Here is a 55,007-nt window from a genome sequence, read left to right as displayed (position 1 = left end):
GAAAGTGTTATGGCAAGGATGGCTTAAGTTACAAGCCATCCTGGAAGGCTACGATTTAGCAAAATCTCTTGAGTCAGACTTGTGATCAAAAGACAGCTAATTAGCGCCTTTTTGATTATTGTTTAATTTTTATAATTGCCACTCTCTGGCTATCAGCTCACTTGGTTGACTCGTTAACCACTCTTGCGGGCGTAAGTAATACTGATATAGGTTAGCTTCTGGGCTACTTGGCTCTGGTTTATAGTTATATTCCCAGCGTGCAAGTGGTGGCATAGACATTAATATAGACTCAGTGCGCCCGCCACTTTGCAATCCAAATAAAGTGCCCCTATCCCATACTAAATTAAACTCAACGTAGCGCCCGCGACGATAAAGCTGAAAATCACGTTGTTGCTCTGTGTATTCGTCATTTTTGCGACGTTCAATAATAGGTAAATAGGCATCTAAAAATCCATTACCCACCGATTGCATAAACGCAAAACTCTTTTCAAAACCAAGTTCGTTTAAATCGTCAAAGAATAAACCGCCTACTCCGCGAGTCTCATCTCTGTGCTTTAAATAAAAGTACTCGTCGCACCAGGTTTTGTATTTTGGATAAACGTCGCTGCCAAAAGGCGCACAAATGTCGTGAGCAACTTGATGCCAATGTTGTACGTCTTCTAATACTGGATAAAAAGGAGTGAGATCAAACCCGCCACCAAACCACCATATTGGCTCTTCGCCTTCTTTTTCGGCTATAAAAAAGCGCACATTGGCATGACTTGTTGGTACATGAGGGTTTTTAGGGTGAATAACTAACGACACACCACACGCATGAAAGCTGCGCCCTGCAAGCTCTGGTCTGTGCGCTGTTGCCGAACCAGGCATTGAAGCGCCAAATACATGAGAGTAATTAACTCCGCCTTGCTCTATTACAGTGCCATTAGTGGTTACGCGTGTACGACCACCACCGCCTTCTGCTCGCTGCCAGTTATCTTCTATAAATTTAGCACTGCCATCTGCAGCCTCCAAACCTTGGCAAATAGTGTCTTGCAAAGCCATAAAGTATGCTTTTACTTGATTTAATAATTCGCTTTGCATATTAACCTCTAAATATTTTGCCAGTCATGGCGTCTTTTATTGTGCTTGGTTGAGTATTACCACCTAACGGCTCGTCAACGTAAAAGCCAACTTGTTCTGCAAATTGCGCTTTGGCTTGCTCAATACTAATTACCGTTTCTTGACCGGTTAAGTTTGCACTGGTTGATACTAATGGCTTGCCAAACTCTTGGCACAAACGCTTTACTGTTGGATGGTTTGTTACTCTTACCGCGATGGTATCAAACTGCCCTGTGAGCCATTTAGGCGTATTTTTAGATGCAGGCATAACCCATGTAATTGCAGCAGGCCAACTCGAAAAAATATCAGCGCGTTTATCCATTGGTATTTTTGCATCATCTACGTATTTTAATAATTGTCCGTAGTTATCAGCGATTAAAATAAGCCCTTTTTCAACCGGGCGCTGCTTAATAGCTAATAGTGCCTCAACGGCTTGTTGATTATCTGGATCACAACCTAAACCATATACAGCTTCTGTTGGGTATAAAATAACTTCGCCTTGCGTTAAGCATGTTATTGCAGTGGGCGTATTTGAAAGGTCTGACAAAGTAGTCTCCAGATATAATTAAACGTTATTCAGTTGGGGTGAGCTTATGCATGCAGCTTTTTTGTGGGCATTGCAATAATATGCCGTTTGCCATATTTCTTTCTATGACGATAGGCCAGTCACATTCAGGACACGGATGTTCAACCGGTTTATTATTAAGCGTGTATTTACAACTTGGGTAGCAATCACAAGAATAAAATACTTTACCAAACTTATTACTGCGCGCGACTAAATGACCTTTTTTGCATTTAGGGCAACTAGGCAAAGTATCTTCGCTTTGCTTTTCTTCATTTTCGTTAGCAATATAATGACACTCTGGATAACCCGTACACCCAATAAACATACCATAGCGGCCATTTTTAACCACCAGCGGTTTGCTACACTCAGGACATGCAGAATCTTCTAATATTTTGATTTCGTTACTGTCGTGATGTGCCAGCGGCCTAATAAAGTCGCATTTGGGATAACTTGCGCATCCTAAAAAAGGGCCTGATTTACTATTGCGGATCACTAACTCTGAACCACACTGTGGGCATATCTCGTATTCTTTTTCGAGGGCGTGCTTGTTCGCCGAGAAAAGCGAATGGTCGATTTTACTCATGGTGATCCTAATAGGTTGGTGAATTTTCGCCTAATATACCCAAACCACTTAAAGATACAAGCAATGCCGTGCTTATCCTTTTAAGTAATTTGAGTACAATCAAGATAATTATCTCTAATGAAGAAGTTCGCTGGGTTCATCAAAAATCAAATCTTCCATTTGCTCATATGCCTCTTCAGAGCCAGGAACGTTAAACAAGATCATAAGTACAATCCACTTTAAGTCTTCTAGGCTTATAGTTGGTTTATCGAGAGAGGCTAAACAGTCCATTACCATTTCACGTGTTACATTGTTAATTACGCCTATTTGCTCAATAAACATTAAAAAGCCACGACACTCAGCGCTGAGCCTTTGGCATTCACTATCGGTAAATATACGCACAGCATCTTTAGGGTTAGCAATAAGATAAGGAGACTCATCGCTGTGTTGTAAATCGGCTAGTTGCTCTAACCAATCAAGAGCTTTAAATATCTCAGGCTTATTAAAGCCCGCACGCAGTAGCTCATCGGTTAACTCATTTTGCTCTGCAAATATATCCGCTTCGCTATGAATGTAATTTTCAAAAAGATACAAAAGAATATCAAACATATTACCTTCCTGCGCTTAACTTGATGTAACCATCTAAGACTCGCTCAATCTGATCGTCTAATTCTAAATCGAGCAACCTACTGAGTACTTTATCTATTGGCCACTGCGCACGACGCACAATGTCATCTACACTGGTTACTTCAAAGCCAATACTATTTAGAACCTCACATTGAGAATTGGCTTGAATCGGCTGCTCTTTATTAAATACATTATTGTCGTAAGTGAAACTCACCTCATCAAGAATGTCAGCCACGTTTTCTACCAGCTTAGCACCTTGCTTTATTAAAAAGTGACTTGCCTGCGCTAACGGGTTTTTAATAGAACCCGGTACTGCAAATACCTCTTTATTTTGTTCAAGCGCATAGCGTACTGTAATTAACGAACCACTTTTAATTTCAGCTTCAACAATAAGCACTCCTAACGATAACCCAGAAATAATACGATTACGGCGCGGAAAGTTGTGCGCATGAGCAGCTGTGCCTGGTAAAAACTCACTCACCAGCAAACCGCTTTCTAAAACTTGGTCTGTTAATAGTTTATGGCGTTTGGGGTAGTAAATATCAACCCCAGTACCAAGCACAGCTATGGTTTTACCTGTACCAGCAAGAGAACCTTTATGTGCTGCACCATCTATTCCCCGCGCCATACCTGAAGTAACTGTAATACCCGCCAAAGTTAACTCGTATGCAAATTCTGAGGCTATTTCAAGCCCGGTAGGTGTAGCATTACGACTGCCAACAATTGCAATTTGTGGAGTTGATAATAACGAGACATCTCCCCTGCAAAATAGTAATAAAGGCGCACTGGCAATCTGCCGGAGATCTTCTGGGTAAAGCGCATCAAAAATACAGACAACAGTAATGTTGTTCAGCGCTATTAATTGCTCATAATGACTGACTTGTTGCCAATTGGTGTTGAGTAAATTACTCGCTTGATTAGCGGTTAACCCAAGCTGTAAAAGCTTGTCATGAGATAAGTCGAATAACGACCCAAGGGAATAGTTTGTAGATAGTGCTAAAAGGGTTTTTATACCCAACCCTTTACACATATAAAAGGCAAGCCAGTGGGCTAGCTTGCCAGATGACTGATCCATGCTCTCTCCTAGAGCACCGACTCGCTACTTCTTAATGAATAACTGCAATATCTCCAATGCGAATTGGGTGCTGGTTTTTAGTTATTAATGCATAACTTACTTTGTCATACACTTTAAAGACAATTAGCTCACCAACTTTTTCTTTAGGCATGGTCCACGTTGTGTTTTGTTCGTCAGACTCATCACCAAGTAATTGGCTCACATCAGATAAAAGCTTCTCATATTTACTAGAATCTTCTGGATAACGAGGGCCACGAGGACCATCAATAACCGTTGGTGATTGACGCTCTAGATCTAATACATGACCCGCTTCTATATTGTGTTCACTGCCTAAGTTTAGCACCACAACATCCATTGTGCTGAATTCTCTAACTTCGCGTGGTGAAGCAATAATATTACCTGTTACAGGTTCTAAAGGACGGTGTATATCAAAGTACGCAGGAAGCATTTGGCCTTCCATTGCCGGCATTAAAAAATCACCTTGCTGAATTTCTCGTTTAACAGACTCAACGCGTAATGACGAAGGCACGCCATTTTTCTCATCGCCCGCTCTAAAAGCACGTGCTATACCCACGTAAGATGCACGCGTTGCTAACACTTCACCGGTTAAATCAGTGTAGGGGTCACCTTTATGGTAAATAGCATATGCTTTATGTACTTGTAAGTCGCCTTTAACATATAAAATATGGCCTAGCGTTTGTGTTTTAGTATTTTCGTTTGCACCTAAAATATAAGGTTTGCCTTTAATATCGTCACTGTTCATTGCTTGCTCGTAACTGATATAAGGTTTGATCATTTCAAGCGGCAAAGTAGTAATAGCATCACGCCCTTTTGGTGTAATACGACCCTGAGGAGATAGCTTTCTATATCCTTTATTTATCACTAAACGTGGGTTTCCATCTGCATCGTATATCAACGCTAATGCATCACCGGGGTAAATTAGGTGTGGGTTGTCAATTTGTGGATTCATTTGCCAAAGTTCAGGCCATAGCCAAGGCTCATCTAAATAGATGCCAGAAATATCCCAAAGTGTATCGCCTTTTTTTACAACATACTGTTTTGGTGCGTCTTTTTTTATTTTAAGTACATCAGCAACTGCGGGAAACGCAGCGCTTAACGTAAGCATGATTGCAAGTAGTGGAGATTTCATCGAGCTTCCTTGTATTGTTTTTTCATTATTATTGCCCAAAACCTGTTAAAGGTGAACGCGAATGGCTAAAATAAGAGCATACAATACCCTAAATTAAGCACAAGTGAAAAAGGTAACTATGGCTAGGTTAGAAGTTTTAAGATTTCCAGATGAACGTTTACGTACTGTAGCAAAAGATGTTGTACAAGTTGACGACACAGTACGCCAAATTGTAAAAGACATGCTAGAGACAATGTACGATGAAAATGGCATTGGACTTGCGGCCACGCAAGTAGATATTCATCAACGAATCGTTGTTATTGATGTATCAGAAGAGCGCAATGAGCCACTGGTATTAATTAATCCACAAATCATTAAAAAAGACGGCTCTACCGTTAGCGAAGAAGGCTGTTTATCAGTACCTAACTCGTATGCAAAAGTAGATCGCGCAGAAACAGTAACAGTCGCAGCACTTAACGAAAACGGTGAAGAATTTGTACTAGATGCAGATGAATTATTGGCTATTTGTATTCAACATGAACTAGATCACCTTCAAGGTAAGCTATTCATTGATTACTTATCTCCATTAAAGCGCCAACGTATTCGTAAAAAGCTTGAAAAAGAAGCCAAGTTTGCAGAACAGTAATAAGCACCTTAGGAAAACTCAGTGACTCAACCATTACGCATTATATTTGCCGGTACGCCGGACTTTGCCGCACGTCATTTACAAGCGCTGATACAAAGCGAACACCAAATAGTGGGTGTATATAGCCAGCCAGATCGCCCTGCAGGTCGTGGTAAAAAATTAAAAGCCAGTGAAGTGAAAGAGCTAGCGCTTGAGCACAACTTACCGGTTTTTCAGCCACAGTCATTAAAAAATGATGAAGCACTAGCTGAGCTAACAAGCTTAAATGCCGACATTATGATTGTTGTAGCATATGGCTTAATTTTACCTAAAGCTATTTTAGAAGCGCCACGTTTAGGTTGTTTAAATGTGCATGGCTCTATATTACCGCGCTGGCGCGGTGCTGCACCTATTCAACGCGCAATTTGGGCAGGTGATGAACAAACCGGCGTAACAATAATGCAAATGGATGAAGGGCTAGATACCGGCGATATGCTACATATAAGCCGCTGCCCTATTAGCACAACAGAAACTAGCGCAAGCTTATATACAAAGCTTGCTGAGCTAGGTCCAGATGCGTTAATTGAAACCATTAATAAATTAGCTAATGGTGAGATCACCCCTGAACCTCAAAACGATGAACTTGCTAACTACGCTAAAAAGCTTTCTAAAGAGGAAGCTAATATCGACTGGTCCTTGAGTGCGCTTCAAATCGAGCGAAACATTCGCTCTTTTAACCCGTGGCCAATGTGCTTTACCCAAATGGGTGGGCAAACAGTAAAGATTCATCAAGCGCAGGTTATGCTGCAATCAGGTGATCCTGGGCAAATTTTATCAAGCGACAAAAATGGCGTAGTAGTGGCGTGTGGCGAACACGCTTTATGTATTACGCAATTACAGCCGCAAGGTAAAAAACCAATGGCAATTAACGACTTTTTAAATGGTCGTAGTGACTGGGTTACTCCTGGCACAATATTAGGCGAAAACAATGAGTAATGTTCCAAACGTACGAGCGCTTGCCGCTGAAACTTTATATAACGTAGTTGATAAAGGCGCATCGCTTAATCAAGAACTTCCATTTGCAAGCCAAGGCTTGCCGCCTAAAGATAAAGCGTTGCTACAGCAAATTTGTTATGGCGTTTTACGCTACTTACCGAGCCTTGAAAATTACTGCCAACACTTAGTAGAGCAGCCATTAAAAGGTAAACGTAGAATATTTCAGTTTTTATTATACGTAGGTATTTATCAACTGCAGCATATGCGCGTACCACCTCATGCTGCCATTTCAGAAACGGTTAACGCACTGGCTCAACTACGCGCTTTAGGATTAAAAGGACTGATAAACGCCATTTTACGTAGCTTTCAGCGTCAACAAGCTGAGCTTGAAGAAAAAGCGAAGCTTATTCCGGTATGTTTATACAACCATCCAAATTGGTTTATTAAACAGGTGCAAACAGCCTACCCAGATAGCTGGGAAGCACTACTTGAAGAAAACCAGCAACAAGCGCCAATGTGGCTTCGTGTCAATCAAGCCCAATTTAGCACGCAAGAATACAGTGACATGCTCAGCGCTAACGATATTGAACACACCTTAAACCCTGATTTTATTGATGGGATTAAGCTTGCCAAACCACGTGATGTATTTTCGTTACCTGAGTTTGATACAGGTGCATGTTCAGTACAAGATGCTGCAGCACAGTTGGCAGCCCGCTTTTTAGAACCTAAAGCAGACGACTATATTTTGGATGCCTGCGCAGCCCCTGGCGGTAAAACATGTCATATTTTAGAGCTTGCTGATGCTGATGTACTTGCACTTGATAGCGACTCAACTCGCCTTGAACGTGTTAAGCAAAACTTAACTCGTATTGGCTTAGGTGCAGACCTACAATGTGGCGATGCATCGCAACCACATACCTGGTGGGATGAAAAATTATTTGATCGTATTTTACTTGATGTGCCTTGTTCGGCCACTGGCGTAATTCGCCGTCACCCTGACATAAAATGGTTACGTCGCGCATCAGATATCGAAGACTTAGCCAAGTTACAAAGCGATATTCTTGATAGCATTTGGCCACTGTTAAAACCAGGTGGCACATTGGTATATGCTACGTGTTCGGTTCTTCCACAAGAAAACCAACAGCAAGTTGCTAAGTTTTTAGCTAATAACGATGATGTAGAACATATACCTCTACACGAAAACGATACCGTAACAACGCCAGGTTTGCAGTTACTGCCCGGTGAAAGTGATGGATTTTATTACGCTAAGCTAGTTAAAAAAGCCTAATAGCCGTACACTAAATAGTTAGCCATTTATGAAACATTAAATGGCTATTTTTTTAATTAAATTATGATCAATACCACGGGTAAATAATGAAAATAATTATACTCGGTGCCGGGCAAGTTGGTGCTACGCTTGCTGAAAACTTAGTTGGCGAACAAAACGAAATTACCGTTGTTGATATAGACGGTAACCGATTACGTGAACTTCAAGATAAGTACGACTTACAAGGGGTTATGGGCCACAGCGCGCATCCTGATGTATTACGCCGCGCAGGTGCTGAAGATGCCGATATGATTATAGCGGTAACCAGTTCAGATGAAGTGAACATGGTTGCATGCCAAGTGGCATACAGTATTTTTAAAACGCCTACTAAAATTGCTCGTATTCGCTCAGAGCAATACTTAAAATACCGCGAAAAGCTTTTTCAAAACGATGATTTACCAATCGATCATTACATTGCTCCCGAAGCACTGGTCACTAAGTATATTCGCCGTTTAATTGACTACCCTGGTGCTCTGCAAGTATTGCAGTTTGCTGATGGCATGCTCTCGTTAGTAGCCGTAAAAGCTTACTATGGCGGTTTACTTGTAGGTTATGCGTTATCTGCACTTAAAGAACATATTCCTAATGTAGAAACTCGTGTTGCCGCTATTTATCGTCAAGGTAAAGCAATAAAACCATTGGGTACCACCGTTATTGAAGCCGATGACGAAGTATTCTTTATTGCCGCTACAAAACATATACGCGCAGTAATGAACGAGCTACAAAAACTTGAGCGTTCGTACAAAAAAATTATGATAGCTGGTGGCGGTAACATTGGGGCAGGCCTTGCCCGCTCACTTGAAAAAAACCACACCGTTAAACTAATTGAACGCAGTAAAGAACGTGCTGAGCAACTCTCAGAAATGCTCGATAACACGGTCGTTTTTTGTGGTGACGCATCTGATCAAGAACTGCTCTCAGAAGAGCATATTGAACAAGTAGATGTGTTTATCGCTGTAACCAACGACGATGAAGCAAACATTATGTCAGCCATGCTTGCAAAACGTATGGGCGCACAGAAAACCATGGTGCTTATCCAGCGTGGTGCTTACGTTGATTTGGTACAAGGCGGCGAAATAGATATTGCCATATCGCCACAACAAGCAACAATATCAGCGTTATTAACGCACGTACGCCGTGGTGATATTGTTAATGTGTATTCACTGCGTAAAGGTGCGGCAGAAGCCATAGAAGCGGTTGCTCATGGTGATGAAAGCACATCTAAAGTTGTTGGTCGCGCGATTGCCGACATAAAACTTCCAGCGGGTACAACTATTGGCGCAATAGTACGTAATGACGATGTACTGATAGCTCACGATGATACAATTATTATGTCGGGCGATCATGTCATTATGTTTTTAATCGACAAAAAACATATTACCGTTGTAGAAAAACTATTCCAAGTAAGTGCTATATTCCTTTAACTAGTTACGCTAATTAGTTAATTTAAAATACAAAAAAGCCGCTGACTAAGGCGGCTTTAGTGGAGTATCTTCGAATATTGATTACTGTACCTTTGAAAACTCTTCTTTAGAGATTTCACCATTTCCATCAGTATCTAAATCATCAAAAATCTTCACAAGTTGAGGGTTAACCTTCGCTTCTTCCATTGTAATCGCACCGTCGCCATCTGCATCAAAAGAGGCAAAATCTACTGCAGCATATGCTGCTGATGAAGATGCTAAAACGATAACTGCAAGTGTTGTATTGAATGTTTTCATAATAATATTCCTAGTAATATGGGAAGTCCTTTTCAAAGATCCCTGACTGTGAAAAATGTTTAATCTGAAAAAAGATTAGTAATTAGCGAATTCTTCTTTAGAAAGCTCGCCGCTACCGTCGGTATCTAGCTCAATAAATTCAGCCATTAAATCGGTATCGACAGCCGCTTCGCTTGGGCTAATTGTGCCGCTACCATCGATATCAAGGCTGTCAAAATCTGATGCTGCAAATGCAGCTGAAGAAGATGCTAGTACTATAAGTGCTAATGCTTTATTTAAATGTTTCATAACTTAATCCTTCAATGTTCTATCAAAAAAATTGCTTCGTTTAACTTAAAACGTAATTTTTCACTTCCTTGTTATCCTCTTTCGTAAGCTCCCTTGCCTACTTAGGTTGTCTTTGGCAACTCAGGATAAATACTTTTTAATTAAGCTTCTGAAAATTCTTCTTTTGATAACTCACCATTTTGGTCAGTATCAAGCTCAGAAAACATGCTCATTAATTTTGCGTCTACTGATGCTTCTGCTTGGCTAATTGTGCCACTGCCGTCTACATCAAGTGTGTCAAAATCTGTTGCTGCAAAAGCGGCTGAAGAAGATGCAATAGCGATAAGTGCTAAAGTTTTATTAATGCTTTTCATAATATGTATCCTTCAAATTTATGTGTGTGCGATTAAGTATTTCACTTTGAATCACGATTTCGTTCAGTACACCCTGACTATTACAACTTAAATGCCAACATTGAAAAGCCATGAACTTTCAACAAGTTAAAAACAAAACATACAATAAGTAGGAATTTTCAGAGTCATTACTGTTGCCTTTTCGCAACACGCTTTAGAGGTGAAAAACTAAAGTCATTAAAAACAAATAGTTATGTTTATATAAAAAGATACATTTTAAAATGTAGAGCTATAAAAGGAGGGATTTTAAAAAATAATTAAGGTTAATTTTAACGAAGTAGCTATAACAACAAAAAACAAGCCATAACAAAAAATACGTAAAGCATTGTTTTAACTGAATAATATTTTTAATTATATAAAAACAAAAAAACACTTTATAAATACTCACGTAAAACGACATTTTGTTGCAAATAAGCGAAAAACGATTTAGTCAACGGTGGGCTCAAGCGCAGATGGGTCTATAAAATGCTCTTTCATAAAGGTTTTCATTTCATCCTCGCTTGCTAGTAGCTTAATTCCGCAGTGCACACCTGCGACATGCTCTTTAACACTGCAAATTTCACCTTCAAAATCTTTATCACTACTATTGAGTACGACAGTGCATTGCATATCTTTAATACCTTCAGCTTGCTGATCGCCTCTAATATCAAACATTACACCAGTGAGTGAAATGTCCTTAATAAGGCCTTCAAGCACTCTATCGTCACTTAGTTTTAGCTTTGCAGGTAACAAGGTAGGTATGCGTGTTTGCGAGCGTAGCGCAAATAGCTGCACTTGCTTAGGAAAATTAATAAAGACGAGTTTAGCGGGATGAGAGGCTACTGACATAATTTGCTGGCGAAACGCAATAACTTGCCCGCCACTGCCTTCAATCAGTGCTCTTACAACAACCATTACACCATCACGTAAATAGTCACTCGCTGCAGGTAAACGCTTAGCATTGGGATAATTTAAAATAATAAACTGTTTATCGAGTAAACCAACTAATTCAGTTTTAACACGCTTACTGCTTGTAGGTGTTAATATTTCTAGGTCAACTAAACTGCCTACACCTATATGCTTTAGCTTTTCTAAATTTGTTGGCATATCCCTTTTTCCAATATTTTGTAATTTAAAACTTAAGCCGCTCGTTTATCCACGCCAAAAAGTAGGCGTAAATAACACTAATAAAGTAAATATTTCTAGGCGACCAAACACCATTGCAATAGTAAGCAACCATTTAGCACCATCGGTTATAGCACCATAATGCGACGCTACATCTCCTAAGCCAGGCCCTAAGTTATTTAAACAAGCCGCAGTGGCTGAGAACGCAGTTATGTTATCCATACCCGTGCCCATAAGCGCTAACATGATAATAATAAATACAAGCGCATAAGCAGAGAAAAAACCCCACACGGCTTCTACTACTTTGTCTGGCAACGCCTTACGACCCAGCTTGATTGAATATATAGCCCGTGGGTGCACTAAACGATTGAGCTCACGCACGCCCTGCAAATAAAGTAAAAATACGCGCACTACTTTCATACCACCACCGGTAGAGCCTGCACAGCCACCAATAAAGCTCGAAAATATAAGTAAAATAGGTAAAAACAAAGGCCATGTTGAAAAGTTATCAGTAGCAAAGCCTGCTGTTGTACTCATTGAAACAGCTTGAAATAACGCCTGATCGAGGGTTTCATCGCCATTAGCAAATATTTCGTTAGAGGAAAGTACGGTAAAACAAATAACCACCAGCGCTAATTGAATACACAAAAACACCTTAAACTCAGGGTCTCTGATATAAACTTGTATGTTTCGGCTCGCCACTGCGGCGTAATGCAGGGAGAAGTTAACAGCGGCAATAATTAAAAAGAACACACAAATAAAGTTAATTACAGGGCTGTCGAAGTGCCCCATGGAGGCGTCGTAAGTAGAAAAACCACCTATCGCCACCGTTGAGAATGCATGACATATAGCATCAAACCACTCCATTCCTGCAGCCCAATAAGCCAGCATACAAGTAATAGTCAACGACACATAAATATACCAAAGGTGCTTTGCTGTATCGGCAATTCGCGGGGTCATTTTAGAATCTTTTACAGGCCCAGGTATTTCAGCGCGATATAACTGCATACCACCAACACCTAGCATGGGGAGTATAGCGACAGCGAGTACGATTATACCCATACCGCCAAACCACTGGAGTTGCTGGCGATAAAACAACACCGACTTAGGTAAGTACTCAATACCGGTAAGTACTGTAGCGCCGGTGGTTGTTAAGCCAGAGAATGCTTCAAACACCGCATCGGCGAGCGATAAATTAGGTTCTTGTAAAAAGATAAGCGGCAAGGACGCAAACGCCCCAAGTACCAGCCAAAACAAAACAACAATTAAAAAGCCTTCACGTGCTTTTAAATCACCGTTTTCATGGCGGTTTGGGTAATAAGCCATCATGCCAATAACAACACTAAAGATAAATGCTAAAACAAAAGGAACACCACCACCGTCTTTGTATATTAAAGACACCAGTGCCGGAGGCACCATGGTAATACTAAACAGCGCAACAAGTTGGCCAAGAATTTTTATGATGGTACGAAATTGCATTTAGCTTGTCGCTTTTATTATTAGTAAATTCAGGCTGAGTAGTATCAACCAAATTAAATAGGGTCAGTATGCATTATATGCAATTTGTGTAGGTTATTACTCTTTAATAGTTAACTCAACTGCGCCGTGACTTAAATCAAAAATATCTTTGACTGCTTGCTTAGCTTCGCGGCTATCGATTGTAATCACCCACTCAATATTAGCAGTAAATTGCTTATCAATATTAAGCACTTGATACTTTGTTTTTAATAACTGCTCAATCGCGCCTTGCATGCTGTACTCACTACTCCCAATAATTTCAACGCAGGGAACTTTAAGCACCGTTTGCAATTTTACTAGTGCATTATTTAATGAGCCACCATAAGCACGTACTAGTCCGCCGGTGCCTAATTTTATGCCGCCAAAATAACGTGTCACCACGGCAGTAATTTCGCCAAGGCCCGAACCCACCAGCACATTTAGCATAGGCTTTCCTGCAGTGCCATTAGGTTCACCATCATCCGAAAAACCATAAACATGGCTGCCACCGGGGTTGCCTGCCACATGTGCCCAGCAGTTATGACGTGCATCGCTATACTTTTCTTCAATGCTTTTAATAAATGTTTTTGCTGAATTTAAATCGGGGGTGTGTGCAATGTGGACTATAAACGTACTTTTTTTTATTTCTTCTTGATGAAAAACGTCAGCAGCAGGATATTTATATTCAGACATATTAAGAGCTCAATTAAAAATGGGGCCTAAAGGCCCCGTTCATATGCATATTTTAACGTTTATTCGCTAACTCGTCTTTATAGAAATTAATCGAGTTCTAAATTACGCGTCATATTCTCTAGGCTATCTTCGTGAACAATAATGTTATCTTCAATACGAATGCCGCCAAATGGTTTAAATGACTCTACCTTTTCCCAGTTAATAAACTGCTTATTATCGGTTTGCGCTAAATCACCAAGCAGTGAATCAATAAAGTATAAACCTGGCTCAATAGTAAACACTTGGTTTTTTTCGATCAGGCGAGTACAACGCAAGAACGGATGCCCTTCAGGCGATGGTTGATGTGTGCCCTTTTCATCACTCATAAAACCGCCCATATCATGCACTTGTAAACCTAGGTGATGTCCTAGTCCATGCGGGAAGAAAGTAGATGTAATTTTACGCTCAACAATTTCCTCCGCGGGTAGGTTAACAATTTTAAAGTCACTAAGTATTTGTGCGATACGATTATGACATTCAACGTGTAAATCACCATAAAGCATACCCGGCTTTAAACCTTTACCTAACTCGATTTGTTGAACAGTCATCGCTTGCACAAGCTCAGCAAACTCACCCTGCTTTTTAAAATCATACGTACGAGTAATATCAGCAGCGTAACCATTAAAGTTTGCACCGGCATCAATTAAAAATGAGTTGTGGGTGTGTGGCACTTTTGGATCAAAGTGCGTGTAGTGCAAAATAGCGCAGTTTTCGTTAAGCGCAACAATGTTGCCGTACGGCATTTCATTTTCGCTTTGACGTGTCGCCATTAAGTACGCTTGCTGAATGTCGAACTCGCTACCACCATTAAAGAATGTATCGCGTGCAGCTTTATGCCCATCTACTGCAATGCGGTTAGCGTTGCGTAAACATTCAAGTTCGTACTGGGTTTTATAAGCGCGGTGGTAATGAAAATAGTTAAGTACAGGCTCAGGGTTCATAATACTAAAACCAAGTGCTTGCGCTACTTCAATGTATTCACCCATGTAAGCATATTTAGCTTTATCATATGGTAATAACTTTTCTACTTGATCAGGCTGAAGTAGTAGCTCTATATCAAAGTACTCAGCCCAAAAGTCGCGAGGCTCGTCTGGTACTTTATGCCAAAAATCTACCGGGCGATAAAATATGAGTTTTGGCTTGTCGCTGCCATTTACCACAATCCAGCAATGAGGATTATCAATAACCGGTAACCATGCTTTAAACTGTGGATTAACTTTAAATGGATAATACATATCATCTAAAAACTGGCGCTTAGCTTGGCCTGAATGAATTACTAATCCTTCTAACCCTTCGCTATTACAAATTGTACGAGTACGCTGTTGCAGTGTTGCAATATGTTCGGCGTATAAAACGGCTAATTTATCCATTGTTAATCCATCTGTTAAATTTAACTTGCTATGAGTCTATCACTTATACCAATTGCATTAAATTAATGATCTATTATAGCGATAAGAAAATAGCTTAATAACAAGGCTAAAATTATGATACATAGTTGTTCTATATAAATAATTTTTAACGCAGTTATTGAGTTATTTAATACGCTAGAATGATCATGTTTTTAATAAAATTGGTATTACCCTCAGCGCTCAAAAAAGGGGGATATTTAACATGTAAACATCCCCCTTATTAATACCTATACCTATCGTGTTAAGTTATTGGTCGATTGGTATCATATATTCAACCGCCCATTTTCATTTCGAGTAGCGGCGCTAATACATTACCTTCTCGACCCATTCTTGTATGATAAACCTGCCTGTACGCAAATACATTTTTTACGTAATCGCGGGTTTCGCGATACGGAATAAGCTCTACCCATAACTCAGCCGGAATAGCGTCATCAGGTAACCAACGCTTTATACGGTGATAACCCGCATTATAAGAAGCCGTAGCCAGTACTTCATTGCCATGGTTTTTCTTTTTTAAGTATTGTAAGTAACTCGTACCCAACCTAATATTTGTTTTAGGTTGATATAAACGACTACTTGTCACACTGCCTTTATTTACATACTCAGCAGTACTAGGTAATAACTGCATTAAACCACGCGCATTAGCATGCGAGCGTGCATCTGGCGCAAAAGAGCTTTCGCGCCTTGCAATAGCAATACTCCAAGCAACATCTATCTTGCTACGTTTACTGTAGCGCTCAAAAACATCTTGAAACGCAAACGGAAAACGTTGCTCTACATTATCCCATGCTTTAATTTTTGCTAAAGTAAAAATAGTACTGTCGTGCCAACCTAAATCGGTAGATAACTGTGATGCTGCCAGCTTTTCTTCATCGCTAGAGGTATCCGTTAAGTAATTCCATTCACGGCGCGCCGACGTAAAGCGCTCAATATCATAAAGTGCTTTTGCACGCTTAAAGCCTGGTGCATTACTCACTTTATCTACAAGTACCTTATCGACTGCTAAAGGCTGATTATTTAAATCAACGGGCAACCCCAAACGTGCTGCGGCTAAAAAGCCGTAATAATCACGATTAGCCGCTACTTTTTTCCAAATGTCGTCTGCTTTTTGTTGCTCGCCACGTTGTGCATAGCTATAAGCTAACCAATATTGCTGACCAAGACTTAAATTTTCTTTACCTGTAAAAAATGCAGCAATCCCTTCCCAATCTTGGGTTTTGAGCATATTGCCCAGTTGCCACTGAATAAGCTTGCTGTCTAGTCGCTCTTTTGGCACTTTATTTAGCCAAAAGCTCGCTTGTTTATGCCCGCTAGAGGCAAGTGACAATGCAAAAGTGTAATACACATCCGCTTTTTCTTCATCGCTGTACTTAAATATTTTTTCTAGCTTTTCCCATGCTTTTAAAGCTAGCTCTTTATCGCGCCAAACCAAACGCTTAACACCATAAATAGCTATTTGCCCTTCTTTAGCCGACTTGTTTTTATATCTATATAATCCAGCGGCTGCGCTTGGATCTTTTCGCACTTTTAAATATAAGTCAGCTAAGTAACGCTCCTTACTTGGTAATAAAGTTTTTAAGTAAGGTAATAAGCTTTGCGTTCCGCCTTGTGCAGCAAGTGTTACACGCTTCCAAACCGTTTCTTCTTTCATGTAGCCTTTTTTACGCCACGTAGAAAATAAACTATCACAACCATTAGGTTGCGATTTACCTACAGCCCATAAGTCGGTCACCTGATTTAGAATTGCCTTTTCGGGCGCACCTAAATCAAGCTGAAAATCTAAATAAGTACAAGTAAGCTCCGTATTAGACGTTTCACGATAGTTGCGGATATACGCCGCCTTTTCGTTGTTATCTTTTAAATACTCTAACCACGCTTTACGGACCGGCCACTCAAGCGGCGTATGCTGGTATATATTTAAATATTTTTCTATTTCTGCCTGATGTTTAATGCTCGGATGGCGTTGCCAATACGTTTTTTCAACATAAGGTTTTAACGGATGATTTAGGTTACTAACCGCTTGTTTAAAGTCTTGGTAACTGCCGTACCTTACTTTTTTTTCGGCATCTAAAAATGCATCGTTATCGTTACTTGCCTCGGCAGAATGAAGAGGAAAAATGAATGCAGCTGCCGCAACACTTAGTAAATATTTTTTCATAATGTCCTTTAATAAAAATTAAAGTTGTGAATAAAAACTTTTCAACCACCTTAGCACCAAACCAGCTATATTTTAACCAGTCGATTGTAACCGAGTTAAATTTTTCGTTGCATTTTTAATTTAAAGCAAGCACACTGATTGAAATGCAAACTCATCGTACCAGTCTTAGTTCGTCAACTAGGGAGAATAATAATGTTATATAAAAGCGATTCCTTTGAAGTTAGCTTCCTGAAGGAAAACATCGCCGAGTTTAAGTTTTGTGTTGCAGGTTCTGTAAACACACTATCTCAAAAAACTCTTTCAGATTGCGCAGCAGCATTAAAAGAATTAGCCGCCAATACTGATATCAAAGGCATGATTTTTACCAGTGATAAAGACCACTTTATTATTGGTGCCGATATCTTCGAATTTTTACCTACATTTACTAAACCTGAAGAAGAATTAGTAGTGTGGATCAAAAATGCAACCGACGTTTTTGATGCAATTGAAGATTTACCATTCCCAACTCTAAGCGCTATAAACGGTATGGCACTTGGCGGTGGTTGTGAGTGGGCACTTGCTACCGATTATCGTGTGGCAAGCGAAACAGCTAAAATGGGCCTACCAGAAGTTAAACTTGGCATAATGCCAGGGTTTGGTGGCACAGTGCGCTTACCACGTATCATTGGCGCCGATAACGCGATGATGTGGATTACCTCAGGCGCAGAAAACCGCGCAGCAGATGCCCTTAAAGTAGGTGCGCTTGACGCGGTAGTTAGTGCTGACAAACTTTTAGAGTCAAGTGTATCAACACTTGAACTGGCGATTGCTGGCAAGCTAGATTGGCAAGCAAAACGCAACGTAAAACTACAGCCACTTAAATTAAACCGTGTTGAGCAAGGCATGAGCTTTGCTATGGCAGAAGGTATGGTAATGGGTAAAACCAAAGGCCACTATCCTGCGCCGGTTATGGCTGTACGTACTATTAAAGCAGCGGCAAACTGTACTCGCGATGAAGCAATGGCAATCGAAAACGCTAACTTTGCTAAATTAGCACGTACACCAGAAGCAGCAGCACAAACTGGTATATTCCTAGCTGATCAATACATTAAAGGTAAAGCACGTAAATTTGCTAAGCACAGCGATGTAGAAATTAAACAAGCCGCTGTATTAGGTGCTGGTATTATGGGTGGCGGTATTGCATACCAGTCTGCTTATAAAGGCACACCTATTATAATGAAAGACATCCAACAAGATGCGCTTGATTTAGGTATGGGTGAAGCATCTAAGTTATTAGGTGCAAAAGTTAAGCGTGGTCACATGCCAATGGAAAAAATGTTGGCAACACTTAGCAAAATTAAGCCAACACTTAACGAGTCAGACCTACAAAGTGCCGACATCATTGTTGAAGCCGTTGTAGAAAACCCTAAAGTTAAGCAAGCAGTACTCGCTGATCTTGAAAAGAACATGCCAGAAGGCACTGTACTTACTTCAAATACATCGACTATTTGTATTGATTTACTAGCACAAGCGCTAGATAAGCCAGAAAACTTCTGTGGTATGCACTTTTTCAACCCTGTGCCAAAAATGCCATTAGTAGAAATTATCCGTGGTGCAAAAACCTCAGATAAAACAATTAATGCAGTAGTTGATTACGCGCTTAAATTAGGTAAATCGCCAATTGTTGTTAACGATTGCCCAGGCTTTTTTGTAAACCGTGTTTTATTCCCTTACTTTGCAGGTTTTAGCAAATTAGTGGTTGAAGGCGCTAACTTTGCAAAAGTAGATAAAGTAATGGAAAACGTATTTGGCTGGCCTATGGGTCCGGCTTACCTACTTGATGTTGTAGGTATTGATACAGCGTTCCATTGTACTGGCGTAATGGCTGACGGTTTCCCTGAGCGTATGGCTCGTGCTGATAAAGACCCTGTGACTATTTTTGCCAACGAAAAACGTTTTGGACAAAAGAACAAAGCCGGTTTTTACAAATACGAAACAGATCGTCGCGGTCGTCTTAAAAAGTCTCATGACGAGACAGCAATTGAGCTACTAAGCCCAATCACAGACGCACCAAAAGAATTTGATAAACAAGAAATCATCGACCGTTGTATGATTCCAATGATTAACGAAGTGCTACTGTGTTTGCAAGAAGGCATTGTTGCCTCGCCGCAAGAAGCAGATATGGCATTAGTTTACGGTGTTGGTTTCCCTCCATTTAGAGGCGGCGCGTTCCGTTACTTAGATCAAACTGGTTTAGCTAACTTTGTTGCAGCAGCAGACAAATACGCTCACCTAGGTGCGATTTACCAAGTATCTGAACAAACTCGCAAGTGGGCCGAAGAAGGTCGTGTTTTCTATAAGGTGGAAGGTTAATATCATGAATAATCCAGTAATTGTAGATTGTATCCGCACACCAATGGGTCGCTCTAAAAGTGGTGTATTCAAACATAAACGTGCAGAAGACTTAAGCGCACATTTAATGAAAGGCTTACTAGATCGCAACCCTGCAGTTGATCCAGCATCAATTGACGATATTTATTGGGGTTGTGTACAGCAAACATTAGAGCAAGGCTTTAACGTAGCACGTAACGCATCATTGCTTGCCGGTATTCCTCACAGCGTTCCTGCTGTTACGGTTAACCGTTTATGTGGCTCTTCTATGCAAGCATTGCATGACGCAGCACGCGCAATAATGACAGGCGCTGGCGACACTTACCTAATTGGTGGTGTTGAGCACATGGGTCACGTACCTATGACTCACGGCAACGACTTTCACCCAGGCTTAGCAACATCAATTGCACAAGCGTCTGGCTCTATGGGCTTAACAGCAGAATACCTTGCAACGCTTCATGGCATTAGCCGTGAGCAACAAGATGAATTTGCTTATCGCTCACATCAACGTGCACAAGCTGCAACTGTTGAGGGCCGTTTCCGTCGCGAAATTTTAGCAATGGAAGGTCACGATGCAGATGGTTCGCTTATCTTAGTTGAAGACGACGAAGTAATTCGCCCAGAAACAACAGTAGAAGGTCTATCAAAGCTTCGCCCTGTATTTAATCCTGCATCGGGTACGGTAACAGCCGGTACGTCTTCTGCACTTTCTGACGGCGCATCTGCAATGTTAGTAATGAGCGAAGAAAAAGCAAAAGAACTTGGTTTACCAATTCGTGCGCGCATTAAAGCAATGGCAGTCGCTGGTTGCGATCCATCAATTATGGGTTACGGCCCAGTACCAGCAAGTAAAAAAGCACTTGCACAAGCAGGTATTACAATTGATGACCTAGGCGTAGTAGAACTTAACGAAGCCTTTGCAGCACAATCATTACCTGTAATGAAAGATTTAGGGTTAATGGATGTTGTTGACGAAAAAGTGAATTTAAATGGCGGCGCAATCGCACTTGGTCACCCTCTGGGCTGTTCGGGTTCGCGTATTAGCACATCGCTTATTCACTTAATGGAAGACAAAAATGTACGATACGGTTTAGCAACTATGTGTATTGGTTTAGGCCAAGGCATTGCAACTGTATTTGAACGTGTTCAAGACTAATTAGCTTAAACATGTAAAACCATCTTGGTGATTAAAAAGGCGAACTGATTTTATTCAGTTCGCCTTTTTTATTAGCTTCATTTATAAAAACGTCCCTTTATCAAACAAGTATGTAACAGCGTAATTATGTGATCGGGCGTATTATTAAATAAAGCATTTTGAAACTGCTAAAAGCATTAAGTAAAATAGTTAAATTACACATAAAATTGCGTTAAACTGCCAAACTTATTAATTGCTATACCTAAGCACTCGCGTACACAGCAAACACTTTAATTAAACAGGCCAATTTATTATGAGCTTTGATAATCCCGATCACCAATTAGATGCCATAGGCCTTCGCTGCCCAGAGCCAGTAATGATGGTACGTGCTGCTATTCGTAAAATGAATGACGGTGAAACGTTATTAATAACTGCTGATGACCCGTCAACCACTCGCGATATTCCGAGCTTTTGTACGTTTATGGATCACACGCTGGTAGCTAAAGATGCAGAAGAAGCACCGTATAGATATGTGGTGAAGAAAGGGCTTTAAACTCACGTAGGTCGGGTTGAGTTTTACGAAACCCAACGTATTTAATAACCACCAAAATAGTTTTGTTCGCCACACATGTTGGGTTTCGCTTCACTCTACCCAAACTACGAAACCCCCTTGGTGTTAATGCTGAATAAATCCTACAACGTCCTTGTCACAAATCCATCAACCCACTAGGGCTATTAAATAGCTAAAAATCACTTCTTCGTTATCGTCACTTGTGGCTTATCGTAGTCACTGTAATCAATACTTACTATGTACGTGCCTTTTATTGCTGGTGTGAAACTAAAGTAGTTATAAATAGTATTACAGTCTGCGATAGCTGGCTGGCCCAGTGTTAGCTTTTGTCCTGCTGGTTGTGCGTCGCTGTAACCACAGTTGTAACCTTCACTAAAATCGGCATCGGCTATTTTAAATTCGTACACTTTACCTGGGGTCGAAAATTTAACTTGCGCTTGATAAAGCGCAGGGCCAACTGGCGCAAACTGATACTGGGGTTCTGCATCCCACAGTGTAAAGTCGCCACGTAAGTAAATTGTGCGGTCAAGTTCTTGCTGTGGCAATACATCGTTAATCGAAATTTGGCTTGTACAGGCAGTAAGTAAACCAGCAATTGCTAAGGTTAAAATTCGTTTCATAGAAATCATCAATGGGTATCCTTTGCATACAGTGAAAACTAAAAAGCCAGCAAAACGCTGGCTTTTAAAATTGCTAATCGGTGTTATTTTTGTAGAACAGAAATATCTGCAATACCTAAAAACAATCCGCTTAACTGGCTTAATAGCGCAAGACGATTTTGCTTAACAGCTTCATCGTCGGCCATAACCATTACGTTGTCAAAAAAGTTATCAACACTTTCACGAATACCCGCCAATTGGCTTAATGCTTCTTGGTAGTTTCCATCTGCGTAAAGTGGTGCAAGGTCAGTGGCAAATTTTGCTACTTGTGATGCCAATACTTTTTCGGCGTCGTCGCTTAATAAGCTCTCATCAACACTACCTTGGCTGGTAATATCGTTTTTAGCCAGAATATTACCTACACGCTTATTAGCTGCTGCAAGCGCTTCTGCTGCGTCTAATGTACGGAAGTGGCTTACGGCTTTAACACGGCGGTCAAAATCAACAGGTTTAGTCGGACGACGTGCAAGCACTGCTTGAATTACGTCTACTTCAATACCTTCGTCTTGATACCAAGCACGGAAGCGCCCTAGCATAAACTCAAATACGTCAGTTGATACATTTAAGTTAGTTAACTTGTCGCCAAACAATGTTTGCGATTTAGCTACTAGGTCTAAAATATCAAGTGGTAGTTCTTTTTCTACCATGATGCGCAGTGCACCAATAGCAGCACGACGAAGAGCAAATGGGTCTTTGTCACCTTTAGGTGCTTGGCCTATACCAAAAATACCCACCAGCGTGTCAAACTTATCAGCAATCGCTACTGCGCAGCTAATTAAGTTTGTTGGTAAGTTATCCCCTGCAAAGCGTGGCATGTACTGCTCGTTTTGCGCTACGGCTACATCTTCGGCTTCACCATCGTGGCGAGCGTAATGCATTCCCATTACACCTTGCACGTCGGTAAATTCCATAACCATTTCAGTCATTAGGTCAGTTTTACTTAATAAGCCTGCACGCTGTGCTAGGTCTTTATCAGCACCTAATTGCTCAGCAATATAACCTGCAAGTTCACTAATGCGCTCAGACTTATCTTTAAGCGTACCAAGTTGCTTTTGGAACAATACGCTATCAAGCGACTCTAATCGGCTTTCTAGGGTTTTCTTTTTATCTGTTTCAAAGAAGAACTGTGCATCGGCTAAACGCGGGCGCACTACTTTTTCGTTACCAGAAATAACCACACTTGGATCTTTACTTTCGATGTTAGATACAAACAAAAACTTATTTAAAAGTTTGCCGTTTTGATCTAATAACGGGAAATATTTTTGATCGTCTTTCATGGTGTAAATTAACGCTTCGGCTGGTACATCTAAAAATGCTTCTTCAAATGTTGCCGTTAAAGTAACTGGCCACTCTACAAGTGATGTTACTTCTTCTAGTAAATCTTCATCCATTGCAACAACAGCGTTAACTGCGCTTGCAGCCTCTTCTATTTGTGCTCGAATTTGCGCCTTACGTTGCTCGTAATCAGCAATAACGTAAGCAGATTTAAGTACGTCAAAAACGTCATCTGCATGGTTAATGCTAATTTTTTCTGGGTGATGAAAACGATGACCCTGAAGCTGGTTAGTTATTTGCTTACCAAGAATTTCGCCTTCAAGTAGCTCATCACCAAATAAAATAGTTACTGTATGCACAGGGCGAATAAATTGTGTTTTATTCGCGCCCCAACGCATTGGTTTAGGGATTGGTAATTTACTTAATGCTTTTGTGATTGCATCTGTCATTAGGGTTTTAGTTTCTTGCCCTGCTACTTTAGCAATGTGCAATAACCAAGCGCCTTTATCGGTTTCAAGTGTTTGTGCGTCTTTTACTTCAATACCACAACCACGTGCCCAACCCATTGCTGCTTTTGTTGGGTTACCTTCGCTGTCAAACGCTGCCTTTGTTGCTGGGCCACGCTTTTCAACTTCTTTGTCTTGTTGCTTAGCTTCAAGCGCTTTTACTTGTAAACCCAAACGACGAGGCGATGCATACCAGCTTACGCCTTGGTGTGCTAATTCTAATGTTTCTAGCTCTTGAGTTAAGTTTGCAGCAAAGGCTTCTGCTAATTTACGCAATGCTTTTGGTGGTAACTCTTCTGTGCCAATTTCTACTAATAAATTTTGTGCTGACATTTTACTTATCCTTACACAGCGGGAAACCAAGCGCTTCACGTTTGTCATAGTAACTTTGTGCACACGCTTTTGATAACGCACGAACGCGTAAAATATAACGCTGACGTTCGGTTACCGAAATTGCGTGGCGTGCGTCTAGTAAGTTAAATGCGTGCGATGCTTTCATTACTTGCTCGTATGCAGGTAGTGGTAAGTTAGCTTCAATTAACTTTTGGCTTTCTGCTTCACACTTATCAAACTGTGCAAATAAGTCTTCTACGTTTGCATGTTCAAAATTATAAGTAGATTGCTCTACTTCATTTTGATGGAACACGTCGCCGTATGTTACGCGCCCTAGTGGACCGTCTGCCCATACTAGGTCGTAAATGCTATCTACGCCTTGAATGTACATTGCTAAACGCTCTAGGCCGTAAGTAATTTCGCCTGTTACTGGTGAGCACTCTAAGCCACCCACTTGTTGAAAGTAGGTAAACTGCGTTACTTCCATGCCGTTTAACCAAATTTCCCATCCCAAGCCCCATGCGCCTAGCGTAGGTGATTCCCAGTTATCTTCTACAAAGCGAACTTCGTGAGTAAGGGTATCAATACCCATTGCCGCTAATGAGCCTAAGTAAAGCTCTTGGATGTTATCTGGCGATGGCTTTAAAACTACTTGGAATTGGTAGTAATGTTGTAGGCGATTTGGGTTTTCACCATAGCGGCCATCCGTAGGACGACGACACGGCTGAACGTACGCGCTCGACATTGGCTCTGGACCAATAGACTTTAAAAATGTTTGCGGGTGAAATGTCCCGGCGCCCACTTCCATATCAAGTGGTTGAATAATGACACAGCCTTGCTGCGCCCAATAATCCTGTAAAGCCAGGATCAAACCTTGAAAGGTTTTTACGTCATATTTTTGCATATTTGGCTTTTTACTATCTAAGAAGTAGCGTGAAAATTACCCTTAGTATACCGTGTGTACACTCAGGTTTTAAGCAGTTTGTGTAATTGAAAAAATAAAAAAGGAGCCATTAGGCTCCTTTTTCGGTGTAAGTAATATTTTTACACGTCTAGATTAACTACGCGTAGAGCGTTAGTTTCGATAAACTCTCTACGAGGCTCTACTTGATCACCCATTAAGGTGGCAAATAATTGATCCGCGCCAACAGCATCTTCAATCGTTACTTGTAACATACGACGAGCACTAGGATCCATTGTTGTTTCCCAAAGCTGGCTTGGGTTCATTTCACCCAGTCCTTTATAGCGTTGAATGTAGATCCCGCGCTTAGATTCTGTGATCAACCATTCCAAAGCATCCACAAAGTTATCAACAGGTTTTGTTTTCTCACCACGTTGAATATAAGCACCTTCTTTTAGGATGTTTGCAATGTTAGTACCAGTCACAGCAATGCGTTGGTAGTCACGTGATGCAATAAAGTCATAATGAAGTACATGTGCTTTATCAACACCGTGCTGACGAATATTCACAACCGGGTAATACATATTACGCTCAGCGTCAAACTCTGTGCCTGCATGGAAAATAGTTGCATCTTCATCACGTGCAATCAGGTCATCAACTAACTCTTTTGTCCAAGCAATTACTTTAGCTTCGTCAGAAAGGTCATCAGTTTTCAACTCTGTTTGGTAGATTAAGCGTTCCATTACCGTGTTAGGATATTTACGCTTTAAACGCTCAATAACTTTAACTGTATTTTGGTAATCGTGAACGACTTTCTCTAGCGCTTCACCTTCTAGCGCAGAAGCATCTGCACTTGGATATAAAGCAGCATTATTAAGTGCAAGCGACGTTAAGTACTCTACTAATGCTGGATCATCTTTAATATAACGCTCTTGCTTACCTTTTTTCACTTTATAAAGTGGTGGTTGAGCAATATAAATATAACCGCGTTCTACAATTTCAGGCATTTGACGATAGAAGAATGTTAGTAGTAACGTACGAATGTGAGAACCATCCACGTCCGCATCGGTCATGATGATGATACGGTGATAACGTAATTTCTCAGGGTTATATTCGTCACGACCAATACCACACCCTAATGCAGTAATTAGTGTTGCTACTTCTTGCGAAGATAGCATTTTATCAAAACGTGCTTTTTCTACGTTTAATATTTTACCTTTAAGCGGAAGAATAGCTTGGTTTTTACGGTTACGTCCCTGCTTGGCTGATCCGCCAGCAGAGTCCCCTTCCACTATATATAGTTCAGATTGTGCTGGGTCTTTTTCTTGGCAATCAGCTAGCTTACCTGGTAAGCCTGCTAAGTCCATTGCACCTTTACGTCGTGTCATTTCACGGGCTTTACGCGCCGCTTCACGTGCACGTGAGGCATCAATAATCTTACCTACAACAATTTTGGCATCAGTTGGGTTTTCTAGTAAAAACTCAGTGAATTTTTCAGCCATTGCTTGTTCAACCGCAGATTTAACTTCACTTGATACTAGCTTGTCTTTAGTTTGTGATGAGAACTTAGGATCAGGAACTTTAACACTAACAACAGCCGTTAAGCCTTCACGGGCATCATCACCGGTAGCATTGCTGGTTGTTTTAGCTTTTTTGTTAAAGCCTTCTTTTTCCATGTAGTTATTAAGTGTACGTGTTAGCGCTGATCTAAAACCGGCTAAGTGAGTACCACCATCACGTTGTGGAATATTATTTGTGAAACAGTAAATGTTTTCTTGGTATGCATCATTCCACTGCATTGATACTTCAACACTAATACCATCTTCTTCACGTTCGTGAGTAAAGTGGAACACACCTTTATGTATAGGTGTTTTATTACGGTTTAAGTACTCTACGAAAGCTTGAATACCGCCTTCATATTTAAAGTGGTCAGATTTATTTTCTTCACGCTCATCATTTAAGATGATGCTCACACCTGAGTTTAGGAATGAAAGCTCGCGTAAACGCTTAGCTAAAATGTCGTAATGAAAATCTAAATTTGTGAATGTTTCAGCGCTTGGCCAAAAACGTAATTCTGTACCAGTTGTTTCTGAGTCACCAATTACAGCTAAAGGTGCATCTGGAACACCCATAGTATAAAACTGCTCATGAAGCTTACCTTCACGACGAACAGTCAGTTTTAGTTTTTCTGAAAGTGCATTTACAACAGAAACACCAACACCGTGTAAGCCACCTGATACTTTATAAGAGTTATCATCAAACTTACCACCGGCATGAAGTACCGTCATAATAACTTCGGCTGCAGATACGCCTTCTTCTTCATGGATAGAAGTTGGGATACCACGACCGTTATCTCGAACTGAGACAGAACCGTCTAAGTGAATCGTTACATAAATATCATCACAATGACCTGCTAAGGCTTCATCGATCGAGTTATCAACGACCTCAAACACCATGTGGTGTAAGCCTGTGCCATCATCGGTGTCCCCAATATACATTCCAGGACGCTTTCTTACTGCGTCTAATCCTTTAAGTACTTTAATACTCGACGAGTCATAATTCTCAGACATGGTTAATCCCACTTATCTTGTTATTAGGTTGCCATGTTTCACGTGGAACATTTGTAGTTCTCGTTGCATGGGTTCCACCACAGCAGAAATACTTTCAGATAAAATTGAAGAGATAAAAATTTGAGAACTGCAGTGAGCAAGTAATTGTCCCACTTTCTCTTTTGTATCTTCGCCTAATTCTGAAGGTAGATCATCTATTAGCAATATAGATTGCTTATCTGTCTCTGACTCAATTAAGCTATTTTGCGTAACTTTCAACGCATACAATAATAGCTTCAATTGACCGCGTGAGAATGTATTCTCCACACTGTTGCCAGCGACACTAAAACTAAAATCGGCCTTATGAGGGCCTTTACTTGTAAACCCTTGGCGAGCATCTCGCTCAAAGTTTTGCTCTAACGCATCTGCAAGAGATTCAGTCTCTTTCCAGCCTGCGCTAAAGGTCATTTCTAAATCACGTACAAGCGTCAATTCTGCACACATTTTATCAAAAAATTGCTGCTTAAACCTACTTATATACGCCAATCTTAATTTATTTATTTCTTCAGCCAGTCTAACAAATTCTTTGTCCCAAAACTTAATTTGGTCAAAATAATTCTTGGGCTTAGTTTTTAACAATGCATTACGTTGCTTAAGTACTTTATTAAATGATTGCCACAAAAAAAAGAACTCATGTTCCACGTGGAACAAACCTAAATCTAAAAACTTTCTGCGCTCTTTAGGTCCACCAAAAAACAAAGAATAACTCTCTGGTGTAATAATTTGTACAGGCATAAGTTGAGCGAGTTCTGATATCTTACGGCTAGCCTTACCTTGAATTTTTAAATTGGTCTCACCCGTTTGCGTTTTACTAATACCAATTGGAATTGATAAATCGTGTATTGTTTTACGCCCGTGAATTACAAATTGCTCTTGCTGGTGCGCAATAATACTTTTGTGTTTTGGAGTACGAAAAGATTTGCCATGAGAAAGGTAATATATAGCCTCTAAAAGGCTGGTTTTTCCGCTGCCATTTTCACCATAAATTATATTAACGCCGTTGACTGGTTCTAGCGTCAGCGCCTCAATATTACGAAAATATTTGAGGCTCAAATGACTTAAGCTCATTATGTATTTATAGTCTTATAAACGCATAGGCATAACAACGTACATTGCTTCTTCATCGCCTGCACCTTCAATTAATGCACTGCTGTTTGAGTCGGCTAATGTAAATAGTACGTCTTCTGTTTTTAATGTGTTTAGTACATCTAATACGTAAGACACGTTGAATCCTATTTCTAGGTCCGCGCCTTCGTAACTTACTTCAACAACTTCTTCAGCTTGTTCTTGCTCTGGGTTATTGGCAGTAATTTTTAATAAACCGTTTGATAGGTTCAAGCGTACACCACGAAATTTTTCATTCGATAAAATAGACACTCGTTGAAACGCATTTCGTAACCATTCTCGGTTAGCTGTAATTACTTTGTCACCACCACGTGGTAATACACGACGGTAATCAGGAAAGCGTCCATCAACTAGCTTACTTGTAAATGTAAACTCAATATCAATAATACGTATATGGTTAGCACCAAACTGAATTGTAACCAATTCGTCGTCAGCTACCATAAGGCGCATAATTTCTTGCACACCTTTGCGAGGTATAATTAATTGACGTTGAGTATTAAGCGATTGCGTTAATTGCTTTTGTGCAATAGCTAAACGGTGACCATCTGTTGCTACTGTTTTTATATCTGTATTATCTACTTCAAACGACATACCGTTTAAGTAATAACGTACGTCTTGATTTGCCATCGAAAAATGTGTGCTTTCGAGTAATTTACGAAGCTCTAAACGAGTTAGTTGAAATTCAACCTCACCATCCCACTGCTCTAAATTAGGAAAATCATCAGCAGATAAAGTCGTTAATGAAAAACGGCTTTTACCACTGGTTAAAAGTAATTGGTGCTCTTGCAAGCTTAAAGTAATGTCTGAACCATCAGGTAGACTTTTACAAATATCGAGTAACTTTTTAGCGGGTAACGTTAGTTTTGTATCGGCAATATCATCACCTACAAATACACCAGAAACTAATTCAATTTCAAGGTCAGTACCCGTCATTGAAAGTTGTCCGTTTTCTACCACTAACAAAACGTTAGATAAGATTGGTAGCGTGTGTTTGCGCTCTATTGCACCCGACACTTGCACCAATGGCTTTAAAAATTGTTGTCTTGATATTGTTATTTGCATAATAAAGTCAGCCCTAAGATGACAATGTTCTTATTAAGTTTTGGTAATCTTCTTTAATTTCGTGGCTTTCGTCACGTAGTGATTTTATCTTACGACATGCGTGTAATACGGTCGTATGATCGCGTCCACCAAATGCGTCACCAATCTCAGGTAAGCTGTGATTAGTTAATTCTTTAGATAATGCCATGGCAACTTGGCGTGGCCTTGCTATAGAGCGGCTGCGGCGCTTAGACAATAGATCTGACACTCGAATTCGGTAGTACTCAGCAACGGTGCGCTGAATATTATCTATCGTAACCAGCTTATCTTGCAAGGCAAGTAAATCGCGTAGTGCTTCTTTTACAAAATCAATCGAAATTGGACGACCTGTAAAATTAGCATTAGCAATTACACGGTTAAGTGCGCCTTCTAGTTCACGTACATTTGAACGTAATTTTTTGGCGATAAAAAAGGCAACTTCATGTGGTAAGTTAATCTTACTTTGCTGTGCTTTCTTCATCAAAATAGCAACGCGAGTTTCAAGCTCTGGTGGCTCAATCGCGATTGTTAATCCCCAACCAAAACGTGATTTAAGACGGTCTTCGACCCCTTCAATCTCTTTTGGATAACGGTCAGAGGTTAAAATAATTTGTTGGTTGCCTTCAAGCAATGCATTAAAGGTATGAAAAAACTCTTCTTGTGAACGCTCTTTATTAGCAAAAAATTGAATATCATCAATCATTAATGCGTCAACACTGCGGTAATAACGCTTAAATTCTTCTATCGCATTATTTTGTAGTGCCTTTACCATGTCTTGAACAAAGCGTTCTGAATGCATGTAAACAATTTTAGCATCTGGCTTGTTTGCCATAATGCCGTTACCTACAGCATGTAATAAGTGAGTTTTACCTAAACCAGTACCACCATAAATAAATACAGGGTTAAAAGCAGAGCCAGGATTATCGGCAACTTGAGTGGCCGCTGCTTTTGCTAATTGGTTTGACTTACCCTCAACAAAACTGTCAAAGGTATAGTTTTCTTTAATGTTAGATTTGTAACCTGACTTAGGTGCAGGTTCAACAACAGGCTTTTGCTCACGAGGCTGTTGTTTTGTAGAAGCTTGTGGTGCTGATTGCGTTTCTATAACCGGTGCAGCTTGTGCATTTAATAAAGGCTTACTACCTACATCAAAACGTAGCTTTGGTGCTTCAACACCACAAATTTCTACTAATAATTCGTTAATTCTATTTAGGTACTTTTCTCTTACCCAATCAAGCACAAAGCGATTAGGTGCATAAATCGTCAAGGTATCTTCGGTACTTTCTGCTTGTAGTGGTCTTACCCACATACTGAATTGCTGCGAAGGCAGCTCATCTTGCAATACATATAAACAACTTTGCCAAACCGACAGATACACAGTTAAACTCCCAGAGATATAATTTTTATTCCCGCACATCATTAATGATTATAAATCATACATTTATTGCGTTCAAATGGTCCAATAAGCGACCCAAGACCGCGTATTATGAAGGCACTTTATCCACAAGTAAAAGATTGATTTTTATAAAATTGTTGATATCGATGTATAAAATCATTAACAACCTGATTTAAAACAGTTTTTATTTTAGATCCGAAGAGGAGATCATAACAAAATAACACCAAGATCGCGAACCAAATTTACGATCCAATTTTCTTTTCCCCCGCTTTTATTCACTTTTTATACAGGGGCTGTGGAAAACTTCTTATTTTTGATGATCCTATCAGATCGCTCTACATGATCTCTTTATGAACCATAAGTAGGCTCTATACTGCGAACGTAATTATGATTGACTTTACGTTACTTACTCTATAATATCTCGCGCTCGCAATGGCACCTATGCCAGGATCGCGACCTGTATAGGATGTTTTAACTTTAACCGATCGGATGAGATTGTTATGAAAAGAACTTTTCAACCTAGCGTTTTAAAACGCAAACGTGCACACGGCTTCCGTGCTCGCATGGCAACTGTAAATGGCCGTAAAGTATTAGCACGTCGCCGCGCTAAAGGCCGCAAAGTTCTTTCTGCTTAATTTATAAGTGGAAGACTTTAGCTTTGGCAGGGAGTTACGTCTGTTAACTCCCTCGCATTACTCTCGTATATTTAATGAACCCGCTCGGGCTGCAACTCCTTTCTTTACTCTATTAGCTAAACCAAATGACCAAGAAAAACCTCGGTTAGGTCTTACTGTTGCTAAAAAACGCGTAAAAAAGGCATGCCAACGAAACCGTATTAAACGTCTCGCTCGCGAAAGTTTTCGTTTAAATCAACACAGCATCGATAATATTGATATTGTGCTTATGGTGAAAAGTGGTATTGATGAACAGTCTAATGAAGAATTAACCAAACAACTTACTAAATTATGGCGAAAAATTAACGAACGCTGTAAACCAGGTGCACCTAAACCGCCACCTTTTAAGAAACGCCCAAACAAATCAGCTAAATCTAATAAACAAACCTAATTGCAATAGAATTGCAGGGTTAATTAATGTATCTTTAGCTCACCTTTTAATCATGCATTTAAAATTTCTAATTGAGTCTTTAAATACATGATATCTATCTCACTAAACTTAAGTAGGGGCATAAACATCATGAGGTTAATTAAACCACTTGTTGCTTTTCCTAAGATTTGTTTAGTGTTATTTATCCGCGGTTATCAAAAGTGGATTAGCCCGCTGTTAGGTCCGCATTGTCGTTTTAATCCAAGCTGCTCACATTATGCAATTCAAGCAATTAATTTGCATGGATTTATAAAAGGTAGTTGGTTAGCTTTAAAACGCATATTAAAATGCCATCCTTTACATTCAGGTGGAGACGATCCCGTACCTGAAAAATTAACCCATATTAACCACCAACACGAGAAATAAGAGCTGTTATGGAATCGCAACGCACGTTTTTATTAATTGGCCTAATGCTAGTGTCGTTTTTATTGTTCCAAGAATGGGATAATGATTACAACAAGCCTAAAGCCGATCCAAGTGCCACAACACAAACACTACAAGCAAATTCACCAGAGTCGGATGATTATATTCCTTCATCGTCAGATTCAGGTTTACCCGCTTCAGCAACTTTAGCTAAACGTTCAGTTATTGAAATCACAACTGACGTTTTTAAAGTTAAAATTGACACCAAAGGCGGTGACATTGTTGAAACAGACCTTCTTCAATACGAAGAAACTAAAGGAAGTGAAACACCTTATATGCTTCTTGGTCAGCTTGATAGTGGCAAACAATACTTTTCACAAAGTGGCTTAATTGGCTTAAATGGCCCTGACGCATCAGCTAACGGTCGCCCTACTTATAGTACCGAACAAAAATCATATACCTTAACGGGTGATGAGCTTCGCGTTCCACTTCAGTTTACTGATAGTAATGGTGTTAGTTTTACTAAAACATACGTATTCAAAAAAGGTCAGTATGACGTAGGCTTAGAATACAAGATCAACAACACTACCAGCGCACCTCTTCAAGTACAGCTATACACGCAAATTAAGCGTACCGTACAAGAAAAAGGTAGCATGGTTGATCAAAACTATTTAGGTGCTGCATACGGTACTGACGAAGAACCATATGAAAAGTATAGTTTTTCAGATATGGCTGATAAAAACCTAAACAAAAACACGCAAGGTGGTTATGTTGCATTTATACAACATTACTTTGTAAGTGCTTGGGTTCCAATGCAGGATCAAACAAATACAATTTATAGCTTAATTACAAAAAGTAATGCCGCTATTATTGGTGCTAAAGATCCCGCTGTAAATATTCAAGCTGGTAGTGAGCAAACACTAACTGCTACTTATTATATGGGTCCGAAAGAGTCAGATATTCTTGAAGCGATTCACCCAGACTTAGACTTAACTGTAGATTACGGTTGGTTATGGTTTATTTCGCAACCTTTATTTGTATTGCTAAAATGGCTACATAGCATTTTAGGTAACTGGGGTGTAGCAATTATTGCCATCACTATTATCGTTAAATCGTTAATGTACCCACTTACTAAAGCGCAATACACTTCAATGGCAAAAATGCGTGCGCTACAGCCTAAAATGGCAGCTCTTAAAGAAAAGTTTGGTGACGACCGTCAAAAGTTCGGCCAAGCAACTATGGAAATGTACAAAAAAGAAAAAGTTAACCCAATGGGTGGCTGTTTCCCTATTTTGCTACAAATGCCAATTTTCTTAGCCTTGTTCTACGTATTCTTAGAGTCAACTGAACTTCGCCATGCTGAATTTATTTTTTGGTTAACAGACCTTTCTGCACAAGACCCGTACTACGTATTACCAATCTTATTTGGTGCGAGTATGTTTGTGACGCAAAAACTTCAGCCTATGACGGTAACTGATCCAATGCAGCAAAAAATGATGACCTTTATGCCGGTTATCTTCTCTGTATTCTTCTTATGGTTCCCATCGGGTTTAGTTCTTTACTGGTTAGTGTCTAACCTTATTTCTATTGTCCAGATGTTAATCATCTACCGTGGCATGGAAAAGAAAGGAATTAAAGTAAGAGGCTAGCGCCTATACCCAAGCCACATCAAGATGCAAAATTCAGCGTTTCACAGGGGCTTAAGATCAAGGCGTTACTTTGCAAGAATGGCAGTCCCTTTTAAAAAGTAACAACGATGAAATTAAGTACCTGTGAAACGCCCAAAGGGTTGGTTTAAAAGCGATTTATACTGCGTTATTGATTTTAACAATAGAACCACTATTATTCTCAATCAATGCCTTGCCTAAATAGCTTTTAACTCCAACTGAAACTCGCATCTTGAGATGGCTTGGGTATATTACTTATATAAAGGCGACTTCGGTCGCCTTTTTTATTGCCTGTTTTTCACCAGAGTATTCGCGAGTGTTTATTTCATAGGTTACAATACCGCCATAAAGTTACTTATCGTTGGCAAATTAATAGCATGATCAATCAAGATACAATTGCAGCACAAGCAACTGCCCCAGGACGTGGTGGTGTTGGTATTATTCGCGTTTCAGGCAGCCTTGCTAAAAGTGTCGCCGAAAAAGTAGTAGGTAAAATTCCTAAAGTTCGCTACGCCGATTACGTGCCATTTAAAAGCCTAGCTGGCGAGCAACTTGACCAAGGTATTGCCATTTACTTTGCAGGTCCTAACTCATTTACTGGTGAAGACGTACTTGAATTACAAGGCCACGGCGGTCCTGTAGTACTTGATATGCTACTTAAAGAAATTAGTAAAATAGAGGGCGTTCGTTTAGCAAAGCCTGGTGAGTTTTCTGAACGCGCATTTATGAATGACAAGCTTGATTTAACACAAGCAGAGGCCATCGCCGACTTAATTAATGCTACAAGCGAACAAGCTGCCAAAAGCGCCCTACAGTCTCTCCAAGGTGAATTTTCTAAACACATAGAAACGCTTGTAGAAAAAGTAATTCACTTACGTATGTATGTAGAAGCGGCAATAGATTTTCCTGATGAAGAAATTGATTTTTTATCAGACGGTAAAGTGTCAGGCGACTTAGACGCTATTATTACTCAGCTTAACACTGTAACCAACCAAGCCAAGCAAGGCAGCATTATGCGCGAAGGTATGCGTGTTGTTATTGCTGGTCGCCCAAATGCCGGTAAATCAAGCCTACTAAACGCCCTAGCCGGTCGTGAAGCTGCAATCGTAACAGAAATAGCCGGTACCACTCGCGACGTACTACGAGAGCATATACATATAGATGGTATGCCACTGCATATTATAGATACCGCAGGCCTACGAGAGAGCCCTGACCGCGTAGAACAAATAGGTATTGAACGGGCGTGGGATGAAATAAACCAAGCCGATCGCGTTTTATTTATGCTTGATGGCACTGACACTATAGATACTGACCCGCATAAAATTTGGCCTGAATTTATGGCCAAATTACCAGAAGGTATGGGGGTTACGGTCATCAGAAATAAAGCTGATTTATCGGGTGATATAGTCGGAATGGAGCAAGAGCAACAATACCCGGTCATCAGCTTAAGTGCTAAAAATGCTGACGGTATTGAACTTGTTCGCGAGCATTTAAAAGCCTGTATAGGCTTTCAAGGCGCAACAGAGGGTGGCTTTATGGCGCGCCGTCGTCATTTGGATGCACTAGAGAGTGCTGCGTATCATTTAGAAACAGGTAAAACACAATTAGAAATGCACATTGCTGGTGAAATATTGGCTGAAGAACTGCGTTTAACACAGCAGTATTTAAACGAAATAACCGGTGAATTTACCTCAGACGACTTACTTGGCAAGATATTTAGCTCATTTTGTATTGGTAAATAAGCACCTTATTACAGATATATGTTTATTATAAGAGCACTTAGGTGCTCTTTTTTATGTAAAATATTCACTATAAAATATGTATTTATACCGTCAATCCCAGCCAGTTCTGCCAATAAAATCATACCCAAAGCGATAATTATTATCAGCCAGATCATGTAGATTAGACAGTGAAAAGAGCCTTTAAGTAAGGTATTAATAGCGCAAGTAACACCCATTTTAAGGTCAAAACCGATACATATTTCAAACAAAAATACGTTTTAAAATCGTTATCCTCCACACAAAAGTTAGTTATAAATAGCTTTTTTATAATTACCTAGCTCATAAAAACTAATGTTATTTGCTCAATTTAAGAGCTAAAACGTGACGATAAGCACTCTAAATAATCAACTTTATACAACATATGGACAGACGATCACTGCGGCTTTTTAATAAAAATGACTCGAGATTTGAGTGCATCAAACTTTTGATCTACTAATCCACCAGCAAAATACATAAAAAAGCAGCTATAAATACGCATTAAATTAAATATATTGAGATCACTTATCCACAAAACCTAATTTTTAGCTCAAATAAATAGTAAATTGAGCCACCTCGCAGAGAAAAACCTAATGCTCTATTAAAAATTATCTGTTTATAAGCTTATTTTTAATTAATTTCGTTAGATCAGCTCAATTAGATCATTTAATAAAATTATTTTCGATCTAAATTTAAGGTTATCAACAACCTTTATATCCACATTATGATCACCTTGTGCTTTTTATGCCTAGATTTACAATTAAGTCTTTCACTAAATAGTAATATCAATAACTTAGCGATTATTAAACAACCTAAAAGGTGTGTTTAAACAGAGCTTTCCCCACTGTTATCAACAACTTGATCAGAAGATTACATTTAAAGATATTTTGTTAAGCCTTATAATATCAACAACTTAAGGAGGCGCTTTCAAATAAGAGTAAAATTAGCACAAAAATAGTTATACAAAAAAGCACTCTTAACTTTACTGTTACTCACACTCAGTTATCATAGGCAGCAATTAAAACCAATGTGATCACTAATATTCATGAGTTCAGTAAATCTTATTGTTGGCAGCCAAATGGGATCAGCCGAGTATGTTGCAGAGCAACTAAGCTACGCGCTTAATAGCCTTGGTATTACTACACAACTACATGATCAACCTGAATTTAGCGATATTGATCAGCAAAATACCATTTGGTTAATTTGCACATCTACTTATGGTGCAGGTGATTATCCTGAAAACTTTATTAGCTTTGTTGAAGATGTGACTCAAGCTAATGATTTATCAGAATTAAAATACTCAGTAATCGCTTTAGGTGATACCAGTTATGACACTTACAACCAAGCTGGACGTAATATAGATGCCTTATTATCTCAAAAAGGCGCTATAAAAGTAGCAGAACGCTTAGAGCTTAATATTCTCGATGAAGCACTACCAGAAGACACAGCATTAGCATGGTTAGACTCTTGGATAACCAAAACAGGCTTAAAATAGATAGATCAAGTAAAAAGTTATATATAAAGTTACCCACAATTTACTAATAATTTAATAGATTTTGTGGATAAAGATTGAATAAACTGCTTTTTAAAGCATGCTTATCCATGGGATAAGATCCAACTGATTCAGCCCTGTGCATAAGGTGCCTTTTTGATCAGAGCTTATTTGCTGGATGATCCGATCATATTAACACCTTTAGATCTGATCTAATTTCATGTTTTAAATGAAGATCTAAACCTTATCAACAGAAAAGCTGATTAGTAGTAGTAATAGTAATAAAAGATCTCTTTAAAAGATCCTTTATATTATTAGAGATCACATACTTAGATCTTGCTCTTTGTTTAATCATTTATCTTCTGCCAATTTCTAGGTAGAATACGCTCCCTTTTGAAGTTTACCGGTTTGATTTAAGTAGGATCCCATTAATGATTTTTCACGAAAATTTTGACGTTATCGTAGTAGGTGGTGGACATGCTGGCACTGAAGCCGCATTAGCAGCTGCCCGTATGGGGATGAATACCCTGCTACTGACTCACAATATGGATACCCTTGGTCAAATGTCTTGTAACCCAGCGATTGGTGGGATTGGCAAAGGTCATTTGGTAAAAGAAATTGATGCGCTTGGCGGTGCAATGGCACAGGCCATTGACAAAGGCGGGATCCAATTTCGCACACTAAACTCTTCAAAAGGACCTGCTGTTCGTGCAACTCGAGCACAAGCAGATCGCGCTTTGTACAAAGCAGCTATTCAAACAACATTACAAAATCAAGATAACCTTAAGATTTTTCAACAATCATGTGATGATCTTATTGTTGAAAACGATCGTGTTACTGGCGTAGTAACTCAAATGGGTTTACGTTTTAGTGCTCCAAGTGTTGTTTTAACCGTGGGTACTTTTTTAGGTGGCCAAATACACATTGGTTTAGAAAATTACAAAGGCGGTCGTGCTGGTGATCCACCATCAATTGCATTGGCTGAACGTTTACGCGAACACCCTTTTAGAGTGGATCGCTTAAAAACAGGTACTCCGCCACGTATTGATGCACGTACTGTTGATTTTACAAAAATGGAAGCACAGCCTGGTGATATGCCAACACCTGTATTTTCATTTATGGGTAAACAATCAGATCACCCACAACAAATACCGTGTTACATCACTTACACAAACGAAAAAACACATGATGTTATTCGTAAAAACCTACATCGCTCACCTATGTACTCAGGTGTTATTGAAGGTATTGGTCCACGTTACTGCCCATCAATTGAAGATAAAATTGTACGTTTTGCGGATAAAGATAAGCACCAAATATTTGTTGAACCTGAAGGCTTAACATCATACGAATTATATCCAAATGGTATTTCTACTAGTTTACCGTTTGATGTACAGCTTGAGATTGTGCAATCTATTTCTGGTTTTGAAAATGCACATATTTGTCGACCAGGCTATGCAATAGAATATGACTACTTTGATCCACGTGATTTAAAACAGTCTTTAGAAACAAAATTTATCGAAGGCTTATTTTTCGCGGGTCAAATTAACGGCACTACCGGTTATGAAGAAGCGGGTGCACAAGGCTTAATTGCAGGTATGAATGCTGCGTTAAAAGTGCAAGGTAAAGATTCTTGGACGCCACGTCGCGATGAAGCTTACGTGGGTGTATTAATCGACGACTTAGCAACACTAGGTACGAAAGAACCGTACCGCATGTTTACTAGCCGTGCCGAATACCGTTTACTACTTCGTGAAGATAATGCAGATATTCGCTTAACTGAAAAAGGCCGTGAGCTGGGTTTAGTTAATGACGAACGTTGGCAGGCATTTAACGAAAAAATGGAAGTAATTGAGAAAGAAAAACAACGCATTAAAGATACGTGGATTCATAAAGATCACGTTGTTGTTGATCAAGTAAATGCATTACTAAAAACACCATTAACTCGTGAAGCAAGTTTAGAAGAATTACTTCGTCGTCCAGAGATTCGTTATAACGATCTTATGGCTATTGACGGTTTAGGATCTGAATTTACAAACGTAGCAGCACTTGAACAAGTTGAGATCCATACTAAATACGCAGGCTATATTGCGCGTCAACAAGATGAGATCAATAAGCAGCTTCGTCATGAGCAAACAATTTTACCAAAAGAGTTTGATTACAAAACTGTATCAGGTTTATCAAATGAGGTTGTTGCTAAGCTTATTGAGTCACGTCCAGACACTATTGGCCAAGCATCGCGTATTTCTGGTATCACCCCAGCGGCGATTTCGCTATTATTAGTGTATCTGAAGAAGCAAGGCTTATTACGCAAATCTGCGTAACGATAAGGGTACATAGTGTTACAGCAACAATTAACTACATTGTTAGCGCAAACTGATATTGCGCTAACGGAAAAACAACAGCAACAGCTAGTTCGTTACGTCGAGTTATTAGATAAGTGGAATAAAGCTTATAATTTAACTTCGGTACGCTTACCTGAAGAAATGATGATTAAGCATATTATGGATAGTTTAGTTGTTGCACCTCACTTACCCGGTCATCATTATATTGATGTTGGCACAGGGCCTGGCCTTCCAGGCATTGTATTAGCGATTGCATTACCTAACACACAATTTGTGTTACTAGATAGTCTAGGTAAACGCGTTCGCTTTTTAATGCATGTTAAACATGAGCTTGGCCTTGATAACGTAACACCTGTTCAGTCAAGAGTTGAAGAATATCAGCCAAGTGTTAAATTAGATGGCGTACTCAGTCGTGCATTTGCTTCATTACAAGATATGGTTGACTGGTGTTCGCACTTAATTGATCATTCGGGTAAATTTATAGCGCTTAAAGGTGTGTTCCCTAGTGAAGAGCTAGAGTCATTACCTACTGGCGTTAAGTTTGAGCAAAAAATTGCATTAGAAGTACCTAAGTTAGATGCACAACGACATTTAATTATTCTTTCTAAAGACTAGGGATCAGAGACACCGTGGCAAAAGTCATCGCATTAGCAAATCAAAAAGGTGGAGTGGGTAAAACTACAACCGCTGTTAACCTCGCTGCGTCTATGGCTGCAACGAAACGTAAAGTGCTGTTAATTGATCTCGATCCGCAAGGCAATGCGACTATGGGAAGTGGCGTAGATAAGTACGGCGACGTACCAACTATTTACGACTTACTCATTGAAGATAAACCTATAGAAGACGTTATTATCAAAGAAACGTCTGGCGAATACCATATGATTGCTGCAAACGGTGATGTAACCGCTGCAGAAGTTAAACTTATGGAGTTATTTGCCCGTGAAGTGCGTTTACGTAACGCACTTGAAAAAATTCAGGATCAGTACGAATTTATTTTTATCGACTGTCCACCCTCTTTAAATATGTTAACTGTTAACGCAATGGCCGCAGCCGACTCTATTTTAGTGCCAATGCAGTGTGAGTATTATGCACTTGAAGGGTTAACCGCATTAATGGATACGATTACGCAGCTTGCTAAGTTAGTAAACCCTAGCTTACAAATTGAAGGCATACTTCGTACTATGTATGATCCGCGTAACCGTTTAGCGAATGACGTATCAGAACAATTAAAACAACATTTTGGCGACAAAGTATACCGTACGGTGATCCCGCGTAATGTTCGTTTAGCAGAGGCACCTAGTTTTGGTACACCTGCTATGTATTATGACCGGGCATCAAGTGGCGCTAAAGCATATTTAGCACTCGCTGGTGAAATGTTACGTAGAAAAGAAAAAACAGCGTCCGTTGTCGCCTAACTTTGAGGTAAAAAAATAACATGTCTGCTAAAAAACGAGGTTTAGGCCGAGGACTCGATGCACTTTTAAGTTCGTCAAAGCCTGCACCAAGCGTAAGCAAGGAACAAGACACATCAAACGTGACTGAAGCTGTAAAAAATGCGGCTGAGCCAACTAACAGTGAATTACAAAAACTCCCAATCGAGTTTTTACACTCTGGTAAATATCAACCTCGTAAAGACATGTCCGAAGAGGCACTAGAAGAGCTTGCTAGTTCTATTCGCTCACAAGGTATTATTCAACCTATAGTCGTGCGCCCTATTGCACAAAATAGTTTTGAAATTATCGCTGGTGAGCGTCGTTGGCGTGCAGCGCAAATAGCTAAGCTTGAAACAGTACCTTGTATTATAAAAGACGTACCAGATGAAGCTGCAGTTGCTATTGCGCTAATAGAAAATATTCAGCGTGAAGACTTAAATGCCATGGAAGAAGCGGTTGCGTTAAATCGCTTACTTAATGAGTTTGAACTAACACATCAACAAGTAGCAGATGCAGTTGGTAAATCACGTACTACAGTAACTAACTTACTTCGTTTAAATAATTTAAACAGTGATGTAAAAATTCTGTTAGAACATGGCGACATTGAAATGGGGCACGCTCGTTGTTTATTAGCCCTTGAGGGAGAAGCACAATCAGATGCTGCTCGTTTAGCTGTCGCTAAAGCACTAACCGTTCGTGAAACCGAGAAGTTAGTTCGTTCAATTTTAGAACCAGTGCCAGCTAAAGAAATAGCTGAAAAAGATCCAGATGTTAAACAGTTAGAGCAACAACTCGCTGAAAACCTAGGTGCCAAAGTAGAAATAAATTACAACAAAAAAGGCAAAGGTAAGCTTGTTATTTCTTATATTAATTTGGACGAACTTGACGGCATTTTAAATCGCATTAATCAAGACAATACCCACCATTAGTTTTCTACATGTCTAAAAAGGGACATTTGTAGCTATTTCGTGTTACAAAGCGTCTACTCAAGTTGCAAAACTGGCAGGATTAAGTATAATTTCGCCAGTTTTCACACCCTAACAATTAGAACGCAATAAAGGTTAACTAAACGTGACTGATAAGTTAGCGAGTCCATATCGACTTGCCGTATTAAAGTTAATTTGCCTTCAGGGTGTTGTAGCATTAGTTGCTGCTGTAATTATTTGTTTTAGTTCGGGAGTCAATGCCGCGCTTTCATCACTCGCTGGTGGAGTTGTCGCAGTACTTCCGCACTTTGTATTTGGTCTTTATGCATTCAGACATATGGGTGCAAGTCGAGCAAATCAAGCGTATGCCTCGTTGAAACGCGGCAACGGATTAAAATTTATGCTAACAATTGTATTGTTTGCGCTAGTACTGAAGCATTTTCCGGTAATTTTATTACCCTTTTTTAGTACTTATATACTGGCGCTCTTTACTGGATTGTTCGCACCCGTTTTTTTTAAACATTAACTTTGGGATATAACATGGCAGCAGAAGAAGTTACTCTATCTGGCCATATCCAGCACCATTTGACCAATGCTAAGATGTGTTCGACCGATACAGGTCTCGCCTTCAATAAAGCATGTACGGATAGTGGTTTCTGGACATGGCATATAGATACCCTCGCATGGTCTATCGGTTTAGGTCTTATATTTTTATGGATCTTTCGTAGTGCCGCTAAAAAATCAACACTAGGTGTACCTGGAAAATTTCAATGTTTCATTGAAATGGTAGTAGAGTTTGTTGGTGACAACGTACGTGATACTTTCCATGGTAAAAGCAAGCTTATTGCACCATTAGCATTAACAATATTCGTTTGGATATTTTTAATGAACTTAATGGATTTAATACCGGTTGACTTTTTACCTGCATTGGCTGGTTTTGTTGGTGAAACTGCGTTTGGTATGGATTCACACGATGTGTACATGAAAATTGTACCAACGACTGACATTAATATGACTGCAGCGCTAGCGCTGGGTGTATTTATTTTAATGATAGGCTACTCAATTAAAATAAAAGGAATCGGTGGTTTTATTAAAGAACTAACACTTCACCCGTTTAGTTCAAATAATACTGCACTACAAATCCTTTTAATCCCGTTTAACTTATTACTTGAACTGATTGCGCTGGTTTCTAAACCGTTTTCATTAGCGCTACGTCTGTTTGGTAACTTATATGCAGGTGAATTGATTTTCATCTTGATCGGCGCTATCGGATTTATGCAATTACCATTGCATTTTGTTTGGGCTGTATTCCACATCTTAGTAATTGTATTGCAAGCATTCGTATTTATGATGCTAACAATCGTATACCTAAGCATGGCTAGCTCAGATAATCACTAATTTTATATTTACAATTTTACTTTTACTTTTAACTTTACAATTGAAACTTTGGAGAAATAAATGGAAGCTTTAGAATTATTAAACGGCTTAAAATACATCGCAGTAGCTTTACTAATCGGTTTTGGTGCAATCGGCACTGCAATCGGTTTTGGTAACATGGGCGGTAAATTCCTTGAAGCATGTGCGCGTCAACCTGAGCTTGCACCTTCGCTACAAGTTAAGATGTTTATTCTTGCTGGTCTAATCGATGCTGTAGCAATGATTGGTGTTGGTATCGCTATGGTATTGTTGTTCGTACTTTAATTTTATTTTTTGAACAGCTTACTATTTAAGGAGGAGCGGTTGTGAATTTAAACGCCACTCTTATCGGTGAATTGATTGCGTTTACGGTGTTCGTATTATTTTGTATGAAATACGTATGGCCACCACTAAACGGTGCAATTGAAGCTCGCCAGAAAAAAATCGAAGATGGTTTAGCTGCCTCTGATAGAGCCGAAAAAGACTTAGAACTTGCGCAAAAGAAAGCTGCTGAACAGCTTAAAGATGCAAAAGCTCAAGCGGCTGATATCATTGATCAAGCTAAAAAGCGTGCAGTGCTAATTGTTGACGAAGAAACACTTCGTGGTCAGCAAGAGCGTGAAAGTATCATTGCTCAAGGGCACTCTGAAGTTGAGTCTGAACGTAATCGCATAACAGAAGAGCTACGTAAGCAAGTAGCAACTCTGGCAGTGATTGGTGCAGAACGTATTTTAGAGCGTGAAATTAATCAAGCCGCACATAGTGACATCGTTGAAAAACTTGTCGCTGAGCTGTAATTAGGAGGGTATGAGCATGTCTAATTTGACTACTATCGCTCGCCCATACGCTAAAGCGGCTTTTGAACTTGCCGTTGAGAAAGGCACTCTAGAAAGCTGGAATGATATGTTGTTCTTTGCAGGCCACGTAGCCAGCAATGAACAAGCATCATCTGCTTTAGCAGGTATGCCTACAGCTACTGCACAAGCTGAGTTATTTATTCAACTTTGTGCTGAGCAGCTCAACGAACAAGGTCAGAACCTAGTTAAGGTGATGGCTGAAAATGGACGTTTGACAGCTCTACCTGACGTTGCTGAGTTATTTGCTGAATTTAAAGCAGAATACGATAAAGAAATCGAAGTAGATGTGATTTCTGCAACTCCTCTTGTTGCTGCGCAACAAGAGTCATTGGTAGCGGCACTTGAAAAACGTTTCGCACGCAAAGTTAAGCTGAATTGTAGTGAAGACGCGTCAGTGGTTGGTGGACTTATTATTAGGTCTGGCGACACTGTAATCGACGGTACTATTCGCGGTAAATTAAGCCGCTTAGCTACAACACTACAATCGTAATTGGGAAAAAGAGCATGCAACTTAATTCCACTGAAATTTCAGATCTGATCAAACAACGTATTGAGAAGTTCGAAGTTGTAAGTGAAGCTCGTAACGAAGGTACTATTGTATCTGTTACTGACGGTATCATCCGCATCCACGGTCTTGCTGACTGTATGCAAGGTGAAATGATTGAGCTTCCTGGCAGCCGTTATGCTATCGCACTAAACCTTGAGCGCGACTCAATTGGTGCAGTAGTAATGGGTCCGTACGCTGACCTTACTGAAGGCGTAAAAGTATATACAACTGGTCGTATTTTAGAAGTTCCTGTTGGTCCTGGTCTACTTGGTCGTGTTGTAAACACACTAGGTGCTCCAATCGATGGTAAAGGCGCTTTAGATAACGACGGGTTTGAACCTGTAGAAAAAATTGCACCAGGTGTAATCGAGCGTAAATCAGTAGATGAGCCAGTTCAAACTGGTTATAAATCTATCGATGCGATGATTCCAGTTGGTCGTGGTCAACGTGAACTTATCATCGGTGACCGTCAAACAGGTAAAACTGCACTAGCAATCGATGCAATCATCAATCAAAAAGACACAGGCGTTAAGTGTGTGTACGTTGCGATTGGTCAAAAAGCATCTACTATTGCAAACGTAGTTCGTAAATTAGAAGAGCATGGTGCATTAGCAAATACTATCGTAGTTGTTGCATCTGCTTCTGAATCTGCGGCACTTCAGTACTTAGCACCGTTCGCGGGCTGTACTATGGGTGAATACTTCCGTGACCGTGGTGAAAACGCATTAATCGTATATGATGATTTGTCTAAGCAAGCAGTTGCTTACCGTCAAATTTCATTACTACTTAAGCGTCCACCAGGCCGTGAAGCATACCCAGGTGACGTATTCTACCTTCACTCTCGTCTTTTAGAGCGTGCATCGCGTGTAAACGCAGATTACGTTGAAAAGTTCACTAATGGTGAAGTGAAAGGTAAAACTGGTTCATTGACGGCATTGCCAATCATTGAAACTCAAGGCGGCGACGTTTCTGCGTTCGTACCGACTAACGTTATCTCTATCACCGATGGTCAGATCTTCTTAGAAACTGACTTATTCAACTCAGGTATCCGTCCGGCAGTAAATGCTGGTATCTCGGTATCGCGTGTTGGTGGTGCTGCACAAACTAAAATCGTTAAGAAACTAGGTGGCGGTATTCGTCTAGCCCTAGCTCAGTACCGTGAATTAGCTGCGTTCTCGCAGTTCGCGTCTGACCTTGATGATGCTACTCGTGCTCAACTTGAGCATGGTGAGCGTGTAACAGAGCTAATGAAGCAGAAACAGTACGCGCCAATGTCTGTTGCTGAAATGTCTTTGTCGTTATTTGCTGCTGAAAAAGGCTTCCTTCAAGACATCGAAATTTCGAAAATCGGTGGCTTTGAAGCAGCTTTACTTTCGTATGCAACTAGCACATACGCAGAGCTTGTGGCTCAAATCAATGAAACTGGTAACTTGAATGCCGAGATCGAAGCGCAGCTTAAAGAACTTCTTACGAAGTTCAAGTCTACGCAAACTTGGTAATTTAGTTATTAATGGTGCGCTTTAGGAAACTAAAGCACACCTTGATTCGGAGAGAGAGTCATGGCCAGCGGAAAAGAGATTAAAAGCAAGATCGGGAGTATTAAAAATACTCAAAAGATCACTAGCGCAATGGAAATGGTTGCTGCGTCTAAAATGAAAAGGGCGCAAGAACGCGTTGCTTCAAGCCGTCCATACGCTAATAAATTACGTGAAGTAATTGGTCGTGTTGCTCAAGCAAATCTTGATTTTACTCACCCGTTCTTAAAAGAACGTGAAGTGAAACGAGTTGGTTATATTGTTATCTCTACAGACCGTGGTCTGTGTGGCGGTTTAAACTCAAACGAGTTTAAGAAAGTTGCACTTGATGTTAAAGCGTGGAAAGAGAAAGGTGTTGATGCTGAATTTGCTACTTTAGGTAGTAAGGCAGCAGGCTTCTTTCAACGTTTTGGTGGTCAACTACTCGCTAAAAAAGCGGGCCTAGGAGATAAACCTTCAGTACAAGACGTTATTGGTCCTGTAAAAATTATGCTTGATGCATTTTCTGAAGGCAAAATAGACCGTTTATTCTTGGTATATAACAAATTCGTTAATACCATGAAGCAAGAGCCAATTATAGATCAGTTACTCCCTTTGCCAAAAGCTGAAGAAGAAGTATCTGCTCACACATGGGATTACTTATACGAGCCAAACCCAGAGGCTATTTTAGAGTCTTTGTTAGTACGCTTTATTGAGTCTCAAGCATACCAAGGTGTGGTAGAAAATGCTGCCTCAGAACAGGCTGCTCGTATGGTTGCAATGAAAGCTGCAACTGATAACGCAGGTGACCTTATGGACGAGCTACAGCTTGTTTATAACAAGGCTCGCCAAGCAGCAATCACACAAGAAATTAGTGAGATTTGTTCTGGCTCAGCAGCAGTTTAATGCTTCAGGTAAAGATTAACGAGAGGAATAGACATGAGTTTAGGTAAGGTCGTCCAAATTATCGGCGCCGTTGTGGATATTGAATTTCCACAAGATAGCGTGCCAGCGGTATACCACGCACTAAGAGTAACAGATGGCGATTTAGCTGGTTTGACTTTAGAAGTTCAACAACAGCTAGGTGGCGGTGTAGTGCGTACTATCGCTATGGGTACTACTGATGGTTTACGTCGTAGTGCTTTAGTTATGAATACAGGTGAATCGATTCAAGTTCCAGTTGGTAAAGCAACACTTGGTCGTATCATGAACGTACTTGGTGAGCCAATCGATGAAGCGGGTCCAATCGGCGAAGAAGACCGTATGTCTATTCACCGTGCAGCGCCTTCATACGAAGAGCAATCAAGTTCAGTTGAGCTTTTAGAAACTGGTATTAAGGTTATCGACCTTGTATGTCCATTTGCTAAAGGTGGTAAAGTTGGTTTATTCGGTGGTGCCGGTGTTGGTAAAACTGTAAACATGATGGAACTTATCCGTAACATCGCAATCGAGCACAGCGGCTACTCAGTATTCGCAGGTGTTGGTGAGCGTACACGTGAGGGTAACGATTTCTACCATGAGATGAACGATTCAAACGTACTTGATAAAGTATCGCTTGTATACGGTCAGATGAACGAGCCTCCAGGTAACCGTTTACGCGTAGCGTTAACAGGTCTTACTATGGCTGAAAAGTTCCGTGATGAAGGTCGCGATGTACTTTTCTTCGTAGATAATATCTACCGTTATACACTTGCTGGTACAGAAGTATCTGCACTTCTTGGTCGTATGCCGTCAGCGGTAGGTTACCAGCCTACACTTGCTGAAGAAATGGGTGTGCTTCAAGAGCGTATCGCTTCAACTAAGACGGGTTCAATTACATCAATCCAAGCGGTATACGTACCTGCGGATGATTTAACGGATCCATCTCCAGCAACTACCTTTGCTCACTTAGACGCAACAGTAGTACTTTCACGTGATATCGCATCACTTGGTATCTACCCAGCGGTAGATCCACTTGATTCATCTTCGCGTCAACTTGACCCACAAGTAATTGGTCAAGAGCACTACGATACAGCACGTGGCGTTCAAACAGTTCTTCAGCGTTACAAAGAACTTAAAGACATCATTGCAATCCTAGGTATGGACGAGCTTTCTGACGAAGATAAGCAACTTGTATCTCGTGCACGTAAAATCCAACGTTTCCTATCTCAGCCATTCTTCGTGGCAGAGGTGTTTACAGGCGCGTCTGGTAAATACGTATCACTGAAAGATACAATTGCTGGCTTCAAAGGCATTTTAAACGGCGAGTTTGATGAGCTTCCAGAGCAAGCGTTTTACATGGTTGGCTCTATCGAAGAAGCTCAAGAAAAAGCCAAAGGCATGTAACTAGGAGGGTAGTATGACAGCTATGACTGTACATCTTGACGTAGTAAGCGCAGAGCAGAGCTTGTTCTCTGGTCTTGTTGAATCGATTCAAGTATCTGGTAGTGAAGGCGAGCTGGGTGTAAACCTAGGTCATGCTCCACTACTAACTGCCCTTAAACCTGGTATGGTACGTTTAGTTAAGCAATATGGTCACGAAGATGTGTTATATGTTGCTGGCGGTACATTAGAAGTTCAACCAAATCACATCACGATTCTTGCAGATACTGCGGTTCGTGGTGAAGATTTAGATGAAGATTCTGTACAAAAAGCTAAACGTGAAGCTGAAGAACATATGGCGAATTCGTCAGCTGTTGAGTTTGATTATCAACAAGCGGCTACGCGACTGGCAGAAGCAGTTGCTCAGTTACGCGTAATTCAGCAATTACGTCACAAGTAAGCCTATCCGGTTTTGAAAAGCCCACTTTATGTGGGCTTTTTTGTGTCTGTAATTTAAACATGGTGTATCGCTTATTTATAATTGTTAAATAACAGGTCTATCAGACTATTATCTGTGCTTTATCACTTATATCCTTCACCAATCCTCGCTACAATAACGTCATCCAATTAAGTGTGTTTTTCAGTCAATATTCAGTACGAATAAACTAACCTACTGAGTATTTGCACAAGAAGTGATTTACGTAATCTTCTGCACAAACATAATACTTATTTAGCTAAAACAACGGAAAAAGGAAATTGTTTTAATGGCTCTAACAACTGTTATTCTTGCTGCGGGTAAAGGTACTCGTATGCGCTCTGCTCTACCTAAAGTTTTGCACAATGTTGCAGGTAAACCAATGGTACAGCACGTTATTGATAATGCGATGGCATTAGGTGCAACGACTACAAACTTAGTTTACGGACACGGCGGCGATCTATTACAACAACAACTTGCCGATAACGATGTAAATTGGGTACTTCAAGCAGAACAACTCGGTACTGGCCACGCAGTAGCGCAAGCCAACTCTCATATTAACGATGAAGACACAGTATTGATTTTATACGGCGATGTACCGCTAACAAAACAATCAACTCTAGAGCGTTTATTAGCTGCAACACCTAAAAATGGTTTAGCGGTATTAACGGTAAATTTGGTAAACCCAAATGGCTATGGTCGCATGCTTCGTGTTGGTGGTAAGTTAGTCGGTATTGTTGAGCAAAAAGATGCAAGCTCAGAGCAGTTACTTATTAACGAAGTAAATACAGGCATTATGGCTGTTAACGGTAAGCTATTAAAAACATGGTTAGGTAACTTATCTAACAATAATGCACAAGGCGAGTACTACTTAACAGATATCGTTGCAATGGCTCACAGTGAAGGCGTAGAGATCACTTCAGCGCAACCAGATCATGCAATGGAAGTTGAAGGCGCAAATAACCGCGTACAACTTGCAGGCTTAGAGCGCGCTTACCAAGCATGGCAAGCAGAAGAGTTAATGTTAAATGGCGCTACCCTGGCCGACCCTGCTCGTATTGATGTTCGCGGCAATGTTAAAACAGGCGAAGACGTATTAGTTGATATAAACGTTATCTTTGAAGGTAATGTGACCCTTGGTAACAATGTACAAATTGGCCCTAACTGTGTACTTAAAAACTGTACCATAGGCGATAACGTGGTAATAAAGGCGAATACCTTAATTGAAGATGCAAGCGTAGCTGCTAAATGTACGCTGGGCCCTTATGCTCGCCTTCGCCCTGGCGCTGTTATGGAAGAAGACTCACACATTGGTAACTTTGTTGAGATGAAAAAAACCCGTTTAGGCAAAGGCTCAAAAGCCAACCACTTAAGTTATTTAGGTGATGCTGAAATTGGCGAAAAAGTGAATATTGGCGCTGGTACTATTACCTGCAACTACGATGGTGTTAATAAATCAAAAACTATTATTGGCGATAATGCTTTTATTGGCTCTAATTCATCACTCGTTGCCCCAGTAAATATAGGCGCAACTGCAACAATTGGTGCAGGCTCTGTGATCACCAGTACCGTTGAAGATGACCAATTAGCAATAGCACGCTCTAAACAGCGTAATTTAACGGGTTGGAAACGCCCAGTTAAAAAATAATAAGCCAACACCTTTTTAAAGCGAGTTATATACTCGCTTTTTTATTGCTTATATTTTGACTATTATTTAAACTTATGATTAACGGATTAAAAAATACACTTAAGGAACTCCTATGTCTGCATATGCTCGCCGTGCTATTGCCGAAAGGCAACGTCAAAATCAAATTAAAAGTCTTCTATCAGGTAACAATCACACGCTGATACAAATGAATTCTGCAGAGTTTGTAGAATACATTATTTCTGTAAAGATGAAGCAAGGTAAATCTCGTTCAGAAGTGGTTGATTGGCTTGATGAGTTACTGGAAGAGCATAATTCACTATCAAGTAAATGGAAACGAATTAAAGATCCATTAAAGACAGGGGGTGGGTTATACCCTTTATTTGATGATATGAAGGCATTAGCCATTATAGCGGCTGCAATGCAGCGCCAAGGTAATGTTTTTGGTAAGTTTAAAATTAAAGTTTATAATGGTTCCCCTGCTATTATAATGTCTTCTTATCCTGGTATCAAAGCTCATTTAACGGGTACTCGTTATTTAGCAAGTAACCCCAAACTTTTTACTATCGGTGTCGGTAAATTAGAAGCTGCAAAAGCTATGAAGGGTGGGTTTGTGCTCACTCTAGTAATTTCAGTGACATTTCATGCTACAGACTACCTTTTAAACGATCAAAAAACATGGCATGACTTAGTGGCAGGTGTAGCCGTGGATATGGCTGTAGTTGGAGCTGCTATTGTGACTACTAGTACAATATTAGGTGTCGCATCAGCAGCATCAGCAGGTTTAGCAACAATAATTGCAGGTACAGTATTAGTGCCCTTGTTGGTTGTTGTAATCGTTGGGGTGGCTTTTTCAATTGCATTTTCAGATACCAGTGATTATGTAAAAGTACTTTCTGATGAGTTAAGAAATATTGAAAATAAGATACAGAGTGGTGTAGTTAAAATTAAGGCTGGAGCGCAAAAAATTAATAGCGAATATAAAGAAAATCCAAATGAATTTTTACATGAAACCTTTGGAGTTCCTATGTTTAAAAAAACTAGGTCTTATAACTTGTGAAGTTTTTAGAATGGAAAAAAGCAGATAAAAAGTTATCTCTTGCAAATATGAAAGAATTAGCATCTGTTTTTTTCTTGTTAATTGTTAGTGGGGGACTGTGCTACAAGATAGCCTTAAACTTTTTTTCCGAAGTGGAAACTATATTTTTAGTTAGTCAGCCTCAATTTTTTATCAAAGAGCAAGCCACCATACTATTATCTTTTTTATTATTACCTTGCTTATTTTTAACGTTTTTATCAACTTTACAGCGTTTTTTGGGGTTTGATATAAAGTTAACTTTAATTAATGCATTTAAAAGTGCAGTTGTAGGTTTAATTGTTTTATTAATTCTATCAATCCCGACGAATCTTGTTATAGAGTCTAATTTAAAAAGCAAAGGTTACACTTATTGTAGTTGGTACACCGGACCCTCACTTCGAGCGCCTGATGTTTGGCTAAAAAACGATGAGTTATGCTTACAAGGTGGCTCTGTCATAATCAGTGATATAGCCGATTGGTTCGAGCAAAAAAACCAACAAGGTATTGAACCTTCTGTTGATGAGCTAAAAGAGTTTATAGAAGAAACTCGAAAAAGGCGTAATGAGCATATTAATAGCTTTTAGTTACAAAGCTGATTTCATGGGTAATAAGCTACTCCTTAGCTGCAAGCGAGTTTAACACTCGCTTTTTTATTGCCGAAAGCTAATCAAAATAAAACTGCCATAATCTTGTCATGCCTGTGTGTTGATATTTAGCAAATACAATACTAAGGAAAATCACATGTTTAAAAAATCAATTATTGCGCTGTCACTTATATCTGTTCTTACTGGTTGCTCACTTGATGGTGACGATGGTCAAAACGGCTCTCAAGGATTACAGGGAGAACAAGGCACCGATGGAATTAATGGGTTAAATGGTATAAATGCCAATTCAGCATTAAATATTAACCTTGTGGGTAGAGGTGTATTAAATGCACAAAGCCCAGAAGGTGCAGCTGAAATAGTTGCATATCAAGCATCTAAAAAATGGATTTACGCTATTAACAGTTCAGGTGATGACGCTGTTGTTAATATTTTACCCGCAGACACCTTTGATACTGCCGCACTTGTTAAAGATAACGAAGGGGTTATAAGCGCCACTAACTTAACCTCGGTCATTACGCTACCTTTAAACGAGAACACCCAAGGCGATGCAAACAGCATTGCTATTGATGAAAACAATAATTTACTAGCGGTTGCAATGGCTGCTGAAAGCACGGGTGATGAAGGTCAAATTGCTTTTTACGATATAAGCGGCGAATCACCTGTCTTTATTAAAAATGTTACAGTCGGATTTTTACCAGACATGGTGACGTTCACCCACGATGGCGCAAAGGCAGTGGTTGCTAACGAAGGTGAACCAAGTGGCGACTACAGCGTAGATCCTGAAGGTTCTATTAGTATTATCGATATAACAAATAATGTAATAGCTGATACAGCAATAAATATTGATTTTAAAGCCTATAACAACAAACAAACCGAACTAGAAGCGCAAGGGGTCGTTTTTGCAAATCCAAATGGTCGTACTATTAACGGTAATCTAATAAATACCACAGTAGCTATGGATTTAGAGCCCGAGTACGTTAGCATTTCTAAAGATAACAAATATGCTTATGTATCTATTCAAGAAAACAATGCACTTGCAATAGTTAACCTACAAGACAACAGTCTTGAGCTAAAGGGCTTAGGCTTTAAAGAGTGGTCAAGCTTACAACTTGATGCCTCAGATAAAGATGGCGGCGTTAATTTTAAATCATACCCAGGGCTCTATGGTATGTACCAGCCCGATACTATCTCAAGCTTTAGTTGGAAAGGCGCTAACTTTATAGTCACTGCCAACGAAGGTGACGCAAGAGAATACTTTTTTGATACAACGGATGAAGCAGACTGTATAGCAAAGGGCGGACTTGATTACGATGAAGACGATGGCTGCTTAGCTTATATAGATGAAAGCCGCGTTGAAGACTTAACGCTTGCAGCTAATTTTGATTACTTAAATAACGACGATAACGATATTGGTCGCTTAAAAGTAACAACAATAAAAGGCGATACTAATAATGATGGTCAATACGAATCGCTTTATGCTTATGGTGCACGTTCGTTTACCATTTGGGACAGCAATGGGCTGGTGGTGTTTGATTCAGGCGATGATATAGGTCGAATTACTGCATCGGTTCATGGTGAAGCATTTAACAACAATGAAGATGAAAACAAAGGTGACTCACGCTCAGATGATAAAGGCGCAGAGCCAGAAGCGCTGACTATTGGTAAAATTGACGATCGTACATTTGCTTTTATAGGGCTCGAGCGTATGGGTGGGATTATGGTTTATGATATTACCAATCCATATAATGTGCAGTTTGAAGACTACTTCTATAATAGAGGCTTAATTAAAGACGCTAATATTACAGGCGATTTAGCGCCTGAAGGAATGGTATTCGTTCCAGCTGAGCAAAGTGCTACAGGAAACCCACTCTTAATCGTTGGAAATGAAATATCAGGCTCTATTGCCGTATGGGAAATAGCATCTAAATAAACCTTTAATTTAAAATAAAGCTGTGTGTTGTTTGTTTAACATACAGCTTAGTTTAAACCTTACTAATACCTCATCAATAGATACTTATATTGTGCGTGTTTTTTAAACTAAAAGTATCCTGTAGCCCTTTATTTGTATAGCTTTCATACTAAATTCATTTAATTGTCAAAAAGCTGAAATAAAACATTGACCCCCGCTCGAATCTCCCTATAATGCGACCCCACTGAGACGGGAAACAGCAACGCATAGCGAGGCACGAACAACTCAGGGTGTTAAGTAAAACTTAGATT

Annotated in this window: 51 protein-coding genes; 30 read left to right on the top strand and 21 right to left on the bottom strand. The window is 39.9% G+C overall.

Annotated elements, in window-relative coordinates:
• Window positions 1-129: 129 nt before the first annotated feature.
• The 6 genes from hemF to GQR47_RS16910 form a co-directional block, all read right to left on the bottom strand.
• Window positions 130-1,080: an oxygen-dependent coproporphyrinogen oxidase gene (gene hemF, locus GQR47_RS16935; RefSeq protein ID WP_024594982.1), complete on the bottom strand. Its 951-nt coding sequence runs from the start codon at window positions 1,078-1,080 to the stop codon at window positions 130-132.
• Between the two features lies 1 nt (window position 1,081).
• Window positions 1,082-1,645, bottom strand: a complete 564-nt coding sequence (locus GQR47_RS16930) for an L-threonylcarbamoyladenylate synthase (protein ID WP_004335153.1) — start codon at window positions 1,643-1,645, stop codon at window positions 1,082-1,084.
• A 25-nt stretch (window positions 1,646-1,670) separates the two neighbouring features.
• Window positions 1,671-2,246, bottom strand: a complete 576-nt coding sequence (locus GQR47_RS16925; protein WP_004335155.1) for a topoisomerase DNA-binding C4 zinc finger domain-containing protein — start codon at window positions 2,244-2,246, stop codon at window positions 1,671-1,673.
• Window positions 2,247-2,360: 114 nt separating this feature from the next.
• Window positions 2,361-2,834, bottom strand: coding sequence for a DUF494 family protein (locus GQR47_RS16920; protein WP_004335158.1), 474 nt, complete (start codon window positions 2,832-2,834; stop codon window positions 2,361-2,363).
• Window position 2,835: 1 nt separating this feature from the next.
• A complete protein-coding gene (dprA, locus tag GQR47_RS16915) occupies window positions 2,836-3,927 on the bottom strand; it encodes a DNA-processing protein DprA (RefSeq protein ID WP_024594983.1) in 1,092 nt (363 codons plus the stop codon).
• 31 nt (window positions 3,928-3,958) lie between these two features.
• Entirely contained in the window at window positions 3,959-5,077 is a 1,119-nt protein-coding gene (locus GQR47_RS16910; protein WP_024594984.1) for a LysM peptidoglycan-binding domain-containing protein, read from the bottom strand.
• A 118-nt stretch (window positions 5,078-5,195) separates the two neighbouring features.
• Here GQR47_RS16910 and def point away from each other — a divergent pair, with 118 nt between their 5' ends.
• The 4 genes from def (at window position 5,196) to trkA (ending at window position 9,428) form a co-directional block, all read left to right on the top strand.
• A complete protein-coding gene (gene def / locus GQR47_RS16905) occupies window positions 5,196-5,702 on the top strand; it encodes a peptide deformylase (RefSeq protein ID WP_004335162.1) in 507 nt (168 codons plus the stop codon).
• A 21-nt stretch (window positions 5,703-5,723) separates the two neighbouring features.
• Window positions 5,724-6,677, top strand: a complete 954-nt coding sequence (fmt, locus tag GQR47_RS16900) for a methionyl-tRNA formyltransferase (protein WP_024594985.1) — start codon at window positions 5,724-5,726, stop codon at window positions 6,675-6,677.
• Window positions 6,670-7,965 carry a 16S rRNA (cytosine(967)-C(5))-methyltransferase RsmB gene (gene rsmB, locus GQR47_RS16895; RefSeq protein WP_004335167.1) on the top strand — a complete coding sequence of 432 codons (1,296 nt, stop codon included), beginning with the start codon at window positions 6,670-6,672 and terminating at the stop codon, window positions 7,963-7,965. Before fmt ends, rsmB begins: the two co-directional genes overlap by 8 nt.
• Window positions 7,966-8,051: 86 nt before the next feature.
• Window positions 8,052-9,428 carry a Trk system potassium transporter TrkA gene (trkA, locus tag GQR47_RS16890; protein ID WP_154904167.1) on the top strand — a complete coding sequence of 459 codons (1,377 nt, stop codon included), beginning with the start codon at window positions 8,052-8,054 and terminating at the stop codon, window positions 9,426-9,428.
• An 81-nt stretch (window positions 9,429-9,509) separates the two neighbouring features.
• Here trkA and GQR47_RS16885 read toward each other — a convergent pair whose 3' ends face one another.
• The 8 genes from GQR47_RS16885 to GQR47_RS16850 form a co-directional block, all read right to left on the bottom strand.
• Complete coding sequence (locus tag GQR47_RS16885) at window positions 9,510-9,725, bottom strand: EF-hand domain-containing protein (protein WP_024597191.1); 216 nt, start codon at window positions 9,723-9,725, stop codon at window positions 9,510-9,512.
• A gap of 75 nt (window positions 9,726-9,800) precedes the next feature.
• The gene (locus GQR47_RS16880) at window positions 9,801-10,013 is read right to left on the bottom strand and encodes a calmodulin (protein WP_004335174.1); all 213 of its coding nucleotides are present in this window, start codon (window positions 10,011-10,013) and stop codon (window positions 9,801-9,803) included.
• 140 nt (window positions 10,014-10,153) lie between these two features.
• The gene (locus GQR47_RS16875; protein WP_004335175.1) at window positions 10,154-10,366 is read right to left on the bottom strand and encodes an EF-hand domain-containing protein; all 213 of its coding nucleotides are present in this window, start codon (window positions 10,364-10,366) and stop codon (window positions 10,154-10,156) included.
• A gap of 465 nt (window positions 10,367-10,831) precedes the next feature.
• Window positions 10,832-11,491, bottom strand: a complete 660-nt coding sequence (locus GQR47_RS16870) for a flagellar brake protein (protein WP_024597190.1) — start codon at window positions 11,489-11,491, stop codon at window positions 10,832-10,834.
• A gap of 45 nt (window positions 11,492-11,536) precedes the next feature.
• Complete coding sequence (locus GQR47_RS16865) at window positions 11,537-12,988, bottom strand: TrkH family potassium uptake protein (protein ID WP_004335179.1); 1,452 nt, start codon at window positions 12,986-12,988, stop codon at window positions 11,537-11,539.
• 96 nt (window positions 12,989-13,084) lie between these two features.
• Entirely contained in the window at window positions 13,085-13,699 is a 615-nt protein-coding gene (locus tag GQR47_RS16860; RefSeq protein ID WP_024597189.1) for a YigZ family protein, read from the bottom strand.
• A gap of 86 nt (window positions 13,700-13,785) precedes the next feature.
• Complete coding sequence (pepQ, locus tag GQR47_RS16855; protein WP_024597188.1) at window positions 13,786-15,108, bottom strand: Xaa-Pro dipeptidase; 1,323 nt, start codon at window positions 15,106-15,108, stop codon at window positions 13,786-13,788.
• A gap of 310 nt (window positions 15,109-15,418) precedes the next feature.
• A complete protein-coding gene (locus GQR47_RS16850) occupies window positions 15,419-17,305 on the bottom strand; it encodes a transglycosylase SLT domain-containing protein (protein ID WP_024597187.1) in 1,887 nt (628 codons plus the stop codon).
• A 192-nt stretch (window positions 17,306-17,497) separates the two neighbouring features.
• On the opposite strand from GQR47_RS16850, the gene fadB reads away from it, so the two are divergent.
• The 3 genes from fadB to tusA all read left to right on the top strand — a co-directional run bounded on the left by fadB (window position 17,498) and on the right by tusA (window position 21,363).
• Entirely contained in the window at window positions 17,498-19,657 is a 2,160-nt protein-coding gene (gene fadB, locus GQR47_RS16845; RefSeq protein ID WP_024597186.1) for a fatty acid oxidation complex subunit alpha FadB, read from the top strand.
• A 4-nt stretch (window positions 19,658-19,661) separates the two neighbouring features.
• A complete protein-coding gene (gene fadA / locus GQR47_RS16840) occupies window positions 19,662-20,831 on the top strand; it encodes an acetyl-CoA C-acyltransferase FadA (RefSeq protein WP_024597185.1) in 1,170 nt (389 codons plus the stop codon).
• Window positions 20,832-21,123: 292 nt separating this feature from the next.
• Window positions 21,124-21,363: a sulfurtransferase TusA gene (gene tusA / locus GQR47_RS16835; RefSeq protein ID WP_004335190.1), complete on the top strand. Its 240-nt coding sequence runs from the start codon at window positions 21,124-21,126 to the stop codon at window positions 21,361-21,363.
• 197 nt (window positions 21,364-21,560) lie between these two features.
• Here tusA and GQR47_RS16830 read toward each other — a convergent pair whose 3' ends face one another.
• From GQR47_RS16830 to dnaA, 7 genes are all read right to left on the bottom strand, one after another.
• A complete protein-coding gene (locus tag GQR47_RS16830; protein ID WP_004335197.1) occupies window positions 21,561-22,010 on the bottom strand; it encodes a hypothetical protein in 450 nt (149 codons plus the stop codon).
• 74 nt (window positions 22,011-22,084) lie between these two features.
• Window positions 22,085-24,154, bottom strand: a complete 2,070-nt coding sequence (gene glyS / locus GQR47_RS16825) for a glycine--tRNA ligase subunit beta (RefSeq protein WP_024597184.1) — start codon at window positions 24,152-24,154, stop codon at window positions 22,085-22,087.
• A gap of 1 nt (window position 24,155) precedes the next feature.
• A complete protein-coding gene (gene glyQ, locus GQR47_RS16820) occupies window positions 24,156-25,058 on the bottom strand; it encodes a glycine--tRNA ligase subunit alpha (protein WP_004335201.1) in 903 nt (300 codons plus the stop codon).
• 140 nt (window positions 25,059-25,198) lie between these two features.
• Complete coding sequence (gene gyrB / locus GQR47_RS16815) at window positions 25,199-27,625, bottom strand: DNA topoisomerase (ATP-hydrolyzing) subunit B (RefSeq protein ID WP_024597183.1); 2,427 nt, start codon at window positions 27,623-27,625, stop codon at window positions 25,199-25,201.
• A 12-nt stretch (window positions 27,626-27,637) separates the two neighbouring features.
• Window positions 27,638-28,732 carry a DNA replication/repair protein RecF gene (recF, locus tag GQR47_RS16810; protein ID WP_024597182.1) on the bottom strand — a complete coding sequence of 365 codons (1,095 nt, stop codon included), beginning with the start codon at window positions 28,730-28,732 and terminating at the stop codon, window positions 27,638-27,640.
• Window positions 28,733-28,747: 15 nt separating this feature from the next.
• Window positions 28,748-29,851, bottom strand: coding sequence for a DNA polymerase III subunit beta (dnaN, locus tag GQR47_RS16805; RefSeq protein WP_004335206.1), 1,104 nt, complete (start codon window positions 29,849-29,851; stop codon window positions 28,748-28,750).
• A 13-nt stretch (window positions 29,852-29,864) separates the two neighbouring features.
• Window positions 29,865-31,247: a chromosomal replication initiator protein DnaA gene (gene dnaA / locus GQR47_RS16800; RefSeq protein ID WP_004335207.1), complete on the bottom strand. Its 1,383-nt coding sequence runs from the start codon at window positions 31,245-31,247 to the stop codon at window positions 29,865-29,867.
• 518 nt (window positions 31,248-31,765) lie between these two features.
• Between dnaA and rpmH the strand changes: the two genes are divergently transcribed.
• The 23 genes from rpmH to GQR47_RS16685 all read left to right on the top strand — a co-directional run bounded on the left by rpmH (window position 31,766) and on the right by GQR47_RS16685 (window position 54,717).
• A complete protein-coding gene (gene rpmH, locus GQR47_RS16795) occupies window positions 31,766-31,900 on the top strand; it encodes a 50S ribosomal protein L34 (RefSeq protein ID WP_004335215.1) in 135 nt (44 codons plus the stop codon).
• Between the two features lie 7 nt (window positions 31,901-31,907).
• On the top strand, window positions 31,908-32,330 hold the full coding sequence (rnpA, locus tag GQR47_RS16790) for a ribonuclease P protein component (RefSeq protein ID WP_004335217.1): 423 nt from the start codon (window positions 31,908-31,910) through the stop codon (window positions 32,328-32,330).
• A 129-nt stretch (window positions 32,331-32,459) separates the two neighbouring features.
• Window positions 32,460-32,735, top strand: a complete 276-nt coding sequence (yidD, locus tag GQR47_RS16785; protein ID WP_004335219.1) for a membrane protein insertion efficiency factor YidD — start codon at window positions 32,460-32,462, stop codon at window positions 32,733-32,735.
• 8 nt (window positions 32,736-32,743) lie between these two features.
• On the top strand, window positions 32,744-34,381 hold the full coding sequence (gene yidC / locus GQR47_RS16780) for a membrane protein insertase YidC (RefSeq protein WP_024597181.1): 1,638 nt from the start codon (window positions 32,744-32,746) through the stop codon (window positions 34,379-34,381).
• A 395-nt stretch (window positions 34,382-34,776) separates the two neighbouring features.
• Window positions 34,777-36,141, top strand: coding sequence for a tRNA uridine-5-carboxymethylaminomethyl(34) synthesis GTPase MnmE (mnmE, locus tag GQR47_RS16775; RefSeq protein ID WP_007584209.1), 1,365 nt, complete (start codon window positions 34,777-34,779; stop codon window positions 36,139-36,141).
• A 1,060-nt stretch (window positions 36,142-37,201) separates the two neighbouring features.
• A complete protein-coding gene (locus GQR47_RS16770; protein ID WP_024597180.1) occupies window positions 37,202-37,651 on the top strand; it encodes a flavodoxin domain-containing protein in 450 nt (149 codons plus the stop codon).
• A 428-nt stretch (window positions 37,652-38,079) separates the two neighbouring features.
• Window positions 38,080-39,969: a tRNA uridine-5-carboxymethylaminomethyl(34) synthesis enzyme MnmG gene (gene mnmG, locus GQR47_RS16765; RefSeq protein ID WP_004335230.1), complete on the top strand. Its 1,890-nt coding sequence runs from the start codon at window positions 38,080-38,082 to the stop codon at window positions 39,967-39,969.
• Window positions 39,970-39,984: 15 nt separating this feature from the next.
• Window positions 39,985-40,605, top strand: coding sequence for a 16S rRNA (guanine(527)-N(7))-methyltransferase RsmG (gene rsmG, locus GQR47_RS16760; RefSeq protein ID WP_004335232.1), 621 nt, complete (start codon window positions 39,985-39,987; stop codon window positions 40,603-40,605).
• Window positions 40,606-40,619: 14 nt separating this feature from the next.
• On the top strand, window positions 40,620-41,405 hold the full coding sequence (locus GQR47_RS16755) for a ParA family protein (RefSeq protein ID WP_004335235.1): 786 nt from the start codon (window positions 40,620-40,622) through the stop codon (window positions 41,403-41,405).
• Window positions 41,406-41,425: 20 nt separating this feature from the next.
• On the top strand, window positions 41,426-42,352 hold the full coding sequence (locus tag GQR47_RS16750) for a ParB/RepB/Spo0J family partition protein (protein ID WP_024597179.1): 927 nt from the start codon (window positions 41,426-41,428) through the stop codon (window positions 42,350-42,352).
• Between the two features lie 142 nt (window positions 42,353-42,494).
• Window positions 42,495-42,875, top strand: a complete 381-nt coding sequence (locus tag GQR47_RS16745; protein WP_004335240.1) for an ATP synthase subunit I — start codon at window positions 42,495-42,497, stop codon at window positions 42,873-42,875.
• Between the two features lie 14 nt (window positions 42,876-42,889).
• Window positions 42,890-43,747, top strand: coding sequence for a F0F1 ATP synthase subunit A (atpB, locus tag GQR47_RS16740; RefSeq protein WP_024597178.1), 858 nt, complete (start codon window positions 42,890-42,892; stop codon window positions 43,745-43,747).
• 60 nt (window positions 43,748-43,807) lie between these two features.
• Window positions 43,808-44,050 carry a F0F1 ATP synthase subunit C gene (atpE, locus tag GQR47_RS16735; protein ID WP_008112128.1) on the top strand — a complete coding sequence of 81 codons (243 nt, stop codon included), beginning with the start codon at window positions 43,808-43,810 and terminating at the stop codon, window positions 44,048-44,050.
• A gap of 41 nt (window positions 44,051-44,091) precedes the next feature.
• Window positions 44,092-44,562, top strand: coding sequence for a F0F1 ATP synthase subunit B (gene atpF, locus GQR47_RS16730; protein WP_004335264.1), 471 nt, complete (start codon window positions 44,092-44,094; stop codon window positions 44,560-44,562).
• A 16-nt stretch (window positions 44,563-44,578) separates the two neighbouring features.
• On the top strand, window positions 44,579-45,112 hold the full coding sequence (gene atpH, locus GQR47_RS16725) for a F0F1 ATP synthase subunit delta (protein ID WP_004335267.1): 534 nt from the start codon (window positions 44,579-44,581) through the stop codon (window positions 45,110-45,112).
• 14 nt (window positions 45,113-45,126) lie between these two features.
• Window positions 45,127-46,668, top strand: a complete 1,542-nt coding sequence (atpA, locus tag GQR47_RS16720) for a F0F1 ATP synthase subunit alpha (RefSeq protein WP_165724177.1) — start codon at window positions 45,127-45,129, stop codon at window positions 46,666-46,668.
• 60 nt (window positions 46,669-46,728) lie between these two features.
• The gene (atpG, locus tag GQR47_RS16715) at window positions 46,729-47,589 is read left to right on the top strand and encodes a F0F1 ATP synthase subunit gamma (RefSeq protein ID WP_024597176.1); all 861 of its coding nucleotides are present in this window, start codon (window positions 46,729-46,731) and stop codon (window positions 47,587-47,589) included.
• 33 nt (window positions 47,590-47,622) lie between these two features.
• The gene (atpD, locus tag GQR47_RS16710; protein WP_004335274.1) at window positions 47,623-49,008 is read left to right on the top strand and encodes a F0F1 ATP synthase subunit beta; all 1,386 of its coding nucleotides are present in this window, start codon (window positions 47,623-47,625) and stop codon (window positions 49,006-49,008) included.
• 13 nt (window positions 49,009-49,021) lie between these two features.
• Window positions 49,022-49,444 carry a F0F1 ATP synthase subunit epsilon gene (locus GQR47_RS16705; RefSeq protein ID WP_004335277.1) on the top strand — a complete coding sequence of 141 codons (423 nt, stop codon included), beginning with the start codon at window positions 49,022-49,024 and terminating at the stop codon, window positions 49,442-49,444.
• 304 nt (window positions 49,445-49,748) lie between these two features.
• A complete protein-coding gene (gene glmU, locus GQR47_RS16700; protein WP_002962912.1) occupies window positions 49,749-51,107 on the top strand; it encodes a bifunctional UDP-N-acetylglucosamine diphosphorylase/glucosamine-1-phosphate N-acetyltransferase GlmU in 1,359 nt (452 codons plus the stop codon).
• 112 nt (window positions 51,108-51,219) lie between these two features.
• A complete protein-coding gene (locus tag GQR47_RS16695; protein WP_024597175.1) occupies window positions 51,220-52,164 on the top strand; it encodes a hypothetical protein in 945 nt (314 codons plus the stop codon).
• Complete coding sequence (locus GQR47_RS16690; protein ID WP_024597174.1) at window positions 52,161-52,766, top strand: DUF1240 domain-containing protein; 606 nt, start codon at window positions 52,161-52,163, stop codon at window positions 52,764-52,766. The genes GQR47_RS16695 and GQR47_RS16690 overlap by 4 nt, the downstream gene beginning before the upstream one ends.
• A 157-nt stretch (window positions 52,767-52,923) precedes the next feature.
• Window positions 52,924-54,717, top strand: coding sequence for a choice-of-anchor I family protein (locus GQR47_RS16685; RefSeq protein WP_024597173.1), 1,794 nt, complete (start codon window positions 52,924-52,926; stop codon window positions 54,715-54,717).
• Window positions 54,718-55,007: the final 290 nt, after the last annotated feature.

Origin of the sequence: Pseudoalteromonas sp. Z1A2 (assembly GCF_011378755.1) — a bacterium.
Classification (GTDB): Bacteria; Pseudomonadota; Gammaproteobacteria; order Enterobacterales; family Alteromonadaceae; genus Pseudoalteromonas; species Pseudoalteromonas distincta.
The sequence above is the reverse complement of the archived record's forward strand: the minus strand, read 5'-3'. Positions and strand labels throughout refer to the sequence as shown.

Coding starts and splice junctions, on each gene's coding strand:
- hemF (WP_024594982.1), bottom strand. CDS start 1,080: ATGCAAAGCGAATTATTAAATCAAGTAAAAGCATACTTTATGGCTTTG.
- GQR47_RS16925 (WP_004335155.1), bottom strand. CDS start 2,246: ATGAGTAAAATCGACCATTCGCTTTTCTCGGCGAACAAGCACGCCCTC.
- GQR47_RS16920 (WP_004335158.1), bottom strand. CDS start 2,834: ATGTTTGATATTCTTTTGTATCTTTTTGAAAATTACATTCATAGCGAA.
- dprA (WP_024594983.1), bottom strand. CDS start 3,927: ATGGATCAGTCATCTGGCAAGCTAGCCCACTGGCTTGCCTTTTATATG.
- GQR47_RS16910 (WP_024594984.1), bottom strand. CDS start 5,077: ATGAAATCTCCACTACTTGCAATCATGCTTACGTTAAGCGCTGCGTTT.
- def (WP_004335162.1), top strand. CDS start 5,196: ATGGCTAGGTTAGAAGTTTTAAGATTTCCAGATGAACGTTTACGTACT.
- rsmB (WP_004335167.1), top strand. CDS start 6,670: ATGAGTAATGTTCCAAACGTACGAGCGCTTGCCGCTGAAACTTTATAT.
- trkA (WP_154904167.1), top strand. CDS start 8,052: ATGAAAATAATTATACTCGGTGCCGGGCAAGTTGGTGCTACGCTTGCT.
- GQR47_RS16885 (WP_024597191.1), bottom strand. CDS start 9,725: ATGAAAACATTCAATACAACACTTGCAGTTATCGTTTTAGCATCTTCA.
- GQR47_RS16880 (WP_004335174.1), bottom strand. CDS start 10,013: ATGAAACATTTAAATAAAGCATTAGCACTTATAGTACTAGCATCTTCT.
- GQR47_RS16875 (WP_004335175.1), bottom strand. CDS start 10,366: ATGAAAAGCATTAATAAAACTTTAGCACTTATCGCTATTGCATCTTCT.
- GQR47_RS16870 (WP_024597190.1), bottom strand. CDS start 11,491: ATGCCAACAAATTTAGAAAAGCTAAAGCATATAGGTGTAGGCAGTTTA.
- GQR47_RS16865 (WP_004335179.1), bottom strand. CDS start 12,988: ATGCAATTTCGTACCATCATAAAAATTCTTGGCCAACTTGTTGCGCTG.
- GQR47_RS16860 (WP_024597189.1), bottom strand. CDS start 13,699: ATGTCTGAATATAAATATCCTGCTGCTGACGTTTTTCATCAAGAAGAA.
- pepQ (WP_024597188.1), bottom strand. CDS start 15,108: ATGGATAAATTAGCCGTTTTATACGCCGAACATATTGCAACACTGCAA.
- GQR47_RS16850 (WP_024597187.1), bottom strand. CDS start 17,305: ATGAAAAAATATTTACTAAGTGTTGCGGCAGCTGCATTCATTTTTCCT.
- fadB (WP_024597186.1), top strand. CDS start 17,498: ATGTTATATAAAAGCGATTCCTTTGAAGTTAGCTTCCTGAAGGAAAAC.
- fadA (WP_024597185.1), top strand. CDS start 19,662: ATGAATAATCCAGTAATTGTAGATTGTATCCGCACACCAATGGGTCGC.
- tusA (WP_004335190.1), top strand. CDS start 21,124: ATGAGCTTTGATAATCCCGATCACCAATTAGATGCCATAGGCCTTCGC.
- GQR47_RS16830 (WP_004335197.1), bottom strand. CDS start 22,010: ATGATTTCTATGAAACGAATTTTAACCTTAGCAATTGCTGGTTTACTT.
- glyS (WP_024597184.1), bottom strand. CDS start 24,154: ATGTCAGCACAAAATTTATTAGTAGAAATTGGCACAGAAGAGTTACCA.
- glyQ (WP_004335201.1), bottom strand. CDS start 25,058: ATGCAAAAATATGACGTAAAAACCTTTCAAGGTTTGATCCTGGCTTTA.
- gyrB (WP_024597183.1), bottom strand. CDS start 27,625: ATGTCTGAGAATTATGACTCGTCGAGTATTAAAGTACTTAAAGGATTA.
- recF (WP_024597182.1), bottom strand. CDS start 28,732: ATGAGCTTAAGTCATTTGAGCCTCAAATATTTTCGTAATATTGAGGCG.
- dnaN (WP_004335206.1), bottom strand. CDS start 29,851: ATGCAAATAACAATATCAAGACAACAATTTTTAAAGCCATTGGTGCAA.
- rpmH (WP_004335215.1), top strand. CDS start 31,766: ATGAAAAGAACTTTTCAACCTAGCGTTTTAAAACGCAAACGTGCACAC.
- yidD (WP_004335219.1), top strand. CDS start 32,460: ATGAGGTTAATTAAACCACTTGTTGCTTTTCCTAAGATTTGTTTAGTG.
- yidC (WP_024597181.1), top strand. CDS start 32,744: ATGGAATCGCAACGCACGTTTTTATTAATTGGCCTAATGCTAGTGTCG.
- mnmE (WP_007584209.1), top strand. CDS start 34,777: ATGATCAATCAAGATACAATTGCAGCACAAGCAACTGCCCCAGGACGT.
- GQR47_RS16770 (WP_024597180.1), top strand. CDS start 37,202: ATGAGTTCAGTAAATCTTATTGTTGGCAGCCAAATGGGATCAGCCGAG.
- mnmG (WP_004335230.1), top strand. CDS start 38,080: ATGATTTTTCACGAAAATTTTGACGTTATCGTAGTAGGTGGTGGACAT.
- GQR47_RS16750 (WP_024597179.1), top strand. CDS start 41,426: ATGTCTGCTAAAAAACGAGGTTTAGGCCGAGGACTCGATGCACTTTTA.
- atpB (WP_024597178.1), top strand. CDS start 42,890: ATGGCAGCAGAAGAAGTTACTCTATCTGGCCATATCCAGCACCATTTG.
- atpE (WP_008112128.1), top strand. CDS start 43,808: ATGGAAGCTTTAGAATTATTAAACGGCTTAAAATACATCGCAGTAGCT.
- atpH (WP_004335267.1), top strand. CDS start 44,579: ATGTCTAATTTGACTACTATCGCTCGCCCATACGCTAAAGCGGCTTTT.
- atpA (WP_165724177.1), top strand. CDS start 45,127: ATGCAACTTAATTCCACTGAAATTTCAGATCTGATCAAACAACGTATT.
- atpG (WP_024597176.1), top strand. CDS start 46,729: ATGGCCAGCGGAAAAGAGATTAAAAGCAAGATCGGGAGTATTAAAAAT.
- atpD (WP_004335274.1), top strand. CDS start 47,623: ATGAGTTTAGGTAAGGTCGTCCAAATTATCGGCGCCGTTGTGGATATT.
- GQR47_RS16705 (WP_004335277.1), top strand. CDS start 49,022: ATGACAGCTATGACTGTACATCTTGACGTAGTAAGCGCAGAGCAGAGC.
- glmU (WP_002962912.1), top strand. CDS start 49,749: ATGGCTCTAACAACTGTTATTCTTGCTGCGGGTAAAGGTACTCGTATG.
- GQR47_RS16695 (WP_024597175.1), top strand. CDS start 51,220: ATGTCTGCATATGCTCGCCGTGCTATTGCCGAAAGGCAACGTCAAAAT.
- GQR47_RS16685 (WP_024597173.1), top strand. CDS start 52,924: ATGTTTAAAAAATCAATTATTGCGCTGTCACTTATATCTGTTCTTACT.